54 protein-coding genes (2 of these 54 cut by a window edge) are annotated in these 55634 nt (G+C 68.3%); 23 read left to right on the top strand and 31 right to left on the bottom strand.

Translation table 11 applies throughout. The features are described from left to right. The 10 genes from ABNQ38_RS10950 to ABNQ38_RS10905 form a co-directional block, all read right to left on the bottom strand. On the bottom strand, positions 1–821 hold the 5' portion of the coding sequence (locus ABNQ38_RS10950) for an ABC transporter ATP-binding protein (protein WP_377806862.1). It extends 259 nt beyond the left edge of the window; 821 of the gene's 1080 nt are visible here — the first part of the coding sequence; its start codon is at positions 819–821; its stop codon lies beyond the left edge, outside the window. Beyond that, positions 818–3007 (bottom strand): ABC transporter permease, encoded by a 2190-nt coding sequence (locus ABNQ38_RS10945; protein WP_377806861.1) that lies wholly within the window; start codon positions 3005–3007, stop codon positions 818–820. Before ABNQ38_RS10945 ends, ABNQ38_RS10950 begins: the two co-directional genes overlap by 4 nt. Before the next feature lie 137 nt (positions 3008–3144). Further along, positions 3145–4194, bottom strand: coding sequence for an ABC transporter substrate-binding protein (locus tag ABNQ38_RS10940; protein ID WP_247872870.1), 1050 nt, complete (start codon positions 4192–4194; stop codon positions 3145–3147). Positions 4195–4348: 154 nt separating this feature from the next. Further along, entirely contained in the window at positions 4349–5098 is a 750-nt protein-coding gene (locus ABNQ38_RS10935) for a response regulator (protein ID WP_377806860.1), read from the bottom strand. 50 nt (positions 5099–5148) lie between these two features. Further along, positions 5149–6066: an NAD(P)-dependent oxidoreductase gene (locus ABNQ38_RS10930; RefSeq protein ID WP_377806859.1), complete on the bottom strand. Its 918-nt coding sequence runs from the start codon at positions 6064–6066 to the stop codon at positions 5149–5151. Positions 6067–6125: 59 nt separating this feature from the next. Beyond that, positions 6126–8018: a TRAP transporter large permease subunit gene (locus tag ABNQ38_RS10925; protein ID WP_377806858.1), complete on the bottom strand. Its 1893-nt coding sequence runs from the start codon at positions 8016–8018 to the stop codon at positions 6126–6128. A 192-nt stretch (positions 8019–8210) separates the two neighbouring features. Next, a complete protein-coding gene (locus tag ABNQ38_RS10920) occupies positions 8211–9251 on the bottom strand; it encodes a TRAP transporter substrate-binding protein (RefSeq protein WP_377806857.1) in 1041 nt (346 codons plus the stop codon). A 124-nt stretch (positions 9252–9375) separates the two neighbouring features. After that, positions 9376–10392, bottom strand: coding sequence for a transketolase family protein (locus ABNQ38_RS10915; protein ID WP_377806856.1), 1017 nt, complete (start codon positions 10390–10392; stop codon positions 9376–9378). Next, positions 10389–11246: a transketolase gene (locus tag ABNQ38_RS10910; protein WP_377806855.1), complete on the bottom strand. Its 858-nt coding sequence runs from the start codon at positions 11244–11246 to the stop codon at positions 10389–10391. The genes ABNQ38_RS10915 and ABNQ38_RS10910 overlap by 4 nt, the downstream gene beginning before the upstream one ends. A 25-nt stretch (positions 11247–11271) precedes the next feature. After that, positions 11272–12021, bottom strand: a complete 750-nt coding sequence (locus ABNQ38_RS10905) for an SDR family NAD(P)-dependent oxidoreductase (RefSeq protein ID WP_377806854.1) — start codon at positions 12019–12021, stop codon at positions 11272–11274. A 208-nt stretch (positions 12022–12229) separates the two neighbouring features. Here ABNQ38_RS10905 and ABNQ38_RS10900 point away from each other — a divergent pair, with 208 nt between their 5' ends. Further along, a complete protein-coding gene (locus ABNQ38_RS10900) occupies positions 12230–13177 on the top strand; it encodes a LysR substrate-binding domain-containing protein (protein WP_377806853.1) in 948 nt (315 codons plus the stop codon). Here the strand turns inward: ABNQ38_RS10900 and ABNQ38_RS10895 are convergent. Continuing rightward, entirely contained in the window at positions 13174–14196 is a 1023-nt protein-coding gene (locus ABNQ38_RS10895) for a substrate-binding domain-containing protein (protein ID WP_377806852.1), read from the bottom strand. The two genes, ABNQ38_RS10900 and ABNQ38_RS10895, sit on opposite strands and share 4 nt — an antisense overlap. A 279-nt stretch (positions 14197–14475) precedes the next feature. On the opposite strand from ABNQ38_RS10895, the gene ABNQ38_RS10890 reads away from it, so the two are divergent. The 5 genes from ABNQ38_RS10890 to ABNQ38_RS10870 all read left to right on the top strand — a co-directional run bounded on the left by ABNQ38_RS10890 (position 14476) and on the right by ABNQ38_RS10870 (position 19437). Further along, positions 14476–15498: a TRAP transporter substrate-binding protein gene (locus ABNQ38_RS10890; protein WP_377806851.1), complete on the top strand. Its 1023-nt coding sequence runs from the start codon at positions 14476–14478 to the stop codon at positions 15496–15498. Positions 15499–15526: 28 nt separating this feature from the next. Beyond that, the gene (locus ABNQ38_RS10885; RefSeq protein WP_377806850.1) at positions 15527–16423 is read left to right on the top strand and encodes a ribokinase; all 897 of its coding nucleotides are present in this window, start codon (positions 15527–15529) and stop codon (positions 16421–16423) included. Positions 16424–16479: 56 nt separating this feature from the next. Further along, positions 16480–17418, top strand: a complete 939-nt coding sequence (locus ABNQ38_RS10880; RefSeq protein ID WP_377806849.1) for a dihydrodipicolinate synthase family protein — start codon at positions 16480–16482, stop codon at positions 17416–17418. Positions 17419–17562: 144 nt separating this feature from the next. Then, positions 17563–18108 (top strand): TRAP transporter small permease, encoded by a 546-nt coding sequence (locus ABNQ38_RS10875; RefSeq protein ID WP_377806848.1) that lies wholly within the window; start codon positions 17563–17565, stop codon positions 18106–18108. A gap of 48 nt (positions 18109–18156) precedes the next feature. Next, the gene (locus ABNQ38_RS10870) at positions 18157–19437 is read left to right on the top strand and encodes a TRAP transporter large permease subunit (RefSeq protein WP_377806847.1); all 1281 of its coding nucleotides are present in this window, start codon (positions 18157–18159) and stop codon (positions 19435–19437) included. Between the two features lie 9 nt (positions 19438–19446). Here the strand turns inward: ABNQ38_RS10870 and ABNQ38_RS10865 are convergent, their stop codons facing one another. Then, positions 19447–20166: a FadR/GntR family transcriptional regulator gene (locus tag ABNQ38_RS10865; RefSeq protein WP_377806846.1), complete on the bottom strand. Its 720-nt coding sequence runs from the start codon at positions 20164–20166 to the stop codon at positions 19447–19449. 192 nt (positions 20167–20358) lie between these two features. On the opposite strand from ABNQ38_RS10865, the gene ABNQ38_RS10860 reads away from it, so the two are divergent. The 6 genes from ABNQ38_RS10860 (at position 20359) to hydA (ending at position 26016) form a co-directional block, all read left to right on the top strand. After that, positions 20359–21159, top strand: a complete 801-nt coding sequence (locus tag ABNQ38_RS10860) for a transporter substrate-binding domain-containing protein (protein WP_377806845.1) — start codon at positions 20359–20361, stop codon at positions 21157–21159. A gap of 89 nt (positions 21160–21248) precedes the next feature. Next, positions 21249–21920 (top strand): amino acid ABC transporter permease, encoded by a 672-nt coding sequence (locus ABNQ38_RS10855; protein ID WP_377806844.1) that lies wholly within the window; start codon positions 21249–21251, stop codon positions 21918–21920. A 112-nt stretch (positions 21921–22032) separates the two neighbouring features. Next, positions 22033–22731 carry an amino acid ABC transporter ATP-binding protein gene (locus ABNQ38_RS10850; protein ID WP_377807412.1) on the top strand — a complete coding sequence of 233 codons (699 nt, stop codon included), beginning with the start codon at positions 22033–22035 and terminating at the stop codon, positions 22729–22731. Beyond that, the gene (locus tag ABNQ38_RS10845; protein WP_377806842.1) at positions 22728–23255 is read left to right on the top strand and encodes an ureidoglycolate lyase; all 528 of its coding nucleotides are present in this window, start codon (positions 22728–22730) and stop codon (positions 23253–23255) included. The genes ABNQ38_RS10850 and ABNQ38_RS10845 overlap by 4 nt, the downstream gene beginning before the upstream one ends. A gap of 17 nt (positions 23256–23272) precedes the next feature. Further along, on the top strand, positions 23273–24523 hold the full coding sequence (locus ABNQ38_RS10840; RefSeq protein WP_377806841.1) for a cysteine desulfurase-like protein: 1251 nt from the start codon (positions 23273–23275) through the stop codon (positions 24521–24523). 56 nt (positions 24524–24579) lie between these two features. Beyond that, positions 24580–26016 carry a dihydropyrimidinase gene (hydA, locus tag ABNQ38_RS10835; RefSeq protein WP_377806840.1) on the top strand — a complete coding sequence of 479 codons (1437 nt, stop codon included), beginning with the start codon at positions 24580–24582 and terminating at the stop codon, positions 26014–26016. A gap of 13 nt (positions 26017–26029) precedes the next feature. Here the strand turns inward: hydA and ABNQ38_RS10830 are convergent, their stop codons facing one another. The 12 genes from ABNQ38_RS10830 to ABNQ38_RS10775 form a co-directional block, all read right to left on the bottom strand. Beyond that, on the bottom strand, positions 26030–27298 hold the full coding sequence (locus ABNQ38_RS10830) for a CynX/NimT family MFS transporter (protein WP_377806839.1): 1269 nt from the start codon (positions 27296–27298) through the stop codon (positions 26030–26032). 152 nt (positions 27299–27450) lie between these two features. Further along, positions 27451–28152, bottom strand: coding sequence for a (5-formylfuran-3-yl)methyl phosphate synthase (locus ABNQ38_RS10825; protein ID WP_377806838.1), 702 nt, complete (start codon positions 28150–28152; stop codon positions 27451–27453). Then, positions 28149–28784 (bottom strand): DUF447 domain-containing protein, encoded by a 636-nt coding sequence (locus ABNQ38_RS10820; RefSeq protein WP_377806837.1) that lies wholly within the window; start codon positions 28782–28784, stop codon positions 28149–28151. The genes ABNQ38_RS10825 and ABNQ38_RS10820 overlap by 4 nt, the downstream gene beginning before the upstream one ends. After that, positions 28781–30205, bottom strand: a complete 1425-nt coding sequence (locus tag ABNQ38_RS10815; protein ID WP_377806836.1) for a DUF6513 domain-containing protein — start codon at positions 30203–30205, stop codon at positions 28781–28783. The genes ABNQ38_RS10820 and ABNQ38_RS10815 overlap by 4 nt, the downstream gene beginning before the upstream one ends. After that, positions 30181–30750 carry a flavoprotein gene (locus tag ABNQ38_RS10810; RefSeq protein WP_377806835.1) on the bottom strand — a complete coding sequence of 190 codons (570 nt, stop codon included), beginning with the start codon at positions 30748–30750 and terminating at the stop codon, positions 30181–30183. The genes ABNQ38_RS10815 and ABNQ38_RS10810 overlap by 25 nt, the downstream gene beginning before the upstream one ends. Further along, a complete protein-coding gene (locus tag ABNQ38_RS10805; protein WP_377806833.1) occupies positions 30747–31448 on the bottom strand; it encodes a uridylate kinase in 702 nt (233 codons plus the stop codon). The genes ABNQ38_RS10810 and ABNQ38_RS10805 overlap by 4 nt, the downstream gene beginning before the upstream one ends. 4 nt (positions 31449–31452) lie before the next feature. Further along, positions 31453–31950: a dihydroneopterin aldolase gene (locus tag ABNQ38_RS10800; protein ID WP_109047611.1), complete on the bottom strand. Its 498-nt coding sequence runs from the start codon at positions 31948–31950 to the stop codon at positions 31453–31455. A gap of 192 nt (positions 31951–32142) precedes the next feature. Then, positions 32143–33162, bottom strand: coding sequence for a GlxA family transcriptional regulator (locus ABNQ38_RS10795; RefSeq protein ID WP_377806832.1), 1020 nt, complete (start codon positions 33160–33162; stop codon positions 32143–32145). A gap of 366 nt (positions 33163–33528) precedes the next feature. Continuing rightward, positions 33529–34338: a formylmethanofuran dehydrogenase subunit C gene (locus tag ABNQ38_RS10790; protein WP_377806831.1), complete on the bottom strand. Its 810-nt coding sequence runs from the start codon at positions 34336–34338 to the stop codon at positions 33529–33531. Beyond that, positions 34335–35240, bottom strand: coding sequence for a formylmethanofuran--tetrahydromethanopterin N-formyltransferase (gene fhcD, locus ABNQ38_RS10785; RefSeq protein WP_377806830.1), 906 nt, complete (start codon positions 35238–35240; stop codon positions 34335–34337). Before fhcD ends, ABNQ38_RS10790 begins: the two co-directional genes overlap by 4 nt. Further along, complete coding sequence (locus tag ABNQ38_RS10780) at positions 35231–36919, bottom strand: formylmethanofuran dehydrogenase subunit A (protein WP_377806829.1); 1689 nt, start codon at positions 36917–36919, stop codon at positions 35231–35233. Before ABNQ38_RS10780 ends, fhcD begins: the two co-directional genes overlap by 10 nt. Next, a complete protein-coding gene (locus tag ABNQ38_RS10775) occupies positions 36912–38108 on the bottom strand; it encodes a formylmethanofuran dehydrogenase (RefSeq protein WP_377806828.1) in 1197 nt (398 codons plus the stop codon). The genes ABNQ38_RS10780 and ABNQ38_RS10775 overlap by 8 nt, the downstream gene beginning before the upstream one ends. Before the next feature lie 367 nt (positions 38109–38475). On the opposite strand from ABNQ38_RS10775, the gene ABNQ38_RS10770 reads away from it, so the two are divergent. From ABNQ38_RS10770 to fae, 7 genes are read left to right on the top strand one after another with little or no spacing between them, the layout of a single operon-like run. Beyond that, entirely contained in the window at positions 38476–39489 is a 1014-nt protein-coding gene (locus tag ABNQ38_RS10770) for a beta-ribofuranosylaminobenzene 5'-phosphate synthase family protein (RefSeq protein ID WP_377806827.1), read from the top strand. Between the two features lie 50 nt (positions 39490–39539). Then, positions 39540–40442, top strand: a complete 903-nt coding sequence (locus ABNQ38_RS10765; RefSeq protein ID WP_377806826.1) for an NAD(P)-dependent methylenetetrahydromethanopterin dehydrogenase — start codon at positions 39540–39542, stop codon at positions 40440–40442. Then, on the top strand, positions 40439–41602 hold the full coding sequence (locus ABNQ38_RS10760) for an ATP-grasp domain-containing protein (RefSeq protein WP_377806825.1): 1164 nt from the start codon (positions 40439–40441) through the stop codon (positions 41600–41602). The genes ABNQ38_RS10765 and ABNQ38_RS10760 overlap by 4 nt, the downstream gene beginning before the upstream one ends. Then, positions 41577–42542 (top strand): methenyltetrahydromethanopterin cyclohydrolase, encoded by a 966-nt coding sequence (gene mch / locus ABNQ38_RS10755; protein ID WP_377806823.1) that lies wholly within the window; start codon positions 41577–41579, stop codon positions 42540–42542. The genes ABNQ38_RS10760 and mch overlap by 26 nt, the downstream gene beginning before the upstream one ends. Positions 42543–42555: 13 nt before the next feature. Next, entirely contained in the window at positions 42556–43473 is a 918-nt protein-coding gene (locus ABNQ38_RS10750; protein ID WP_377806822.1) for a RimK family alpha-L-glutamate ligase, read from the top strand. After that, entirely contained in the window at positions 43470–44546 is a 1077-nt protein-coding gene (locus ABNQ38_RS10745; protein ID WP_377806821.1) for a triphosphoribosyl-dephospho-CoA synthase, read from the top strand. The genes ABNQ38_RS10750 and ABNQ38_RS10745 overlap by 4 nt, the downstream gene beginning before the upstream one ends. After that, positions 44441–44929, top strand: a complete 489-nt coding sequence (fae, locus tag ABNQ38_RS10740) for a formaldehyde-activating enzyme (protein WP_244592669.1) — start codon at positions 44441–44443, stop codon at positions 44927–44929. The genes ABNQ38_RS10745 and fae overlap by 106 nt, the downstream gene beginning before the upstream one ends. Here fae and ABNQ38_RS10735 read toward each other — a convergent pair. Continuing rightward, positions 44908–45651, bottom strand: coding sequence for a HisA/HisF-related TIM barrel protein (locus tag ABNQ38_RS10735; protein ID WP_377806820.1), 744 nt, complete (start codon positions 45649–45651; stop codon positions 44908–44910). The two genes, fae and ABNQ38_RS10735, sit on opposite strands and share 22 nt — an antisense overlap. Between ABNQ38_RS10735 and ABNQ38_RS10730 the strand changes: the two genes are divergently transcribed. The 4 genes from ABNQ38_RS10730 (at position 45650) to ABNQ38_RS10715 (ending at position 49488) form a co-directional block, all read left to right on the top strand. Further along, complete coding sequence (locus ABNQ38_RS10730) at positions 45650–46642, top strand: ATP-grasp domain-containing protein (protein ID WP_377806819.1); 993 nt, start codon at positions 45650–45652, stop codon at positions 46640–46642. The genes ABNQ38_RS10735 and ABNQ38_RS10730 overlap by 2 nt on opposite strands. Then, complete coding sequence (locus ABNQ38_RS10725; RefSeq protein WP_377806818.1) at positions 46635–47684, top strand: hydantoinase/oxoprolinase family protein; 1050 nt, start codon at positions 46635–46637, stop codon at positions 47682–47684. Before ABNQ38_RS10730 ends, ABNQ38_RS10725 begins: the two co-directional genes overlap by 8 nt. A gap of 10 nt (positions 47685–47694) precedes the next feature. Next, positions 47695–48177 (top strand): GreA/GreB family elongation factor, encoded by a 483-nt coding sequence (locus ABNQ38_RS10720; protein ID WP_377806817.1) that lies wholly within the window; start codon positions 47695–47697, stop codon positions 48175–48177. 237 nt (positions 48178–48414) lie between these two features. Continuing rightward, positions 48415–49488, top strand: coding sequence for a haloacid dehalogenase-like hydrolase (locus ABNQ38_RS10715; protein WP_377806816.1), 1074 nt, complete (start codon positions 48415–48417; stop codon positions 49486–49488). Between the two features lie 106 nt (positions 49489–49594). Here the strand turns inward: ABNQ38_RS10715 and pabB are convergent, their stop codons facing one another. The 6 genes from pabB to ABNQ38_RS10685 all read right to left on the bottom strand — a co-directional run. Further along, positions 49595–51046, bottom strand: coding sequence for an aminodeoxychorismate synthase component I (gene pabB, locus ABNQ38_RS10710; RefSeq protein WP_377806815.1), 1452 nt, complete (start codon positions 51044–51046; stop codon positions 49595–49597). 3 nt (positions 51047–51049) lie between these two features. Further along, positions 51050–51652, bottom strand: coding sequence for a GNAT family N-acetyltransferase (locus ABNQ38_RS10705; RefSeq protein WP_377806814.1), 603 nt, complete (start codon positions 51650–51652; stop codon positions 51050–51052). A 128-nt stretch (positions 51653–51780) separates the two neighbouring features. Next, complete coding sequence (locus ABNQ38_RS10700; RefSeq protein WP_377806813.1) at positions 51781–52665, bottom strand: ABC transporter permease; 885 nt, start codon at positions 52663–52665, stop codon at positions 51781–51783. Positions 52666–52668: 3 nt separating this feature from the next. Then, positions 52669–53952, bottom strand: coding sequence for a glycine betaine/L-proline ABC transporter ATP-binding protein ProV (gene proV, locus ABNQ38_RS10695; RefSeq protein ID WP_377806812.1), 1284 nt, complete (start codon positions 53950–53952; stop codon positions 52669–52671). A gap of 67 nt (positions 53953–54019) precedes the next feature. Next, a complete protein-coding gene (locus tag ABNQ38_RS10690) occupies positions 54020–54817 on the bottom strand; it encodes an electron transfer flavoprotein subunit beta (protein ID WP_377806811.1) in 798 nt (265 codons plus the stop codon). Next, positions 54810–55634 carry the 3' portion of an electron transfer flavoprotein subunit alpha/FixB family protein gene (locus ABNQ38_RS10685; protein ID WP_377806810.1) on the bottom strand. The gene runs 417 nt beyond the window's last position, so only the last 825 of its 1242 coding nucleotides appear in the window; the start codon falls outside the window, past its right edge; its stop codon occupies positions 54810–54812. The genes ABNQ38_RS10690 and ABNQ38_RS10685 overlap by 8 nt, the downstream gene beginning before the upstream one ends.

Here is a 55634-nt window from a genome sequence, read left to right as displayed (position 1 = left end):
AAGCCGGGATCGGGGACCGACAGCGTCACCCGGCCGAGCGCCACCGTGGCCATGCCGCCGCTGCGGCCCACCAGTTCGCCGTCGATCAGGTTGGCACCGCCGATGAAATCGGCGACGAAGCGGTTCTTCGGCCGGCGGTACAGCTCGTCCGGCGTGCCGGTCTGGGCGATCACCGATCTGTTCATCACGATGATCCGGTCGGAGACGGCCAGCGCCTCCTCCTGGTCGTGGGTGACGTAGACGGAGGTCAGGCCGAGCTTCTGCTGAAGCTCGCGGATGTCGTCGCGCATCTTGCGGCGCAGCTTGGCGTCGAGGTTGGACAGCGGCTCGTCGAACAGCAGCACCTCCGGCTCCAGCACCAGGGCGCGGGCGACGGCGACGCGCTGCTGCTGTCCGCCGGACAGCTCGCTCGGCAGGCGCTGGCCGTAGCCGCCGAGCCCGACCAGTTCCAGCCCCTCCGCCGCCTTGGCTGCGGCGTCGCGCTTGCGCACGCCGCTGACTACTAGCCCGTAGGCGACGTTGTCGGCCACACTCATGTGCGGGAACAGGGCGTAGGACTGGAACACCATGGTCACGTTGCGGTCGGTGGCGGACAGCCGGGTGACGTCCTTGCCGCCGATCAGGATGGTCCCGCTGCTCGCCATCTCCAGCCCGGCGATCATGCGCAGCGTGGTGGTCTTGCCGCAGCCGGACGGCCCCAGCAGGGTGACGAGGGTGCCCGATTCGATGGTGAAGCTGACGTTGTCGACGGCAGCCGTGTTGCCGTAGCGGCGGCTGACGTTGCGGAACTCGACGCCCGCGGGCTTGCTGGCGATGCTCATACCGGCTTCTCCTGAAGCGTGACGGGGGTGGCGGTGCGGCGGCCGATGCGGCGCTCGCCGACAAGCAACTGGATGAGGGCGATGACGACCGACATCAGCACGATCAGCGCCGAGCTGTAGGCGATGGCGAGGCCGAAATCGCCCTGCTCGACGCGCCCGACGATGTAGGCGGTCGCCAGCTCGTACTTCGGGCTGACCAAGAAGATCACCGCGCTGATCGAGGTGATGGCCCGGACGAAGCTGTAGACCAGCGAGGCGACGATGGCCGGGCGCAGCAGCGGCAGGATCACCCGGCGGATCGTCTGCACGCTGCCGGCCCCCAGCGTCAGCGAGCATTCGTCGAGGCTGCGGTCGATCTGCGACATGGCGGCAACGCCGGCCCGGATGCTGACCGGCATGTTCCGGAAGACGAAGCAGACGATCAGGATGGTGACGGTGCCGGTCAGCTCGATCGGCGGCTGGTTGAAGGCGAGGATGTAGCTGATGCCGATCACCGTGCCGGGGATGGCGAAGCTCAGCATCGTCAGAAATTCGAAGGCACCCTGGCCTTTGAAGCGCTGGCGCACCAGCAGATAGGCGGTCAGCAGACCGACGGCGGCGGTCAGCGGCGCCGACAGGGCGGCGACCTCGATGGTCGTGAACAGCGAGCCCCAGGCCCGGCCGGACCAGATCAGCCCGCCCGGACCCCAGCTGAGGTCGAAGGCCGCCAGATAATGGCGCAGGGTCAGGCTGTTGTTGCGGCCCCAGTTCTCGGTGAAGCCGCCGAACAGGATCAGGCCGTAGAGCACGAAGGTGAAGGCGGCCCAGGGCAGGGCGGTGGCATAGGCGGCGATCTTGATGCCGCGCGGAAGCTGCGACGGGATGCCGTTGTCGCCCTTGCCGCCGACCGTCGCGTAGGACTTCTTGCCGAGCCATTGCCGCTGCACCCAGAAGGCGCCGAGGCACATGCAGAGCAGGATGATGCCGAGGGCGGCGGCACGGCCGGGGTCGTTCTGGGCGCCGACGACCGCGAAATAGATCTTGGTCGACAGCACTTCGAAATTGCCGCCGAGGATCAGCGGGTTGCCGAAGTCGGCCAGGCTCTCGATGAAGCTGATCAGGAAGGCGTTGGCGACGCCGGGACGCATCAGCGGCCAGGTGACGGTGCGGAAGGTGACCCAGCGGCTGGCCCGCAGGGTCTGCGCCGCTTCCTCCAGCGAGGGGCCGATGCCCTGCACGACGCCGATCATCACCAGGAAGGAAATCGGCGTGAAGGCCAGCGTCTGGGTCAGCAGCACGCCGGGAAGCCCGTAGATCCAGCGCGAGACCGGGATGCCAAACCAGTCGGCCAGCGCCAGCGTGACGGTGCCGTTGCGCCCGAACAGCAGGATCACGGCAAGGCTGATGACGAAGGGCGGCGTGATGATCGGCAGCACGGTCAGCACGCGCAGCAGCTTCTTGGCGCGGAAGCCGGTGCGCACCGCCACCAGGGCGAAGGCCAGCCCGAGCAGGGTCGTCGCGATGCCGGTCATCACCGCCAGGAAGACGCTGTTCCACACCACCCCGCAGGCTTTCGCCTCGGTCAGGCAGGACAGGCGCCAGATGTCGGGGGCGACGAGGCGTGACCACAGCGCCGCGGCCGAGAAAGCGCCTGTTCCGGTGTCGCCGGCCCCACTCAGGACATAGCCGACCGGCAGGAAGACGAAGGCGGCGATAGCGGCCAGCACCAGCCCGATTGCCCCCGCCGTGAAGCGGTCGCCCTTCATGAAGCCCAGCCCGGCGAAGCCGTTGGTCATCAGGAACAGGAAGGACAGCGCGGTCAGCGCCGCCCCGGCGCCGAAGCCGCCCTGGCCCAGCGGCAGCGGACCGAACAGCGCGCCGAGCCAACCCCAGGCCCAGCCATTGAGGCCGATGGCGAAGCCCTGTGCGGCGACCCAGGCCAGCCCGAAGGCTCCGCTCGCCAGCAGGATCGCCGGTTGCCGGGCATGGAGCCGGGGCAGGGCGGTGGCGACGAGCGCCAGGATCAGCGGGAGGGCGGCGGGCAGGAGCCACCAGCGCCCGTTGGTCAATCCGTCGATCAGGGCGGAGCCGGCCGGGCCTGGGGACGGTGGTGCAAGTGCGGGCTGGGTGCCGCTGCCGGCGAACCAGGGCAGCAGGGCGAAGCCCACCCACCCCAGCGCCAGCCAGACTGCTGAACGAGGACGCATCACTTCACCTGCGAATTCTTGCGGTCCGGGCATGACCGCCCCTTCCCTCCCCCCCTTGACGGGGGAGGGGGCGACGGATGTCCTGATCGGTGGGAAAGGCCGGACGCGGTTACGCTGTAACCACCATTCGGCAACCGTTACTTGGCGACGGCCTTGATTTCGGCGTCCCAGCGCGACAGCAGGCGCTTGCGCTCTTCGGCGGTGCCGAATTTCTGGAAATTGTAGTCGATCATGCGGATCGCCTCCAGCTTCGGCGCCTCCGGCGGGATCGCCGCCTTGCGGTTGGACGGCATCTGGAACTGCTTGGTCTCGGCGCCGGTGGCCTGACCTTCCGGCGACAGGGCGAACTCGTAGAAGGCCTTGGCGGTGTCGAGGTTCTTCGTGCCTTTGATGATGCTGACCGAGCCGATCTCGTAGCCGGTGCCCTCGCAGGGGGCGGCGACATCGACCGGGAAGCCGTTCACCTTCTGGTTGATCCCGTCATGCATGAAGATGATGCCGACCAGCGTTTCGCTGCGTGCGACGGCCGCCGCCGGGGCGCTGCCCGACTTGGTGTACTGGTTGACGTTGTCGTTCAGCTTCTTGAGGTAATCGAACGCCCCATCCTCTCCCAGAACCTGGACCAGGGTGGCCAGCGCGGTGTAGGCGGTGCCCGACGCGTTGGGGTTCGCGATCTGGATCTCTTCCTTGAATTCCGGACGCAGCAGGTCGGCCCAGCATTTCGGCGCGCTGATCTTGCGCTTGGCCAGAAGCTCGGTGTTGTAGACGAAGCCGAGCGCACCGGCATAGATGCCGACGCTGCGCCCCTGCGACTGCTTGTACTGGCTCTGCGCCCAGGGCTGGAGGTCCGCGAACTGCGGGCTTTCGTAGGCCAGCGTCAGCCCTTCCTCGGCCGCCTGCAGATGCGGGTCGCCGGGGCCGCCCCACCAGACATCGGTCTTCGGGTTGGCGGACTCGGCGCGGATCTGCGCCAGCGCCTCACCGGCGCTCTTGCGGCTCATGGCGACGGCGGTGCCGGTCTTCTTCTCGAAGGCGACGGCAATCGCCTTGCACCATTCCTCCTGCACGCCGCAGAGAACGGTGAGGGGGCCTTGCGCCTTGGCCGGGGTCGCCGTCAGGGCGATCACGGAGCCGGCCGCCAGGATGCCGAGGCCGACCGACTTGATCCAGTTGCCAGCGGATGTCACGGAACACTCCTCCCTTGGAGTTCGGGTTGATTTTTGACGATCGCATATTTGTTCGCTTCCCCAGCGTAAGCGGCCAGGGTGAACGGCGAATGTCACGCTTCAAGGGAGTGGCTGTAACTTTGTTAACAGTGGCTAGCATTGGCGGGACCGACGGTCAGTGGCCGAACGCCTCGATGTCGCAGTCGAAGACATATCCCAGCCCGCGCTCAGTGCGGATGAGCCAGGGCTGCTGCGGGTTGCGTTCGATCTTGCGGCGCAGGCGCAGGATCAGCACGTCGATGGTCCGGTCGAAGACGTCGTCCCGGTCATGGTGGGTCAGGTCGAGGATCTGGTTGCGGCTGAGCACCCGGCCATGGGCGCGGACCAGCGCCACCAGCAGATCGAACTCGGCCACCGTCAGCGGCACCGGCTTGCCGGCCGGGTCGAACAGCCGCCGCCCGTCCTCGTCCAGGGTGAAGCCGGCGAAGCGGTAGCCACGCTTGCAGGGCGCCGGGACGGGAACGCTCTCGCGGGCGGTACGGCGCAGAACCGCCTTCACCCGCGCGATGAACTCGCGGTTGTTGAACGGCTTCACGATGTAGTCGTCGGCGCCGACCTCCAGCCCCATGATGCGGTCGATGTCGTCGCCGCGGCCGGTCAGCATGATGATCGGGACATCCATCGTGCCCCGCACCTGGGCGGCGATGGAGATGCCGTCGCGGTCGGGCAGCCGCAGGTCGAGCACGATCAGGTCGAGCCGTCCGGCGCCGAGCACCGTCATCAGCGTCGCAGCATCGGGACAGCGGACCGTCTCGTACCCCTCGCCGGCAAGCAGGTCGGCGACCATCTGGAGGACATCGGGATCGTCGTCGACGATCCCGATCGTCAGACGCCTGCCGCCATTCGGTGACGTGTTCGATGACATCCTGCCCGCCCGCTGATGAGGGCGCAGGATCGCATTCCTTCCCGCCGGGATCAACCGGTCTGGCCGGGATTTCCAATCGCTTCCGCAGCCTGGCCTGTTCCATTGAGCGCGTGGTAGCTGCGGATCACCTGGCTGTCGTCCATCGCCCCTTCTCCGCGGCCGGAGGTGGCGAGGAACATCTGGTGGGCGACGGCTGCCAGCGGCAAGGCCGCCTTGGTGTCGCGGCCGGCCTCCAGCACGATGCCGAGATCCTTGACGAAGATGTCGACGGCGCTGGTAATCGCGGGATCGGCCTGAAGCATGCGCGGACCGCGGTCCTTCAGCATCCAGCTCGACGCCGCGGAGCCGCTCATGATCTCCAGCAGGATGTCGAGATCGACGCCGACCTTGGCGGCGAGCGCGAAGGCTTCGGCGACCACGGCGATGTGGACGCCGCACAGCAGCTGGTTGACGGTCTTCACCGTGGCGCCCTGGCCCGGCCGCTCGCCGACATGGAAGACCTTGTCCCCCATCGCCGCCAGCACCGGGCGCAGCCGCTCCACCACCGCGGCCGGTGCCGCCGCCATGATCGACAGGGTGCCGGCGACCGCACCTACCACGCCGCCGGACACCGGGGCGTCGACGAAGCGGCGTCCGGCCGCCTCAACCCGCGCCGCCAGGGCGGCAACCGCTCCCGGCGGGCAGGTCGCCATCAGGATCACCGCCGATCCTTCCGGCAGGCTCTCCAGCGCGCCGTCGGCGAACAGCGCCTGTTCGGCCTGGGCGGCGTTCACCACCATCAGCACCAGCGCATCGGCACCGGCCGCCGCCGCCGCGGCGCTCGGCGCCGGTCGGGCGCCGCGCGCCGCCAGCGCGGCGACGCTGTCGCTGCGGACATCGAAGCCCTGCACGGCGAAGCCCTTGGCCAGCAGGTTGTTCGCCATGGGCATTCCCATGGATCCGAGGCCGATGAATCCGACGGTCGTCATTGTCCGGTGTCCTTGTATGCGGAGACTGTGAAGGGGAGAGAGGCCGGTGCCGGAGCGGGTCAGCCGAGGAAGCCGATCGAGACCCAGGGGAAGGCCGCGACGACAATCAGCCCGACCGCCAGCGCCGCCAGATATCCCAGGATGGGCTTCATGCCTTCGTCCGGGCTGATGCGGCTGATGGCACAGGCGGCGTAGTAGCCGACACCGAAGGGCGGGGCGAACAGGCCGATGCCCATCGCCAGGATGACGATCATCGCATAATGGACCTCATGCACGCCGATCTGGCGGGCGATGGGGAACAGCAGCGGACCGAACAGCACGATGGCGGGGATGCCTTCCAGCACGCTGCCCAGGACGATGAAGGCGACGATGGACACCGCGATGAACACCGGCACGCCGCCGGGCAGCTCGCGCATGGCCGTCGCCAGGGTGTTGGAGAAGCCCGACTGGGTCAGCGCCCAGGCCATGCCGGTGGCCGCGCCGATGATCAGCAGGATGGCGCCGGACAGCGCCGCGGTATCGACCAGCATCGGATAGATGCGGCGCCAGTCGAACTGGCGGTAGACCAGCAACCCGGCGATCACGGCATAGACGATGCCGATGGTCGACACCTCGGTCGCCGTCGCCACGCCTTCGATCACCGCGGCGCGGATGATGAAGGGCAGGGCGATGGCGGGCAGGGCGATCAGGAACGCCTTGCCGATCTCGCCCCGGCTGGCGCGGCGGACATGGGACAGGTCCTCGTCGCGATAGCGCCACCAGACCAGCCCGCCGAGCGCCACCCCCAGCACGATGCCGGGCAGCAGGCCGCCGGTGAACAGGGCGGCGATGGACACGCCGGTGACCGAGCCGATGGTGATCAGGACCAGCGAGGGCGGAATGGTTTCTGTCTGGGCGCCGGTGGCGGACAGCAGGGCGACGAGATCGCCGGGCTTGGCGCCGCGCGCCTTCATCTCGGGGAACAGCACCGGCGCCACCGCCGCCATGTCGGCCGCCTTGGAGCCCGAGATGCCGGACACGAGATACATCGCGCCGATCAGCACATAGGACAGGCCGCCGCGCACATGGCCCAGCATGCTGGCGAGGAAACCGACCATGGCGCGGGCCATCCCCGTCATCTCGATCAGCTGACCGAGAAAGACGAACAGCGGCACCGACAGCAGGATCAGGTGGCTCATGCCCTCGTCCATCCGGCCGACCATGACGATGGCCGGGGTCGAGGTGGCGAGCGACAGGTAGCCGAAGGTGGCGAGCCCGAAGGAGAAGGCGATGGGCAGGCCGAGGAACACCATCACGCCGACGCCGACGACGAAGAAGAGCAGCAGGTTGAGGTTGCCGAGCCCGGCGAAGACCGGACCGGCCAGCACCGCCGCACCGATGGTCGCGACCACCGCCAGCGCCGCCCACAGCACGTCGGCGGCGCGGCCGACACGGGCCAGCCGCAGCAGGGCGACCGAGATCATCAGGACAATGCCGACCGGCAGCGCGGAGGCGCGCCAGGAGTTGGCGATGTCGAGCGCCGGAGTGGTGACCCACACCTCTTCCGACGCGAATTCATAGGCGGGCTCGGCCATCAGCAGCAGGAAGGCCAGCGCCGCCGTCATGGCGAGCACATCGAGGAAGGCCTGGGCACGCGGTCCCAGCATGCCGACCAGCGCCGTCATCCGCATATGCTCGCCCCGGCGCAACGCCACGACCGAGCCGAACATGGCGAGCCAGAGGAACAGGATGGAGGCCAGCTCGTCCGACCAGATGATAGGGCTGTGGAGGAGATAGCGCCAGATGACGCCGACCAGCAGCACGCCGACTTCGGCGAGCACCAGCAGCGCCGCCGGAAGTTCGACGAGAAGCCCGATGCCCCGGTCGAGCTGGCCGAGCCAGCGGGATTGGGTGCCGGACGGCTGCCCGGAACCGTGAGCGACGGTTGCCGCCGCATTGATGGGAGTGTTCATGAGGCCAGCCCTTCGGAAGGACGATCGGTGGACGGGACGGCCGACCGGGACCCGCCGCCCCTGAAGCCGGTGCCATTCGAACCGGTTTCAGGACAGGGGTGCGGATCGGCCGGGTCGCAATCGACGGCAGTCTCAATGGACGGCAGTCTCAGTCTGGGGGCCTCAGCCTGGATGGTTTCGGCCCGGACGGTCTCAGCCGAGCTTGCCGGAAACCTTCTCCAGCAGTTCCCAGGCGGTCGCGCCGTACTTGTCCTTCCACTCCTGATAGAAGCTGGTCGAGGACAGCGCCTTGCGGAACGGCTCGCGGTCGACGGTGTGGAAGGTCAGCCCCTTGGCGGCCAGATCCTTCTGAAGGCTGTCGTTCAGGGCGGCGATGTCGGCGCGCTGGTCGTCGGCCGAGCGGTCCAGTTCGCGGCCGACGATCCCCTGGACATCGGCCGGCAGCTTGGCGAAGGCCCGCTTGTTGCCCAACACCCAGTAGCCGTCCCAGACATGGCCGGTCAGGCTGCAGGTCTTCTGCACTTCGTACAGGCGGGCGGTGGCGATGATCGCCAGCGGGTTTTCCTGCCCCTCCACCACCACGGTCTGGAGCGCGGAATACAGTTCGTTGAAATTGATCGGGGCGGGAGCGGCGCCGATGGCCTTGAACAGCGAGGTCAGCGCCGGCGCCGGCGGCACCCGCATCTTGAAGCCCTTGATGTCGTCGGCGGTCTTGATGACGCGGGTGGAGGAGGTGACATGGCGGAAGCCGTTGTCCCATATCTTGCCGAGCGTCATGATCGGGGTCTTGGCGATCTCGGCGCGGATGTGCTTGCCGAGGTCGCCGTCCATCGCCTGCCAGACGGCGTTGTAGTCGTTGAAGGCGAAGCCCATGCTGGTGATGCCGGACACCGGGACGAAGGTGGCGAGAATCAGCGAGCTGAGATTGAAGATCTCGACCCCGCCGTTGCGCACCTGACCCAGCAGGTCGGTGTCGCTGCCCAGCTGGTTGGCCGGGAACAGCTTGATGTCCAGCCGGCCGGAGGTCGCCTCGCGGATGCGGTCGATCGCTTCCTGGGCGCGGATGTTGACGGGATGGGTCGGATCCTGGCCGGTGGCGTACTTGAACTGGAACTCGGCGGCGTCCGCCGGGTATTTCAGGATGGTGACCAGCGGCATGGCGCCGGCGGCGGCAAGAACGGCGCGGCGGCTGGGACGGAAGGAGGTCGAGCGGAAGGGCGGCATCTTGAGCATGGTTTCCTCTCCGGAATTCTGTGGTTCGGCTTTTTTAGGGTTTGGCCTTTTTGGGCGGCGGAAGCCGACGGCAGGGACCGGTTGCAGGGGCGGGGAGGCGGCCTCCCCGCGTCCCGAAGAGCCCTTACAGCCAGCCCTTGATGCTGGCCGCCATCGCATCGGTGGAGATGCCGTAGAGGTCGTGCAGGGTCGGCAGGGCGCCGGCCTTCAGGAACTCGTCGGGCAGACCGATCTGGCGGAAGACCGGGGTGACGCCGGCGCGCAACAGGGTGCCGGCCACCGCCTCGCCCAGCCCGCCGATGACGGTGTGGTTTTCCGCCACCACCACCATGCGGCCGGTGCGCGCCGCCTCGCGCAGGATGGTCTCGGTATCGAGCGGCTTGATGGTGGGGACGTGCAGCACGGCAACGCCGATCTTGTCGGCCTCCAGCCGCTGCGCCACCTCCAGCGCCCGCATCGTCATGATGCCGGACGAGATGACCAGCACGTCGGCACCGTCGCGCAGCAGCTTGGCCTTGCCGAGTTCGAACTTGTAGTCGTACTCGTCGAGCACCAGCGGGACGTTGCCGCGCAGCAGGCGCATGTAGACCGGACCCTGGTGGGCGGCCATGGCGGGAACCACCTGCTCGATCTCATGCGCGTCGCAGGGATCGATCACCACCATGTTCGGCATGGCGCGCATCAGCGCCAGATCCTCGGCCGCCTGATGGCTGGGGCCGTAGCCGGAAGTCAGGCCCGGCAGGGCGCAGGCGATCTTGACGTTGCGGTTCTCCTCCGCAATCGTCTGGTGCACGAAGTCGTAGGCGCGGCGCGAGGCGAAGACGGCGTAGGTGGTGACAAAGGGCATCATGCCCTCGTGCGCCATGCCCGACGCCGCGCCCATCAGCAGCTGTTCGGCCATCCCCATCTGATAGAAGCGGTCCGGGTAGGCCTGGGCGAAGATGTGCAGGTCCGTGTATTTGCCGAGGTCGGCGGTCATGCCGACGATCTCCGGCCGCTGCTTCGCCAGTTCTACCAGCGCATGGCCGAAGGGGGCCGGCTTGGTCCGCTGCCCCTCCGCCGCGATCGAGGCGATCATGGCGGAGGTCTTCAGGCGTGGCTTGGCGGCGGTGGCGGCGCCAGTCGTGGTGACGGTGCTCATGCGGTCCTCCCGGCTTCGAGCGCGTCCAGCGCCTGCTGCCATTCGTGCGCGTCGACGCGGATGAAGTGATTCTTTTCGCGGGCTTCGAGGAAGGGCACACCCTTGCCCATCTTGGTGTCGCAGACGATCATCCGCGGCTTGGGCTCCGGGTGCGACTTGGCGGCGTCGAAGGCGGCGACCACCGCGTCCATGTCGTTGCCATCGACGCGCTGGACGAACCAGCCGAAGGCCTCTAGCTTGTCCACCAGCGGTTCGAACGCCATCACCTGGGTCGACGGACCGTCGGCCTGCTGGTTGTTGACGTCGACCATGGCGATCAGGTTGTCGAGCTTGTAATGGGCGGCCGACATGATGGCTTCCCAGACGGAGCCCTCGTCCAGCTCGCCGTCGGAGAACAGGGTGTAGACGCGGCTGGCGGAGTTCTTGCGCTTCAGGCCGAGCCCGATGCCGACCGCGATGCCGAGACCGAGGCCGAGCGAACCGCCCGACATCTCCATGCCCGGCGTATAGGCAGCCATGCCCGACATCGGCAGGCGGCTGTCGTCGCTGCCGTAGGTCTCCAGCTCTTCGGCCGGGACGATGCCGGCCTCGATCAGGGCGGCGTAGAGCGCGATGGCGTAATGGCCGTTGGACAGCAGGAAACGGTCGCGCCCCTCCCAGTGCGGATCCTCGGGCCGGTAGGTCATGGCGTGGAAGTAGGAGACCGCCAGCACGTCGGCGATGTCCAGCGCCTGCCCGATATAGCCCTGGCCCTGCACTTCGCCCATCAGCAGGGCGTTGCGGCGGATGCGGTAGGCGCGTTCGGCCAGCGGCACATTGTGCCCCAGCGGGGTGGTGTCGGTTGCGGTGTCCACGAGAGGTGTCTCCAGCATTTCGGGATCAGTGGATCAGCATGCCGCCGTTGACGTCGAGCGTGGCGCCGGTGACGTAGGAGGACAGCTCGGACGCCAGGAACAGGCAGGACCGGGCCACATCGTCGGCGTCGCCCAGGCGGTTCAGCGGAATGCCCTTGAGGATTTCCGTCCGCAGTTCCGGGGTCAGCTTGTCGCCGGTGATGTCGGTCTGGATCAGGCCGGGCGTGACCGAGTTGACGCGGACATTGTCCGGTCCCAGTTCACGGGCCATCGCCTTGGCCAACCCCAGCACGCCGGCCTTGGCCGCGCTGTAATGCGGACCGCCGAAGATGCCGCCGCCGCGCTGCGCCGACACCGACGAGATGCAGACGATGGAGCCGGACTTGCGCTCCCGCATGTGGGGGACGACCGCCTGGCTCATGTAAAGCGTGCCGCGCAGGCTGACGTCGGTCACCGCCTCGTAATTCTTCGGGCCGATGTCCATGAACTTCAGCGGCTGGGTGATGCCGGCATTGTTGACCAGCACGTCGATGCGGCCGAACTCCTCCACCACGCGGTTGGCGACGGCGAAGCAGGCATCGCGGTCGGTCACATCGCAGGCGAAGCCGCGGTGCGCCTCGCCCAGTTCGGCGGCGGCTTCGGCAGCCTGGGCACCGTCGAGGTCTAGGATGATCGCGCGCCCGCCATGCAGCGCGAAGAGCTTGGCGGTCGCCCGGCCGATGCCGCGGCGCGACGCCGCCCCGGTGATCACGCAAACCTTGTTGGACAGCAGCATGGTCGCTTCCTCTTCTCGAAGCAGGCTCCGCCGTGGCGGCCTTGCGGGTGCCGCGACGGAGCGCCGGTTTTGCTTGGTTGTGGGAGTATTCGTGGGGTCGACCGATGATTTGTTCGGCAGATCGTTGAGCAAATATTATGATCTTGAGGTGAGCCTGACAAACGAATAAGATCGCAATTGGATGAACTGAATTCACCTGAATGCTGCGATGCGGAAGCGGGTCTCAATCAAGGCGTTGCAAGCGTTCGAGGCTGCCGCGAGGTTGCAATCCTTTGCAACCGCAGCACAGGATCTCGGGTTGACGCCGTCGGCAATCAGCCATCAGGTGAAGCTTCTGGAGGAGCAGCTGGGCTTTCCGCTGTTCCACCGGGTGCACCGGTCGGTGACGCTGACCGACGCCGGGCGGGCCTATGCCGCCGAAATCATCGCTGCTTTCGCCCGCATCGATGCCGCCACGCGCAATGCCACCACCGCCGGGGCCGGCACCACCATCCTGACCGTGCGCTCGATGCCGAGCTTCGCCACGCAATGGCTGATGCCGCGGCTGAACCGGGTGAAGGAGCTTCACCCGGCCATCGACATCCGGCTCCAGGCCTCGGTCTCACCCATCGACCTGACGACGGGGGCGGTGGACATCGACATCCGCTACAACCCCGGTCCGCCGCCGTCCGGTTGCGTGATGGCCCAGTTTCCCGAGGACACCATCGTGCCGATGTGCGCCCCGGAGCTGGCCAATGGCCTGAACCCGATCCGCCGGCCGCAGGATCTGAGTCGCCATATCCTGATCCATTCGGAAATCAACATCGTCGGCTGGCGCGACTGGGCCCGCCGGCACCGCGGCGTGCAGCTCGACATGGAGCGCGGCCTGCGCTTCGACCGCTCCTTCATGGCGATCAACGCCGCGGTGAACGGGATGGGGGTTTGCCTGGACAGCCTGCTGCTCGCCCGGCGGGAACTGGAGTCGGGCAGGCTGGTGATTCCGTTCCCGCCCCGGCCGCTCAAGGCGCAGGGGCATGGCTTCGTGACCTTGAAGTCGTCCTTCGACCTGCCGAAGGTCCGGCTTTTCCGCGACTGGCTGTTCGACGAGTTGGACTCCTGCCGGCAGTGGGAGGAGCGTTACCTCGCGTCCCTGCAAGCGGTGGCGGCGCCGCGTTAAGGGCGTGGAGCCGCCGTCGTTCCCCGGCGGATCAGGGTCGGCACCAGCGGCGGCAGAGCGGACGGTTGGCTCCCCTCCAGGCAGGCGAGCAGATAGGCGGCGGCGCGCCGGCCGATCTCGTGATTATCGACGTGCATGGTGGTCAGCGGCGGGTCGAGTTGGCGGCTGATGGCGATGTCGTCGAAGCCGGTGATGCTGAGGTCATGCGGCACCGACAGCCCCATCGCCCGCGCCTCCAGCAGAGCGCCGAGGGCGAGGTAATCGTTGCCGCAGATCACCGCGGTCGGCGGCGGATCGCTCGCCAGCATGGCGCGCACGCTCTGCCGGCCGAAATCGATGCTCCATTCCCCTTCGCACAGATGCTGTGGCCGGATGCCGAGGCCGCGTTCGGCCAGCGCTTCGCGCACCCCGTCCAGGCGCGCGGCGACACGGTCGTTGCCGGTGGTCGGCTGGATGATCACCCCGATGGTTTCGTGACCGAGGTCGAGCAGATGGCGGGCGATGCTGTGGAAGGCCTGCCGGTTGTCGAAGCCGATGCAGGGGTGCGGGCTGTCCGGCCGGTGGCTGTAGGTGACGACATAGGGAATGTGCCGGGCCTGGATGCTGGCGAACAGGTCGGGCCGGTGGGCCTCGCCGACGATGGCCAGCGCCTCTACCCCGCGGGCCAGCATCGCCTGGACGTCGTGCGCCGCCTGATCCCGGTCGTAATTGAAACAGCTCAGCAGCAGCGTGATGCCGCGGTCGGCGAAGGTGGCCTGCATCGCCCCGACCTGGGCGGCGAACACCTCGTTGTCGAGGGTGGGAATGACCGCCCCGACGATGGAGGTGCGGCGGCGGGCCAGCGCGCTGCCGGCGGCGTGCGGCATCCAGCCCATTGCCTTGGCGGTCGCCAGCACGCGTTCGCGGATCGCCGGGGCGACCTTTTCCGGATTGTTGAAGACGCGCGAAACGGTGGCGATCGATACCTCCGCCGCCGCGGCGACATCCACGGCACGGGGCGCACGCGGTGCACCGGACACAGAGGGCGCACCGGACGCGCGGGGCGCAGGTCCGGGCTTCGGATCGCGCTCTGACATCGCCGGCATCTCCATAAGGTTGTGCGGAACCGCTTTATTGAAAGCGGTTACATATCCTCCATGCCACGTCAAGTTTGTTGTTGCATCAGTCCGTGATGCGATCTATGTAAGCGCTTACATTAACGGCGCCGGCCATGTGACGCGCTCACGTTTCCCGGCCCGTTTTTCCCATGGCAACCCGCGAAGGCCCGCCGACGAACGGGCCGCATCAGGAGGAATGGTATGCGCAACGGTCTTCAGGCAGTTCTGGCGAGCGCCGTCACGGCAGGCATGCTGCTGTTCAGCGGCATGGGCAATGCGGCGGAGATCGGCGCGCACACCATGAAGCTGGCGAGCGCCGGTGCCGACGGGTCGCCGCTGGCGCTGGGCATGGCGAAGTTCGCCGAGATCGTGAAGGAGAAGAGCGGCGGCAAGATCAAGGTCCAGCTCTTCACCAACGGCGTGCTGGGCGGCGACGTGCAGATGATCTCCGCGCTCCAGGGCGGCATCGTCGAGATGACGGTGCTGAATGCCGGGCTGCTGTCGAGCCTGGACGACAATTTCGTCATGGTCGACCTGCCGTTCCAGTTCGACTCGCCGAAGGTGGCCGATGCCGTGATGGACGGCCCGGTGGGCAAGACCCTGCTGGACAAGCTGTCGGCCAAGGGGCTGGTCGGTCTCGGCTATTGGGAACTCGGCTTCCGCCAGCTGACCAACAGCCGCCGTCCGATCGCTACGGTGGAAGACATTGCCGGCCTGAAGATCCGCGTCGTGCAGTCGCCGATCTACATCGATCTGTTCAACACGCTGGGCGCCAACGCCGTGCCGCTGCCCTTCCCGGAGGTCTACACCGCGCTTGAGAGCAAGACGGTGGACGGCCAGGAGAACCCGGCCCCCAGCATCCTGACCGCCAAGCTGAACGAGGTGCAGAAGTACCTGACGCTCAGCAACCACATGTACAACCCGCAGGCCGTGCTGGTCGGCGCCAAGTTCTGGGCCAAGCTGAACGAGGACGAGCGCAAGCTGATCCAGGACGCCACGCTGGAGGCCCGCGATTACGAGCGCCGCGTCTCGCGCGAGCAGGCGAGCAAGGCGGTGGACGAGCTGAAGGCCAAGGGCATGACCGTCACCGAGCTGGCCCCGGCGGAGATCGAGAAGTTCCGCGCCAAGATCCGCCCGGTGGTCGAGAAGTTCTCGCAGAAGGTCGATCCCGCTCTGATGGCGCAGGCCCAGGCCGAGATCGCCAAGGCGCGCGCCGCCCAGTGACGGTGCGGTAAGGCAGCGGAGCAGAGCCATGATCGTCGTCTTCGGATCCATCAATCTCGACATGATCTTCGCCATGGAGGATCTGCCCCTTGCCGGGCAGACCCTGCTGGCGCGGTCGCTGGATTTGCATCCCGGCGGCAAGGGGGCCAACCAGGCCGTCGCCGCCGCCCGCGATGGCGCCGCGGTGACGATGGTCGGGGCCGTTGGCGGCGACGGGCTGAAGGAAACCGCGCTGGACGGGCTGCGCGGCGCCGGTGTCGATCTGTCCCGTGTCGCGGTGACAGACCGGGCGACCGGCACCGCCGCCGTCTGCACCGACGCGGCGGGCCGCAACCAGATCGTCGTCGCCGGCGGGGCCAACCTCCAGTCGCGCGCCGATCAGGTGGAGGACGCGCTTCTCTCGCCCGACACCACTCTGATCGTGCAGATGGAGTCCGATCCCGGTGAGACCGCGGCGCTGATCCTGCGCGCCCGCCGGCTCGGGGCGCGGGTGATCCTGAACCTCGCTCCGGCGGCCCCGCTGCCGCTCCCCGTGCTGAAGTCCGTCGACATCCTGGTGGTCAACGAGGATGAGGCGGCGTGGCTCGGCAACCATCTCGGTTGCGCCGACGACGCGGCGTCGCTCTGTTCCCTGCTGGGCGGCACGGTGATCCGCACGCTGGGCGGCGACGGCGTCGAATGGTCGTCGGTCGACGGCAGCGGCCATCAGCCGGCTCCTGCCGTCGCGGTGCGCGACACCACCGGGGCCGGCGATTGCTTCGTCGGGGTGCTGGCGGCCGAACTGGACCGCGGCCGGCCGCTCGCCGCCGCCATTCGCCGCGCCGCCTGTGCTGCCTCGCTGTCCTGCACGCGGGCAGGCGGTCAGGCCAGCCTGCCGGCGGCGGCGGAAACCGACGCAGCACTCGGCGGGCTGGCGGTCGCCTGACAGGCCACCCGTCCACTCCCTTGCTTTTGCATTCCCTCCCGATTGGAAGTCTTCCCATGGCGCATCGCATTGACGGCATCATCCCGGTGATGCTGACCCCCTTCACCGATGCCGGCGAGATCGATTATCCGGGTCTGACCCGCCTGATCGAGTGGTATCTGGCCAACGGCGCCGACGCCCTGTTCGCCGTCTGCCAGTCCAGCGAGATGCAGTTCCTGTCGCTGGCCGAGCGAGTGGATCTGGCGAAATTCGTCGTAGCCACCGTCGCCGGCCGGGTGCCGGTGGTGGTGTCGGGCCACATCAGCGACGACCTCGACGCCCAGGTCGAGGAACTGACGGCAATGGCCGCCACCGGTGGCGACGCGCTGGTTCTGGTGACCAACCACCTCGACCCGAAGAACGAAGGAACGGAGGCGTTCCGCCGCCACCTGTCCCATCTGCTGGAGCGTCTGCCGAGCGACATCCCGCTGGGCCTCTACGAGTGCCCGGCGCCCTACCGCCGGCTGCTGAGCGACGAGGAGCTGCGGCTGTGCATCGACAGCGGCCGCTTCGTGCTGCTGAAGGACGTCAGCTGCGATCTGCCGACGGTCGAGCGCCGGCTGAAGATCGCCGAGGGCTCCGGCCTTGCCATCATCAACGCCAACGCCGCCATTGCGCGCGACGCCATGCGGGCCGGGTCGCCGGGCTTCACCGGGGTCTTCACCAACATCCACCCCGACCTCTACCGCTGGATGCGGCTGCATGGCGACCGCCATCCCGAACTGGCGGACGACCTGGCGACCTTCCTGGTGGTTGCCGCCGTATCGGAAAGCCTGGGTTATCCGGCCTTCGCCAAGATGTACCACCAGCGCCTCGGCACCTTCGGGTCGATCCGCTGCCGGGTGATCCAGTACGACGTGCGCGAACGCTTCTGGGCGCTCGACGCAGTGCTCGACAAGGTCGTCGCCGGCACCGACGCCTTCCGCGCCAAAATCGCGGCCCTGCCGGCCGAATGACCTGACGGGGTCCTGAACGAAAAGAGCTTTAGAGTGTGATCGGTTCAAGCGGAATCGCTTGAAGCGTGAATCACACGGAAACCAAAAGCTAAGAGTCTGTCTGGTGCTTCAATAAGCATCAGACAGACTCTAGGGGAGGAACGGATGGGCCGCTTCATCGACGGGTATGTCTTCGTTCTGAAGGTCGCGATCGTGGCCTGTCTGGCCGGCATGCTGGTGCTGGTGTTCGGCAACGTGGTGCTGCGCTACGGCTTCAACAGCGGCATCACGGTGTCGGAGGAGCTGTCGCGGCTTCTCTTCGTCTGGATGACCTTCATGGGCGCGGTGGTGGCGCTGCACAAGCACGGCCATCTCGGCATGGACACCATGGTCGCCCTCCTGCCCAGGGCGGGGCGGCTGGTCTGCTTCTGCCTCAGCCATCTGCTAATGATCTACGCGACCGGGCTTCTGCTCGGCGGCAGCTGGGACCAGACCCTGATCAACCTGTCGGTGACGGCACCGGCCACCGGCCTGTCGATGGGATTCTTCTATGGCTCCGGCGTGGTGTTCGGCGTCCTGGCGCTGGTGATTCTGGCCTTCAACCTCGTCCGCGCGCTCACCGGCCGCCTCAAGGACGGCGAACTGATCACGGTGACGGAGTCCGAAGAAACGGTCGACGCCACCCATGCGCCCACCGGCCGGCACGCCTGATCCCTTGGCCTGATTCCGCGATAGCCCGAGCGGCAAGGAGTTTCTCCCATGACCGTCACCGTCTTCCTCGGCTCGCTGCTGGGGGCCATGGCCATCGGCACGCCGATCGCCTTCGCGCTGCTGCTGTGCGGCGTGGCGCTGATGTTCCATATGGACCTGTTCGACGCCCAGATCGTCGCCCAGAACGTCGTCAACGGCGCCGACAGCTTCCCGCTGGTCGCCGTGCCCTTCTTTATGCTGGCGGGCGAGGTGATGAATGCCGGCGGCCTGTCGCGGCGCATCGTCGCCGTGGCGATGGCGCTGGTCGGCCATATTCGCGGCGGGCTCGGCTATGTCGCCATTCTCGCTTCCTGCATCCTCGCCAGCCTGTCCGGGTCGGCGGTGGCCGATGCCGCCGCCCTGTCGGCCCTGCTGGTACCGATGATGGTGCGGGCCGGCCATGACAAGGCGCGCTCCTGCGGGCTGATCGCCGCCGGTGGCATCATCGCGCCGATCATCCCGCCCAGCATCGGCTTCATCCTGTTCGGCGTCGCGGCCAACGTGTCGATCACCAAGCTGTTCCTGGCCGGCATCTTTCCGGGCCTGATGCTGGGTCTGGGGCTGGTCGCCGCCTGGTGGCTGGTGGTCCGCCACGAGAATCTTGCCCCGCCGCCGCGCGCGACGAAGGGCGAGGTCGCCGTGGCGGTGAAGGACGGCTTCTGGGCGCTGATGCTGCCGGGTATCATCATCTTCGGTCTGAAGTTCGGCATCTTCACGCCGACCGAGGCGGCGGTTGTGGCGGCGGTCTATGCGCTGTTCGTCGCCGTGGTGGTCTATCGCGAGCTGAAGCCGTCGCAGCTGTTCGACCTGTTCGCCTCGGCGGCCACCACCACCGCGGTGGTGATGTTCCTGGTCGCGGCCGCCATGGTGTCGGCCTGGATGATCACCATCGCCAACCTGCCGGCCCAGGTCGGCGACCTGCTGGAACCCTTCATGGGCAGCCCGACCCTGCTGATGGCCGCCATCATGGTGCTGGTGGTGATCGTCGGGACAGCGATGGACATGACGCCGACCATTCTGATCCTGACCCCGGTTCTGATGCCGGTGATCAAGCAGGCCGGCATCGACCCCGTCTATTTCGGCGTCCTGTTCATCATCAACAACGCCATCGGCCTGATCACCCCGCCGGTCGGCACCGTGCTGAACGTGGTGGCCGGCGTGGCAAAGCTGAACATGGGCAGCCTGATGCGCGGCGTCTGGCCCTTCCTGCTCGCGCAGCTTCTGGTCCTTGCCCTGCTGGTGCTGTTCCCGTCGCTGGTGATGGTCCCGGCCCGCTGGTTCGCGGGCTGAGCCGATCCCCTACAGGGAGCTGCCGGCCACGGGTTCGGCAGCTCTCCCGGCACCCAGCAGAATGCCCAGGCGCCCCGCGGCACCGGTGATGTGGTCGGACATCGCCTGCGCTGCGCGGGCGCCGTCGCGCGTCTGCAACGCCGTTAAAATCCGTTCGTGCTCCTCCAGGGTTTCCCAGATGCGATCCTCCTGGGCGAAGGGAAGCGTCTGGATCTCCGTGACCACCGCATCGACCGTCCGGAACAGGTCCATGAACATGCGGTTGCCGCAGCCTTCGACGATCAGGCGGTGGAATTTGCTGTCCTCCACCCCAGCCTGGGCGAAGTCGTGCGCCTCGAAGGCGGTGCGCATCCGGACCAGCGTGCTGGACAGCGTTTCGAGCGCCGCGTCGGGTAGGGCAATCGCGGCCAACTGGGCGGCCTGCGGCTCCAGCGCCAGCCGCGCCTCATAGACCTCGCGGGGCGAATAGAGGTCGGCGAACCGCCAGGCGGCGACCGGGTCCGGCGGCTTGCCATCGGTGAGATAGACGCCGCGCCCCACCTCGATCCGGATCAGGCCGAGGGTTTCCAGCGCCGACAGCGCCTCGCGCAGCGATGCGCGGCTGATGCTCAGCCTCTCGGCAAGCTCGCGCTGGGGCGGGAGCTGATCGCCCGGACGCAGCCCCTGTTCGTCGATGATCCGGCGGATCTTCTCGACCGCCGCCTGTGGCACCAACAGCCGTCCACGCATCCTGTTGATTCCTGTCTGTCGTTGCTCTTGCCGGGGTGCCCCACGCGACGCCTTGACAATAGCCCAGAAAGGGCGTGCAATCCAACTGGTCAGACCGGTATGGCCTCTCAGACCAAGGAAAACGACAACACCGGCTTTCAGGGATTCGCGTCAGGCATTCACCCACCCATGCAGGGAGACGCAGGTACAGCCATGCGCAGACAGATTCTCAAACTCGCTCTCCTCGCGGCGGCTTCCGTCACCGTCTGGGGCGGCTTCGCACCGGCCCGCGCCGCCGACCTCGCCGTCGGCGCCAACATCGGCAACGTCCCGTGGGAGTTCCAGGACGCGTCCGGCAAGTTCGTCGGCTTCGAGATCGACGTGGTCAACGAGGCGGCCAAGCGCCTGGGCAAGACCGTGGAGATCGTCAACATCCCCTTCAACGGTCTGTTCTCCGCCGTCCAGTCGGGTCGGATCGCCATGGCGATCTCGTCGATCACCATCACCGACAAGCGGCTGGACTCGGTCTCCTTCGCCCAGCCCTACTATGACAGCGACCAGTCTCTGACCGTGCGGGCGAACACTCCGCTGAAGAGCGTCGACGATCTCAAGGGCAAGTCGCTGGGCGTCGACACCGGCTCCACCGGCGACATGTGGGTGAACCAGAACCAGGCCAAATACAGCTTCGGCGATGTTCGCCGCTACGAAGGGCTGCAGCCGGCGATGCTCGACCTCGGCGCCGGCCGCCTGGACGGCTACATCAGCGATATTCCGGCCTTGCTCTACTACACCAAGGACAAGCCGCAGTTCAAAGTCGTCCAGCGCATCCCGACCGGCGAGCGCTATTCCGTGATGCTCGCCAAGGACAGCCCGCTGCTGCCCGCCGTCAACGACCAGATCACCGCGATGAAGAAGGACGGCACCCTGGCCGCCCTGCACGAGAAGTGGTTCGGCGTGAAGCCGGATGCCGACGGCAGCACCGTCAAGGTCCTCGATATCCCGAAGAAGCCCTGAGCGCGGACCGTCTCCCCGCCATCGGACCCCATGGCCGGGCACACGGCGCCTGAGTTGCGCGTGCCCGGCCCATGCCTGGACATTCCCTCATGGACTTGATCGACACCTTCTTCAACGGAAGGGTGCTGTGGGATGCGCTGCCGCTCCTGCTGATGGGGCTCGGGACCACGCTGTCGCTGGGGTTTCTCAGCATCGTGCTCGGCCTGATCGGCGGTCTGGTCCTCGCTCTTCTGCGTCTTTACGGCCCGCCGGCCCTGCGCGGACTGTGGGTGCTGTACATCGACCTGTTCCGCGCCATTCCCATCCTGGTGCTTCTGGTCATCGTCTATTACGCCCTGCCGTTCGTCGGCATCCGGCTTTCCCCCTTCGCATCCGCCACCACCGCCCTGTCGCTGGTCAGCGCCGCCTACAGCGCGGAAATCCTGCGGGCCGGCATCCAGGCGATCCCCCGCGGCCAGTTCGAGGCCAGCCAGGCGCTCGGCCTGTCCTACTGGAGCATGATGGGGGACGTCGTCCTGCCGCAGGCCGTCCGCATCGTCATTCCGCCGATGACCAGCAACTGCATCAACGTGATGAAGGACACCGCGCTCGCCTCCGTTGTCGCGATGCCCGACCTGCTGAAGCAGGCGACCCAGGCCCAGGCGCTGGCGGCGAACCCGACGCCGTTGATCGGCGCCGCCGCGCTGTATGTGCTGCTGCTCCTGCCGATGGTGCGAGCCGTGGGCACGCTGGAACGACACTTCGCCAGGGAGCGCCGCTGACATGCAGACCAACGATATCCAGCCGGGGGATAAGCAGGCGGGGGAAGCGGGCAGGGGGGCATCCGCGCTTCCGGGCGGCCGGCCGATCATCTCCATTCGCGACCTGCGCAAGATGTATGGCAGCTTCTGCGCCCTGTCCGGCATCGACCTCGATGTCGCGGAAGGCGAGGTGGTCGTTCTGCTCGGCCCGTCGGGGTCGGGGAAATCGACCCTGATCCGCTGCATTAACCTGTTGGAGACCTACGATTCCGGAACCGTGACGGTCGACAACGTCGCCGTCCGGCCCGGTCCCAATCTTGCTGCGGTCCGCAGCGAGGTTGGGATGGTGTTCCAGAGCTTCAACCTGTTTCCCCACATGACCGTGCTGCGCAATGTCGCGCTGGCGCCGATGCGGGTGCGCAAGCTGGCGCCGAAGGCCGCCGAGGAGCGGGCGATGGAGCTGCTGACCCGTGTCGGCATCGCCGAACAGGCCGGCAAGTTTCCCGGCCAGCTGTCGGGCGGCCAGCAGCAGCGCGTCGCCATCGCCCGCGCGCTGGCGATGGAACCGAAAATCCTGCTGTTCGACGAGCCGACCTCGGCGCTCGACCCCGAGATGGTCGGCGAGGTGCTGGACGTCATGCAGTCGCTGGCCCGCACCGGCGTCACGATGGTGGTGGTCACCCACGAGATGGGCTTTGCCCGCCGCGTGGCCGACCGCGTCATCTTCATGGAGCGCGGCCAGATCGTCGAGGAGGCGAAGCCGGAAGCCTTCTTCTCCGCACCCAGGGAGGAGCGCGCCCGCGCCTTCCTGCAAGCGGTCCTGAACCATTGAGCGCCGCCCGGATCATCCCGGCGGTGCCGCTGACCGGCGACGCCTTCGTCCCGTTCGGCACGGTGCTTTCCGCCGGCATGGGCAGGTCGTCCCTGGTCAATGACGGGCGCGGCATCCGCTACGACGCCGAGCATGGGCTGGGCTTCGCCGGCGAGCCGCTGCCGCCGGTGCTGGCGCTCTACCGCATCATCCCGTCGCAACTGCCCTTTGCCGTGACGGCGATGGAGCAACATCCGCTCAGCAGCCAGACATTCGTTCCCATGACCGGTGGGCGCTTCCTGGTGGTCGCTGCCCTCGCCGACGATAGGGGCGAGCCGGATCCCGGCACCGCCCGCGCCTTCGTCGCCGGTCCCGATCAGGCGATCACCTATGCGGGAGGGGTCTGGCACTGTCCGCTTGTGGCTCTCGACGAGACCGCCGACTTCGCCATGATGATGTGGCGCGCCCCCGATCCCGACGCCGACTGCCGCGTCGTCTCCCTGTCCGTGCCGCTGCTGGTCGCCGACCACGCCGCGGCGATCTGACCGAAGGAACCGAACCCGTGTCGAACGTGACGACCTCCCCGCTCGATCTGTCCTTTGTCCGCGCCCAGTTCCCGGCGCTCGCCGGCGACTGGATCTTCATGGACAATGCCGGGGGTTCCCAGACCCTGACGCGCGTCGCCGACCGCATCCGGGATTATCTGCTGACCAGCAATGTGCAGCTGGGGGCCAGTTACGCCGTGTCGCGGAAGTCCGGCGCGCGGGTCGCCGACGCCCATGCCGACATCGCCGAGCTGATCGGCGCCGCTCGGCCGGACGAGGTGGTCATGGGTGGGAGCACGACGGCCCTGCTCTACACCCTGTCGGCGGCGATGGCCGAACAGATCCGGCCCGGCGACGAGATCGTCGTAACCAACTGCGACCACGAGGCCAACATCGGCCCCTGGCGCAAGCTGGAGGAGAAGGGCGCCGTGATCCGGACCTGGGCTGTCCGCCCCGACAGTCTGGAACTGGCGCTGGACGACCTGGAACAGCTACTGAACGGGCGCACGCGGCTCGTCTGCGTCACCCATGCCTCGAACATCCTCGGCACCATCAACCCGGTGGCCGACATCGCCCGGCTGGTGCACCGGCACGGCGCCAAGCTGCTGGTCGACGCCGTCGCCTATGCGCCGCACCGCGCGGTCGATGTCGCCGGCTGGGATGTCGATTACTATGTCTTCAGCTTCTACAAGGTCTATGGCCCCCATTTCGCCGTTCTCTACGGCAAGCACGAGCTTCTGGCGGCGCTGCCCAGCCTCAACCATTACTTCATCGACCAGACGGTGATCCCCTACAAGCTCCAGCCCGGCAACGTGAATTACGAACTTGCCGTCGGCTGCACCGGCATCGTCGATTACCTTGCCGAACTGGGCGAGCGCTGCGGCGCCACCGGGCCGCGCCGGGCCAAAATTGTGGCAGCCTTCGACGCCATCGCCGCCCATGAGGAGGCGCTTGCCGAACGGCTGCTTGCCTATCTGCGCGGACGCAACGACGTGAAGGTCATCGGCCACGCTGCGGCCGACCGCTCCCTGCGAGTGCCGACCATCAGCTTCGTGGTGGACAGATGCCGGTCCGACGAGGTGGTGAGCGCGGTCGATCAGTCGATGATCGGCATCCGCTTCGGCGATTTCTATGCCAAGCGCCTGGTCGAGACGCTGGGGCTGGCCGCGGTCAACGGCGTGATCCGCGTGTCCCTGGTCCATTACAACACGCTGGACGAGGTCGACCGTCTCATCGACGCCCTCGGCAGTGCTATGCCGCAGCGGTGAGCGCCGGGACGACCCGAGGATGACCGACCGATCACATCTGGAACAGGATCAGGCACATGGCTGAGTTCGATCTGGTGGTGCGCAACGGCACGGTGGTCACGGCCGCCGATGTCAGCCGCTGCGACATTGGCATCAAGGACGGCCGCATCGTGGCGCTGGCCGAACGGCTCGACACGTCCGGACAGGTCCTCGACGCCTCCGGCAGGCTGGTGATGCCGGGCGGCATCGACAGTCACGTTCACATCGCGCAGGACGGCGACGACGGCACGATCATGGCCGACGATTTCCGCAGCGGCACGCTGTCCGCGGCCTTCGGCGGCAACACTACGGTCATTCCCTTCGCTCTCCAGCCCAAGGGCCAGTCGCTGCGCGCGGCGGTACAGACCTATCACGCGCGGGCGGAGGGCCAGTGCCTGATCGACTACTCCTTCCACCTCATCATCTCCGACCCCACCGAGCAGGTGCTGGGGCAGGAGTTGCCGGCGCTGGTGCAGGACGGCTACACCTCGTTCAAGGTCTTCATGACCTATGACGACCTGAAGCTGAACGACCGCGAGCTTCTGGAGGTGTTCGATGTCGCCCGGCGCGAGAAGGCGCTGGTGATGGTCCATGCCGAAGGCTATGACGCCATTAAGTTCCTGACCGAGCGGCTGGAGCGCGCCGGCCGCACCGATCCCTATTACCACGCCGAATCCCGTCCGATCCCGGTGGAGCGGGAGGCGACCCACCGCGCCATCTCCTTCGCCGAGATTGTCGACGTGCCGATCTTGATCGTCCACGTCTCGTCCGCCGACGCCATCGAACAGATCCGCTGGGCGCAGAGCCGCGGCCTGAAGGTCTATGCCGAAACCTGCACCCAGTATCTGACCCTGACGGCCGACGACCTGAAGGGGCTGAACATGGAGGGCGCCAAATACGTTTGCAGCCCGCCGCCGCGCGACAAGGAAAGCCAGGACGCCTGCTGGACCGGCCTGCAATCCGGGCTGTTCTCGGTCTTCTCCTCCGACCATTGCCCCTTCCGCTTCGACAGCCCCGCCGGCAAGAAGAAGCAGGGCGAGCGGACGGCCTTCAAATGGGTCCCCAACGGCATCCCCGGCGTCGAGGTCCGGCTGCCGATTCTGTTCTCCGAAGGGGTGGGGAAGGGGCGGATTTCCTTGCAGGAGTTCGTCGCCCTGACATCCACCAACCATGCCCGGATGTACGGCCTTGCCCCGCGCAAGGGCAGCATCGCCATCGGGGCGGACGCCGACCTCGTGCTGTGGGATCCCGACCGCAAGGTCACCATCACCCAGGATCTGATGCATCACGGGGCCGACTACACGCCCTATGAGGGGATGGAGGTGACGGGCTGGCCCGAAACCGTCCTGCTGCGCGGCACCGTCATCATCGACAAGGGCGTGCAGACCGGCAAGGCGGGCGATGGCCGGTTCCTGCACCGGTCGATCTCACCCTTCGCGGCACCGCGCGGCCGCCGCCCGACGCAGTATGACTGAGCGGAGCGCGCGATCAGAGGCGCAGTTGGCGGGGGCGGCCGGCGAGATAACCGAAGACGCCTGCCGCCACCGCGATCACGACGAAGAGCAGGGCGGAGGCGTGCCAGTCGCCGCTCCAGCCATGCAGCAGCCCGACCAGAAACGGGCCGCCCGACGCCAGGGTGTAGCCGACGCTCTGCGACATGCCCGACAGGTGCGACGCGATGCGGCTGTCGGGTGAGCGCAGCACGATCAGGGTCAGGGCGACGGCGAAGGCCCCGCCCTGGCCGATGCCGAGGATCGCCGCCCACAGCGCGATGGTCCAGAGCGGAGCGTAGAGGCAGCCGACCATGCCGACGAGGCTGCAACCGAGCATCGAGACGGCGGCGAGGCTCTGGCTCGGGGTGCGGGTCGCCAGCATGGGTGCGACCAGCGCCGCCACCACTTGAACCATGACCGAGCCGGAAACGATCAGGCCGGCCGTCGTCGGGTCGAACCCGCGGTCGCGCAGCATCGGCGCCATCCAGCCCAGCACGATGTAGGCCAAAGCCGATTGCAGCCCCATGAACAGGGTGATCTGCCAGGCCAGCCCGTTGTTCCACAGGCCACGGACGGACGCGGTGCCGGGGCCGGCCTCGCTCTGGCGTCCGCGGGTCAGCGGCAGCCAGGCCAGTGCCGCCACCACCGCCGGCACCGCCCAAAAGGCCAGGGCGCCGGTCCATTGCCCCAGGGCGCGCTCCAGCGGCACCGTCGCGCCCGCGGCGGTCGCCGCCCCGGCGCAGAGCGCCATGGTGTAGACCCCCATCATCAGGCTGATCTTGCGGGGGAAATCGCGCTTCACCACGGCGGGCAGAAGCACGCCGATGATGCCGATCCCCGCACCCGCCAGCGTCGCCCCGGCGAACAGCGCGGCGAAGTTGCCGACCCCGCGCAGCGCGACGCCGAACCCCAGGACCAGCAGCGTGAAGAAAATCGTCCGCTCCGTGCCGAAGCGCTGGGCCAGACGCGGTGCGATCACCCCGAACAGGCCGAGGCAAAGCACGGGCGAGGTCGTCAGCAGTCCGGCCTGCCCCGAACTCAGGCCGGCATCGCGCACCACATCGCCCATCACCGGCGCAAGGCTCGACAGCGCCGGCCGCAGGTTCAGCGCCACGAGCACGAGGGTGACGGCGACCAGCAGCGGATGATGCAGTGCCGGGTTCTCCGCCTGTGAATTTTTCGTCGGATGGGGGGCAGGCCGGGTGGCCGCCGGGCCACCGCTGGGAGACTCGGTGGATCGGCCGGCGGCGCTTTCGATGGTCATGAACAGCCTGGGCGGTTTTGTTGGCGGTGCCAAGCAATCGACCATCGGTTGCCCGCAGGGTCAACCCGCCCACGCTGCAACCCACCCCAGCGACCGTGGGGAGCCGTCGCAAAAGGGATGAATACAGCGAATCCGGGGCAGTCATTTGGGTGTCAGAGGCACTCGCTCAGCGCAACCGCATCGCGCACGCTTCGGACGACCTCGGCAATCCTGTCCGGGTCGATTGCGTCGCGCCGCGCGCCGCCCTGGCAAAGCGCGCCGCGGAAGCCGAGGATCGAGGGCCCTAGCGCAGCCAGAGGACCGATGTCGGCAAGCCTCAGCGACCCCGCCAGCCCGGCCAGCAGTCCGGCCTCGCGCACCTGCCCGATGAAGGCGGCCAGCGCGTCGGCCGACAGATGATCGCGCAGGGTGCGACCGTTCTTCAGGCCGGTGTCCAGCATCACACCGATAAAGCCGGCATCGGCCATGGCGCGGACCAGTTCGGGGGTAGGGGCGGTCAGGTCGGCCAGGATGACGCCGACTAGCGCGGCAACGCCCCGCGCCTCGGCGGCTGCGGCGATGCAGGCAAGCGGATCGCCCCCGTCGGTAATTCCTATCTTCACGATGTCGACACCCGTGGCCGCCGTCCGGAAAACCGCCGCCGCCATAAGCGCCGGGTCCATGGCCAAATCGCCGATGGTGGCGCTGACCGGCCTGCGTCCATCCACCGTTCGCAGACAGGCCTCGATGATGTTGGCCGGCAGCGCACCCAGGGCGCCGTCGTCCGGGTTCTTCAGATCGATCAGGTCGGCTCCGGCCGTCACGGCGATCCCGGCTTCCACGGGATTGGTCACGCTGGCGAGCATGCGGATCATGAGTGCACCTGTTGTTTTGCCATATCGTCCGCAGCGGGGCTGGCGGCGTCTCCGGCGGCAGGCGGTTCCGCCGCGCGACTGTCGGACCGGAAGGCCGCCACGCGGTCGGTCAGCCAGCCCCAGGCCTCCCGTTCGCGGTCTCCGGCGGTCTTCTCGACGGCGATGGCAAGGTAGGCCATTTCCCGTTCCACCTTCTCCCACGGCAGCAGGTGCAGCCGGCTGCACAGGATCGCCGCTTCGATCACGGCGGCGGCGGCACGGTTGTGGCCTTCGAAGGGCCGATGCGCCTCCCGATGGACGGTCCGGCAATGGAAGCGCGGGCGCACCGGGTCGGCCTCGATCCGGACCACCTCCACCTCCCAGTGGGCGAGGCTGTCGGCCAGTCGCACGCCGGCGATGGTGGTTGCCGGGACCAGCGGCCAGTTCCGCCGCCCGGTCAGGCACCCGGCGAACAGGCGCGCATCGTCGGTGAAATTGATTACGGCCCGGCCGGTGGCTTCCAGCGCGTTGAGCGTGACGGAGGGACGGAAGGGGGCGATCACCAGATCGTCCGCGGTCCGCGTCACCCCGAAGGGGGCGATGTGCGGGGTCCCGTCGGCGCCCAGCGTGGTGACGATGGTTTCGAGGATCATGATGCCTTTCCGCAGGCCCGCCGCCGCTCCTGCAAGGTCGTGCCCGCCGCCTTGAAGCCGTGGGGGTCGCTGCCTGCATCCGTTTCCGAGGCCTTCTCCACCGTGCAGCCCCAGGCGAGGTCCTCGTCCTGGACGTAGCGTTTGCCGAGTTGCCAGGCGAGGAAGGCCTTCTGCAACTCCACCCCCATGTAGAAGGCGTGTCCGCCATCCTCCGCCAGCCCGAGCAGGGGATAGAGCTTGTAGGGATCGGTCGCCACATGGTGGCCGTCGCGGTTGTAGACATGGACCCCGTCCTCCGCCACCTCGACCCGGAAGGAAGGGTCGCGGATGTTGCGGGCGGTTTCCGCGATCTCGGCCGGCGTGCCGGCGTAGGGGCGGCGGTCGCGCAGGGCCATCAGCCCGTCGTCGATGCCCTTCGGCAGGCTGCCGCTTTCCGCGGCGGCATGCATGATCCGCCGCGCCCGGTCGGCCTCGCGCACCGCCGTGCGGGCATGCGGGCTGACCTGAAGGGTGAGGACAGCGCTGATCGACAGTTCCGACACCATGCCCATCAGCATCGCCGTCGTGCCCGTGGTGTCGGCGTCGGTGAGTTCGGTCAGGTTGCCGATGCCCATCAGCATCCCGATGTCGGGATAGCGGCGGCGCAGGGCGTGATAGCGAACCACCGAGTCCGTAAAGCCGTAATGGATGGGGTCGAGCACCGGGTCGGCCAGGAAACGCCGGCCGGCGGCTTGCAGGCGGTCGACGGCGCGGCACAGCGATTCCAGGTCGCGCGGCTTGGCCGGAACCAGGATCGGGGTGGCGTCCGTCCGGTCCAGCACCCACAGCGTGTCCTCGCTGAGGCTGAGCAGGTAGGAGGCGCCGGCCGCCGCCCCGCGCAGCAGCTCGTCGGGGTCGGCGCTGTCGACGCTGACGCTGTGGCCGGCGGCGACCAGTGCCGCGACCGCGGTCTCCAGCCCCTCGAACCGTTCGCCCGGCTGGCAGCCGAGATCGATGACGTCGGCGCCGTCGCGGCGCAGCCTTGCAGCGGTCTCCAGCAGATTGTCGACGGAACGGCGGGGCGCGTCGACGATCTCGGCGAAGATCGTCACCGCATGGGCGCTCAGGTCGGCCTGTGCCGCCCTCCCGCCGAGATAGGCGGGGATATCGCGCAGTTCCTCCGGCCCGCGTTCGAAGGCGACGCCGAAATGAGCGGACAACGCCGCCAGATCGCAGCGGGTCCGGCCGGGCAGGAGCACGCGCGCGCCGGGAGGCGGAGGCGGCAGGCGGCGCCTGATCAGCTCCTCGGTCATCAGGGCGGCGACGCTGACGCCGATCTGCACCACGTCGAAGCGGAAGGGGGCGGGCGCCATCCCGTCGAGCATCGCCCGCAGGCGCGGCTCCGCCAGCTTTCCGGTCACGAAGACGAGGTGGTCAGACATTCCAGACGCGCCTTCAGCGCCGCTTCGAGTTCGGGAACGGTTTCGACGACCGTGGTCGCCTCGAACCCGCGCAGCCGTTCGACATTCTCCAGATCGATGCGCCGGGGATAGACCGGGACCATGCCGTGCGGCGCCTCCGTCATCATTTCCGGCGCGGTGTCGCAGGCGAAGACGATGCAGGGCACCCGGCATTTGCCGGCCTGGGCAAAGGCGTTGGTCGGCAGCGTGTCGGAAATCCCCTGCACGCATTTGGCAACGGTGTTCGAGGTCGCCGGCCCGACCACCAGTGTGTGGTATTCGCCGAAATAGAACCGCCCGATCTGCGGGGCGCTGGCGGCCCGGTCACGGAACAGGCGGGTGCCGGGAGGGAAGTTGCCGTCGCGGCGGCGGTACATGCGCATGACCTCCTCGGCCGCCTTGCTCAGGAAGACGTCGAGCGGCGCCAGCCGCGCCATCAGGTCGAGCGTCTCCTTGATGTAATGGCCCGACCCGGTCAGCGCCCAGGCCAGCCGCGGCGGTGCCGGCGGAGGAGCGATGCTGTTCATGCCCGCACGCTGGGCAAGGGCTCGACTTCGGGGCAGCGCAGCAGCGCGCAGCCGGGAGTGGCGCGGCCCGCCAGCGCCTCCTCCATCAGCAGGTGGTTGTCGCGGTGGATGCACCAGCTTTCGCCGGCGAAGCGGGCGCGCCAGAGCGGGAATGCCGCATCGACCAGCCCGTCGCGGGCCAGCGACGCCGCATCGGTCGCCGCGCAGGGGCAGGGCCCCGACTTGACCAGCACCAGCGCCGCCGCGTCCAGTTCCACCGCCAGCCATGCCGCGAGGCTGTCGGAGGTGACCTCCCAGCTTTCGGCGATCTCGGGCTGGTCGAGCGCCATGGCCGACGGCAGCCACACCGCCGGCATCCGCGCCCGGATCAGCGACCGCAGCCGCTCGCGCGTCGCCGCTGTATGCAGGGTCGGGCAGATGCCGTGCAGCATCAGCCCGAACTGTTCCATCGCCAGCAGGGCCATGCGGTGGGCGAGCCGGTCGTCGAAGCGCCAGTTGTCCTGGGCGTCGCGCACGGCGTCGGCGAAGGGCCCGCCGCCCGGCACGATGACCACGGGATGGAGATGGCCGGGGCGGGCGATCAGATCCAGCCAGGTTCCCAGCCGATGCCAGTCGGACAGGCTGCCGCCGATCTTGATCACCCAGGGCCGCGCCGCGGGGGCTGGGGATCCGTCCCCAGGCGATGCGTTGGCCGTCATCGGGTCAGATCCGCCGGTCCGCCATCGCCAGCGGGCGGCGCGACGCCGGCAGGGATTGGCCCGGCATCTGGTCGCGCGTCCGCTCCAGCCGGATGCCCGGCACCGCGACGCCATCATAGATGTCCAGCTTCGCCACCGACACGCGGGCCGACTGCACCTGTTCGTGGGCAAGGCACATGCGGGCGATCTTTTCCGCCAGCATCTCGACAAGGTTGGTGTGCTCGTCCATCAGGATCCGCTTCAGCCCGGACAGCAGATCGTCGTAGGACAGCACGTCGCCGATGTCGTCGGAGAACTGGGCGCCGTCCTGGCGCACCTGCAACAGCAGGTCGATGCGCACCCGCTGGGGCGCGTCGCGCTCATAATCGAAGACGCCGATCCGGCAGGGCAGGACGACGTTTTCCAGGAACAGCTCGTAAAGACCGGCAGGGATGGTGGACGGGCCGGAGCCGGCGGCGGTCAGGCCACGCGCGCATTGGGCGGAAAGAATCGCGTCTAGCATCGGTGCCGTCCTCCTGGCTGTTGTCCGGCGGGGCCGAGCGTGGATCTGGTGTCGGGCGGGCCGCATTTATACCTTACCGACATCCGGAGGGCGGCATCTGTTCGAAAGCGACAGCAATCTGGCGATTTCCGCCGCCCCATGCCTGTTTCCCCCGATCCGGTGCCGCTTGACCTTCCCCCCTTCGCTGTGGCGTCAGGTCAGGCCGGCGAACTCATGCGCCGCGGCAAGCGGACTGTGCCGCTGGCTCTGACGGTCGCTGCGCGGTGCGATGCCGAAATGATCGCGATAGCATTTGCTGAAATGGGTGGCCGAAATGAAGCCGCAGCTGATCGACACCTCCATCACCGACATGCGGGTCTGGCACAGCAGCTGCCGCGCCCGCTTCATCCGGAGGCCGAGATAGTATTTGGCCGGCGAGCAGTTCATGTATTTGCGGAACAGCCGTTCCAGATTGCGGCGGGATTGACCGAGTTCCGCCGCGAGTGTCAGCAGATCCAGCGGTTCCTCGATGTTGGCCTGCATCACCGCCACCGCGGCGTGGAGATCCTCGTGGTCCAGCACCGGATTGGCTTGCAGCTCTTCTTGCTGGCGGATGCTGCCGGCGCGGATCTTGGTGTGCAGAAGCTGCTCGGCGATGTCCATCGCCAGCTTCTCGCCATGGCGGGCGGCGATCAGGTGCAGCATCATGTCGGTGGCGGCTGTACCGCCCGCACAGGTGAAGCGGTTGCGGTCGATGGTGAACAGCTCCCCCGTCGCTTCGATCTCCGGGAAGGTTTCGGCGAAGCCGGCCATGTTCTCCCAGTGGATGGTGCAGCGGTAGCCGTTCAGCAGGCCGGCCCGGGCCAGGATGTGGCTGGCCGTGCACAGGGCGCCGAAGGCGATCCCCTGGGCGGCCGAACGACGCATCCACGAGAACATCGCCCGATCCTCGTACCAATGACCGCCGACGCCGCTGCACACCATCACGGTGGACAGCGGCGGGCAGTCGGCGATGGCGTGGTCGACGCAGATGCCGATGCCGTTGCTGGCCCGCTGAACGCCGCCGGTCGGGGAGAGCAGCACCCAGCGATACAACTCCTTTCCGCTGATGTGGTTGGCGAGGCGGAGAGGCTCAACCGCCGCAGTGAACGCGATCATGGAGAAATCGGGAACCAGGAGAAAACCGATGGTATCGGCCTGGGAAACGCCGGATTGCTGCTCGTTGCACTTCATTGTCCCGTGCCCCTCTTCCGCTTTCCTGTTCGTATCGTGGGTCGCGAATGGTCGGCGAACACGCTGTTTACCCGCGGCCTTGTTTGCAGTGGCGGCCGCGTTCGGATGGGCGGGGGATCGATCCCTTTGCGCACCATCAAGTTTTTATGACAAGCAGCCTACGCAGGTCGGGGGCCTGCGACATTGAACAAAGCGGACATAATCCTTGAAGGAGAGCGACGTTGACCGAGTCGGGATTGTTTTTCATGCAAATCATCCAGAGATGCGAACAATAGCACCATCCGGTGTAGCAACCACGCTCTCTCTATGAGGTAGCCCCTCTTGGCGTGAAGGGCCGCTGTCCGCTGCCCCTCTGGCAGCAAGCCTTCACAGGCAGGCCAGCAGCTCGCCGCGTCCGCCGAATCCGCGGTCGCCCAGCCAGCGCCGCGCCCGCCCGGTCAGTCCCCGGCAGGCGGGTGGCGCTTCGTTAAGCCCCGACAGGTGATTGTCCAAAAGCGACAGGAAGGGCAGCTGGTTGAGGCCGCAATCGGCAAAGCCCGGCAGCGGATCGATCTCGCCGCGGAACAGGATGGTGCCGTTGCGCATGCCATGGCCGGTGAAAGCCCCCGGCCTGCCACCGATCACCAAGCTGCCGGCAGTCATGTGCAGGGCGCCGTAGGCGCCGGCATCGCCGCCGACGGCGATCAGCCCGCGGCGCATGCGCTCGCCGGCGCGGTCGCCGCATGCGCCATGGACCAGGATCCGCCCGCCGGTCATGCCGGCCCGCTCGCCGGGGAGGGCACCGCCCAGCTCGCTGCCGGCGTCGCCCCGGACGATCAGCTCGCCGCCGCGCATGGATGCACCCGCCGCCAGCCCTGCCGACCCCTCCACCAGCAGGGAGCCGCCGCTCATGCCGGTGCCGGCGCGGTGGCCGACCGGTCCGGCAACCCGGATGGTCCCGCCGGTCATCCCCGCCCCGACGAAGTCGAGCCGCCCGTCACCTTCCAGTTCGACAATATCGCCTGGGCTGCCCGACAGGTCGAACAGGTCGCCCACCGCGACATGGCCCCGGCCGAGCCGTAGCGGCAACGCGGCGATCTCCGGCAATGACAATTCCGCCAGCCGGTGCGGCAGCAGGGGGGAGGCGTCGATGCGGCCGGTCAGCGGGCCTTTCAGACGGAAGCTCAGCACGCTCATGGCAGCAGCTCGTGAAGGTGGAAATGGTGGCGGCCCAGCTTGCCGCCGTAATTGCCGGCGGTGACGCCCCAGATGCCGGAACCGCGCCCGCGTTCGATCAGGCATTTCAGCCCGGCCGTGGTGGCCGCCGCGACGTCGGCGGCGGTCAGCCCGTCGATGACGATCTCCAGCACCGATTCGACCTCGGCCGGCAGGCGGGAGCGGGGCAGGCCGCGCAGGGTCGGGCAATAGGCATCGTTGGTGGAGGCCGGCATGCCCTTGTACTTCGCCCCGACCTTGGAGCCGGAACGGACGACCCCGCCGGGGAAGGGCAGCACAACATTGGGCACAGCGCGCATGGCGTCCGCCGCCGCTTCCGCCGCCTCCAGCGCCGCCATCCGCGCATCGGCGAGGATCAGCAGATTGCCGCCGCCGACCGCCGGGACGCTCCAGTTCGATTCCTCGCACAGGAACTCGCCGTCCATCACCGGGATGCGCCAGTAGCGCCGGTCGCCCAGCAGCTTCGACATCTGCTGGCCGTCGCCGAAATAGCGAAGCTTTCGGCCCAGCGGGATCAGATCCTCCTTCGCTCCGCGCGGCACGCCGGCGAAGCAGGCGGTGCCGGGGCAGGTCAGGATGCACTGGCCGACGCGGGTCTCCACCTGCTTTCCCAGCACGCTGCGCCCGGTGGCGAAGAACAGCAGGGCGACGCCGGGGCGCCCGTCGGGGGTTTCCTCCGGCGCCAACTCCCGCTCGATCCCGGCCTCGCAGCCGCAGGCGATGACCGATGTGGCGAAGCCGGTCGCTGCCATGCCGGCATGGCGCGCCCAGGCCGGCGTGTCGGCGGTCACGATCAGCCGGGTCGCCTTCATGTCGAAGGCCTCGGCATAGCTGTTCTCGATGTGGATGCCGTTCAGAAGCATGGGTCGGACGCCGTCAGGGTCGGGACGATGGACAGGCCGCCGCGGCCATGATCGAGGATCTCGCCGTCCGCGATGCGGAAGTTGCCGAGCCGCACGGTCTGGTGATCCTCGAACCATGGCCGCAGCCGCCGTTCGATGGCGGGGTCGAATTCCGGCCGGACGACGATGGTGTCCCCCCAGCCCGTTGCCGTCAGCCGGCCATTGCGCGCCACCTGACGGCCGTTCTTGAACACCCAGGCAGGTGCGGCGAACATCGCCTCGCGGTCGGGCAGATCGTCATAGACCACCACATCGGCGACGGCACCGGGGCGCAGGTGGCCGCGGTCGCGCAGCCCCAGCACGCGGGCGGGACCGGCGCGGGTCATGATGGCGATCTCGTCGAGCGTGTATTCGCGTTCGATGGAGCCGAGCCGGCTGTGCGCCGCGACATCGGGGTTGATCCGCGCCAGCTGCTCGTTGCGGAAGCTGCGGTCCATCAGCAGGCGGATCAGGTGCGGATAGCTGGTGAAGGGGCCGCCGTTCGGATGGTCCGTGGTCAGATAGACCCGCCAGGGATCCTCGATCAGCAGGAACAGCTCCAGCCCGATGGCCCATTGCAGGGCGTTGACGAAGGCCTTGTCACGGTAGCGGAACGGCACCAGCCCGCAGCCGCCGTCGCATTCGATGTCGGTGCACACCCATTTGCGCGGGCTGGCGAGGCCGCTGTTGCGGAACTGCGACATGATGTCGGCCGATGCGGTGATGGTCTGGCCGAAGATGATCTGGCCGATATCGACCGAGATGTTCGGGTTGCGGTTCACCGACTCCGCGATTTCGGCGGCGGCCGAGGAGAAGCGGCGGTCGCCCTCCGTCCCATAGCTGTGGAATTGCAGGTGGGTCAGGTGAGCGGGCAGCCCGTCCAGCGCGGCGATGGTGTCACGCGTCACCGCTTCGTTGCCGGGGATGCCCAGGTTGTTGCAGTGGATGTGCAGTGGATGCGGCACCCCCAGGTCGGACAGGGCGGTCGCCAGCGTGGTCAGGATGCGGCGGGGCGTGATGCCGTAATGGGGATGCGCCTCGTCCAGATCCAGGCGGCGCTGGTTGAACTTGAAGGCGCTGATGCCTCCGGGATTCACCACCTTGACGCCGACCGCCTGGGTGGCGTGCAGGATCCAGGCGACATAGTCGTTGACCTCCGACTGCGTCGCTCCGGCGGCCAGCCGCTCCAGCAGGAAATCGTCGTTGCCGAGGACGGCGTAGCAGCCCTTGTCGATGATCGGGATGTCGGCCAGCTCCAGATGGGTGTGACGCGCGTTGGACGGCAGCATGGCCGGCTCGAAGGCGGCCGTGTAGCCCATCTCGGCATAGCGGTAGCCGGTGACGAAGCTGGACGGGGTGAACAGGCCGCTGCCGGAACGGCGCAGCCCGTCGGGGCCGCTGGCGTGCTCGCGATGCTCCTCCGGAAGAAGCAGGCGGGCGAGGTTCACCTTGCCGCCGCCGACGTGGCTGTGGATGTCGATGGCGCCGGCCATGACGATGCGGCCGTCGAGGTCGATCACCTCACCGATGCGGGCGTCCTCCGGGGGTGCCGCCGCGATGCGGCCGTCCTTCAGGTACAGGTCACGCAACCCGCCGCCGTCGGTGCTCGCGGTTGGATCGCAGACGCGACCGCCGCGCAGCAGGGTGTAGGCGTCAGACATGCGCTGTCTCCCGAAGCGGGACGGGGAGTGGGGAGGCGGGCAGGCGGTCGAGCAGGGCGCTCAGCACCGATGCGGCCGACGGCAGCGTCATGGCGGTCGTTCGCAAGCGGCGCAGAGGCAGGGCGGCAACGCCGTCGCCGCGGTGGATGCTGCCGGAATGGTCGAGGCCGGGGATGGCGACCGGGATCAGCACCTCCGGGTCGCGGGGCAGCGGCTGTCCGGGGCGGGCCAGCACGACCATCGGGGTACGGGTGTCTGGCAGTTCTGCGCCGTTCAAGGCCGAGAGCCAGACCAGCGCATCGACCTCGCCCCCGGCCAACAGGCTTTTCAGCCGGTAGCGCAGCGGATCGTGTTCCGGTGGGCCGGCCCCCAGGCGGGAGCGCAGCGGCACGCCAAACTGCCAGGCGCACACGTAGTTGGCGCCGAGCGCATTGCCCTTGCCGCCCAGGGGCAAGCCGGCACAGCGGGTCGAGGCGTTGGCGGTCACCACCAGCCGATTGAAAGCCTCGATGGCGACATCGCCGGCCGTCGGGGCCAGCGTGGCGGCGATCCAGCCGACGACGCCGAAGCGCGCCTCGCGCAACGCCGCGGCGACACGGGCGAGGTCCTCCATTGCGATGCCCCCGACGTGGTCACCGCGGGGTGTTTCGCCGGCCAGCAACTGCGACACGGCGGCGGCGATGGCAGGGGCGTGCGTCAGGTTGGCGGTCAGGCGTTCGAACCCGTCCGGTGCCGGGCCATCGCCGGGACCGATCAGGAAGCCGCGCACCGCGCCGGCATTGCGGAACAAGGCCGTCGGCGGACGAACGATGCGGTCGAACAGGCGGGGGGCATGGCGCTCGAACTCGGTTCCGAACAGGACGAACAGGTCGGCACGGTTGCGAATTTCGCCGAAGGTGGCGGTCATGGCGCCAGTCACCTGGAGCGCGCGCAGGCCGTGGAACAGGCTGTCGGACGCGGCGTGGTCCACCACCGCACCCAGCCGCTCCGCCAGCGCCAGGGCCGCGGAGACTCCTTCGGTGTCGGCGGCGAGCCCCCCGATGGCTGGCGAGGCCGCATCGCGCAGCAAGGCCGCAGCGGCGTCCAGCGCTTCGTCGAGCGGAACGGCGCGGCCTTTGATAAAGCAGTGGGCCGGCAAGGCCGGAAGGGCGAACAAGGTGCGTGCCCGTGCGCAGCCTTTGGCGGTCACCCTGAGCTGTCCTGTGCCGTCGCGTGCGATTGCAAGGTCGTCGCAGGCCATTGCGCAGAATGGGCAAACGACATCGCTCATGGGCGGTGGGAGGTTGCTCCCGCCGAGTCCATAGTCCATATCCTAAACCCCGCGCATGATGTCGAGTGAGGAGGGTCGTCTTAAATAATAATAGGCATGAAATGTCAGTTCATATTCTTTGCAGAAATGAATAAATTGGATTCGATGTTTAAAGATTTTTGGAATATAATCTGTTTTCTATTGTTGTTCTCATTGATTTTATCGCCGTCAATTTTATTATGTGCGAAAGGCGGCTGGTCGCCTTGGCTTTTGCGACAGGTAGGCCATGATTTGCGGCGAACAGCGCATGACGGTCGACACGGTGCGGGTGGAGGTGCCCGCCCGGCTGCATCTTGGGTTCCTCGATATGGAAGGCGGGCTGGGCCGGCGCTTCGGCAGCCTGGGCCTGACGCTGGACGGGCTGGGAACGGAACTGATGCTGATCCGGGGAGAGCCGGGAAACGATGCCCCCGTCGGTCCGGTCTGCCGGGCGACGGGGTATCTCGACCGGCTGTGCGGTGTGCTGGGCTTGGAAAACCGCTTTTCCCTGAGGCTGGGCCGGACCATCCCGTCCCATTCCGGGCTTGGGTCGGGCACCCAGTTGGCGTTGGCCGTCGGGGCTGCCCTGTCGGCGATGACCGGCCGGCCGCTGCCGCCGCGCCGGGTCGCCAGCCTGCTCGACCGCGGCGCGCGGTCGGGCATCGGCGTCGGTGCCTTCGAGCAGGGCGGCGTCATTCTGGACGGCGGCAAGGGCGCGCTCGACGAGCCGCCGCCGGTGATCAGCCGCATGGCCCTGCCTGAGACGTGGCGCATGCTGCTGGTGTTCGATGACGCGAACCGGGGCCTGTCCGGCACGGCAGAGACGGTTGCCTTCCGCGATCTGCCGCCCTTCCCGGCGGACAAGGCGGCCTATCTGTGTCGGCTGGCGCTGATGGTCGGATTGCCGGCGCTGGCGGAAGGGGATGCGATGCGGTTCGGCGCCGCCGTGACCGAACTCCAGAGCGTGGTCGGCGATCATTTTGCCCCGGCCCAGGGTGGGCGCTTCAGCAGCCCGGACGTGGCCGAGGTTCTGCGCTGGCTACCGTCGGCCGGCGCCACGGGGGTTGGGCAGAGTTCCTGGGGGCCGACCGGCTTTGCCATCTTCGGCGATGCGGCATCGGCGGAGCGGGCGGCGGAGGGCGCGCAGGCGCGCTGGCGGACGCGGCCCAACCTGCGCTTCGTCGTCTGCCGGGGGCGGAATCACGGTGCGGTCGTGGAAACTTTCTCTGATCGAAGCGCAGTCGCTGCCGGATATGAAACAGTCGCAAAAAAGACAGCGTGAGCATCTAAGGTAAAGGACAGTGACATGAAGCGAACCGAGGACTTCGTTTCATGGAAAAACCCTATATCATGCACGCCATTACTCCGGTAAAGGCAGTCAGTCCATTCGACGTCAACATGGCATGCGATGCCGGCTATGGTATCATCGTGCCTTACACCAATGTCGAGACTGGCGAGGTGGCGGGTCTTGTCCAGGACATGATCTTTTCCCGCGCTCCGGGCGACGCCAAGCGGACCGGTCTGTTCATCGCCGGCCGCGATATCCTGACGGCGCTTGACATGCTGGAGGCGGCGCGCCGGGCCATGGTCCCGCCGTTCGAAATCTCGGTCTTCGCCGATCCGTCCGGCGCCTATACCACCGCCGCGGCGATGATCGCGAAGGTCGAGGCTCAGCTTGAGAAGGTTGGGTTGGCGTTGGCCGGATCGCGGGTCGCGGTGTTTGGCGGCAAGGGACCGGTTGGCGGTGTCGCTGCTGTGCTGGCCGCGCGTGCCGGTGCGTCCGTTCAACTGGTCGGCCATGACGGTGCGGCGTCCGTCACCGAGCGGGCGGCCTCCTACCGTCAGCGGTTCGGCGTGACGCTGGGCGCGGTGGATGGCTCGACCGACGCCCACAAGGTCGCCATCCTGGCGGAAACCGATGTGGTGCTGGCGGTCGCTCGCGCCGGCGTCCAGGTGCTGAGCCGTGCACAGATCGCCGCTGCCCCATCGGTGCGGGTGGTGGCCGACGTCAATGCCGTGCCGCCGGCCGGCGTGGAGGGAGTGGACGCCTTCAGCGATGGCGTGGCCATCGACGGGACGGACGCCGTCGGCATCGGCGCGCTCGCCATCGGCAACGTGAAGTTCAAGACCCAGCACGGCCTGTTCAAGGTGATGCGCGAGGCGGCGAAGCCGGTCTATTTGGCCTTTGACGATGCATTTGTCCTGGCCCGCGCCCAATGCCGGAAAGCGGCGTGATTCTGGTGGCCGCCCTGTCGGGCCGGGCAATCGCCCAGGCGGTGGCGCGCACCGGGGCCGCCGTGGCGACGCTGGACCAGTTCGGCGACGCCGACCTGCCGCTGCCCGCCCGTTGCGTGGCCGGCTATCCCGTCACCGGCTTCGACCGTGAGGCGCTGATCGCTGCCGCCCGGACACTGGCTCCGCCGGGCAGCGGTCTGGTCGTCGGATCGGGATTCGAGCAGGCACCCGATTTGCTGGCCGCCCTGATGCAGGCCGCTCCTTATCGGCTGCTCGGCAACGGGCCGGAAGTGGTGCGGGCGGTCAAGGACCCGGTGGGGTTTGCCGTGCGGCTGGCGACGCTGGGCCTGGAAGAGTTGGACATCGAGCATCCGGAAACGCGGGTGGCGATGCCAGACGATGAGGTTCCCGGGGACTGGCTGGTCAAGCGGGTTGGTGCGGCCGGGGGCTGGCACATCGCTCCCTGGGCCGGAGGTCCGCTGCCGGACGGTCATTATCTGCAACGGCGGGCGGCGGGACGGTCAACCTCCGTCGCCTTCATCGCCGACCGCACCGGCCGGTGCGAAACGGTGGCGATCAGCCGGCAATGGGCCGATCCGGCGCCCGACGCGCCCTTCCGCTATGGCGGGGCGGTGCTTCCGGCGGCGGTGCCGACCTCATTGGCCGACCGGCTTGCTGAAGCGGCGCGTCGCATCGCCGCCGCCTTCGGGCTGGTCGGGCTGAACAGCCTGGACCTGCTGGTCGACGGCAAGTCGGTGACGGTGCTGGAGGTCAATCCGCGTCCGGGGGCCACGCTCGACCTGCTCGAACGCCACCGGCAGGGCGGGGTGATGCGCGCCCATCTCGACGCCGCCGCCGGACGCGACTGGACGTTGGGGGAGGCGCGTCCGGGCGTCATTGCCGGGGCGGTGGCCTATGCCGCCTCCGCTTTGACGGTGCCGGCGGATTTCCCCTGGCCCCCCTGGTGCGCCGACCTGCCTCGGGCCGGCAGCGCGGTGAGGGTCGGACTGCCGCTGTGCAGCGTCACCGCCTGGGGCGGCGATGAGGAGGAGGCGCGGCGCCGCCTGTCCTGCCGGATCGAACGCATCGTCGCGGACTGCACGCGGCGGGCCTGTATTGTGGAGAGAACCGCCGATGTCGTCCCTTCCCTTCAGTGTTAACCGGCTTGCCGCACCCCTGGTCCATACCCTGGTGGCGGACGCCGCCATGCTGCGGATCGGGGTGGAGCAGCACCCCGCCGGCTGCACCGTGATCGATGCCGGCATCGACCGGCCCGGCAGCCTGGAGGCCGGGCGCCGCATCGCCGAGATTTGCCTGGGCGGCGCCGGCAGCGTGCGCATCGGCTTGGACTCTCCCTTCGCCCATTGGCCCGCGCAGGTGACGGTGACGGCCGCCGATCCGGTCCTGGCCTGCCTCGGCAGCCAATATGCCGGCTGGAGCCTGTCGGGCGAGAAATTCTCGGCCTTGGGATCGGGACCGGGGCGCGCCCTGGCGGTGAAGGAGCCGTTGTTCGCCGAACTCGGCTACCGCGACATGGCTGATCGCGCCGTGCTGGTGCTGGAGACGGACAAGCGGCCGCCGGCATCGGTGGTGGAGAAGGTGGCGCGCGACTGCGGCGTGCCGGCGGAGCGCGTGACCCTGATCCTGACGCCGACCCGCAGCCCGGCCGGCATCGTCCAGATCGTCGCCCGCGTGTTGGAGGTCGGGCTGCACAAGCTGCACGCCTTGCATTTTCCGTTGGAGCGGGTGCGCGACGGCGTCGGCTGCGCGCCTTTGCCGCCGCCGGGACGCGATTTCGTCCAGGCGATGGGCCGGACCAACGACGCTATCCTGTTCGGCGGCACCGTCCATCTGCTGGTCGACGGTCCGGACGACGACGCGGCCGATCTGGCGGCACGCCTGCCCAGCTCGGCCTCCGCCGACTATGGCCGGCCCTTCGCCGATCTGTTCGCGGCGAGCGGCTTCGACTTCTTCAAGATCGACCCGATGCTGTTCAGCCCGGCCCGCGTCATCGTCACCGCCTTCGAGAGCGGACGGAGCTTCAGCGCCGGGGCGCTGGCCCCGTCGCTGCTCGACCGCTCCTTCGGCATCGCCGGGTAGGGGAGGCCGGGGCATGGGGCGGACCCGCATCGCCATCTTCGTGGACGGCGCCGACTGGCACACCCGGCGGCTGACCGCCGCCTTCGCCCGCCGTGGTGCCAAGGCTGTCCCGGTATCGCTCAGCGCCTGCGGCTTCGGTCCGGAGGGGCCGGAGATTCCGGGTTTCGATGGCGGGCTGCCCGACGCCTGTCTGGTCCGCACCATCTCCGCCGGCAGTTTCGAGCAGGTGACGCTGCGGCTTGGCGTGCTGCATGCGCTTGCCCATGGCGGGATACCGGTTGTCAACGCCCCCGTGTCCATCGAACGCTGCGTCGACAAGAGCGCCACCGCCTTCCGGCTGGCCGCCGCGAAGGTGCCGACCCCGCGCACCTGGAGTGTCGCCGATCCGGTCCAGGCCTCCGCCATCCTGGCCGCCCTCCATGCCGAGGGGCGGTCCGCGGTGCTGAAGCCGCTGTTCGGGTCGCAGGGCAAGGGGCTGCGCCGGCTCGATCCCGGCATGGCTTTGCCCGGCCCGGAGGAGATCGCCGGCGTCTATCACCTGCAGGAATATGTCGGTGCGGCCGATGGCGGCTGGTTCGACTGGCGGGTCTTCGTGGTGGATGGGCGTCCTCTGGCCGCCATGGTCCGCCAGGGCGATCACTGGATCACCAACGTCAAGCAGGGCGCGCGCTGCCATCCGGCCAGTCCGGGCGGCGTGCTGGGCGATCTAGCGGTGGCCGCGGCTGCCTCAGTCGGTGCCGACTATGCCGGAGTGGACGTGATCCGTGCGCCCGACGGCCGGTTCCTGGTGCTGGAGGTCAACAGCATGCCGGCATGGCGCGGCCTGCAGGCGGTGACGCCGGTGGACGTGGCGCAGGCGCTGGCCGATCTGGTCCTGGCCCGTCTGGCATCGGCCTCGCCGGTATCGGCGGACGCGCGGAGGGCCGGATGAGCGCCCTGCTGCCGACCCCGCTCTACGATTGCCGGGCCTTGGTGGAGGAGGCGGTGTTCACCGCTTGCCGGCTGGAACTGATGGCGCTGAAGCCCGGCAACGTCCACATCCATGCCGAAGGCCATGGGATGAGCGTGACGCAGTTCCTGGACAGCGCTGCGGCCATCGCCCCGATCCTCGCCACACCGGGCCGCCGGGTGGGGGAGACGATCCTACGCGCGGTCGCGGCGACACGGGAAGTCGCCGGCTGCAACACCAATCTCGGCATCGTCCTGCTGCTGGCGCCGCTCGCCGCCGCGGCGCTTTGCCGCGATAAGGGCGAGCCGTTGCGGCTTCGGCTGGCGCGGGTGCTCGATGGGCTGAGCGTCGCCGATGCCGCCGACGCCTTCGCGGCCATCCGGGTGGCGCTGCCCGCCGGGCTGGGGGAGGCCCGGCAGCATGACGTCGCCGATGCCCCCCGTGTCGACCTGCGGGCCGCGATGGCTGCGGCAGCCGACCGCGACCTGATCGCCCGGCAGTACGTCACCGCCTTCGCCGATGTCTTCACCTTCGGCGTTGCGCGCGGACGCTCGGCCCTGCATCGCGGCGCCAGTCCGGCTGAGGCGGCGAGCGCCATTCACCTGGGCTTCATGGCCCTGCACCCGGATACCCACATCGCCCGCAAGCATGGTGCGGCGGTGGCGGAGCGGGTGCGGGTGCAGGCGTTCCGGCTGGAGCGGCGCCTTTCCACCGGTCCGACGTTCGGCACCCATTCCGGCGCCTCGCGCCGGCTCCTCGCTTTCGACCGCGCGCTGAAGCGCCGCGGCCTCAATCCGGGCACGTCCGCCGATCTGACGGTGGCCTGCCTGTTCGTGCTTCGGCTGGCCGGCGAGCTGCCGGCCGGGCCGTGGCCGCCGGACGACAACCGGCGGAATCTGATCGAACCAACCATCGCAAGGGACGCGCAATGCCTAAGATCGACAAGGTTATGGTCGGCGAAGCTCTGGTGGGCGACGGCAACGAGGTCGCTCACATCGATCTCATCGTCGGTCCGCGCGGCAGTGCCGCCGAGACTGCCTTCTGCCAGACCCTGACCAACCAGAAAGAAGGGGTGAACGGCCTGCTGGCCGTGCTGGCGCCGAACCTGATGGTCAAGCCCTCCACGGTCATGTTCAACAAGGTGACGATCAAGAACGCCAAGCAGGCCGTGCAGATGTTCGGCCCGGCCCAGCGTGCCGTCGCCCTGGCGGTCGCCGAATGCGTCGAGGACGGCACCATTCCGGCGGACGAGGCCGACGACCTGTTCATCTCGGTCGGCGTCTTCATCCATTGGCAGGCGGAGGACGACCGCAAGATCCAGGACTACAACCACGAGGCCACCAAGCTGGCGCTGAAGCGCGCCATCGCCGGCAGCCCGACCGCCAAGGAGATGCTGGACGGCATGGCCGCCGCGGTTCACCCCTTCGCCGCCTCCTGATCGGAAACCGGCTGACCGGAGACGAAGCGGGACAGCGTTCCGGCGTCGAGGCGCCGGTCGTGGAGCGCGCTGGCGACCAGCACGGCATCGGTTCCGTGCCGCGCCAGCGCCTCCAGGTCCGCCGCATCGCGCACCCCGCCGGCCCCCCACACCCGAACCCCCGGGCGTCGGGCCGCCAGCGTGGCGATGCGGTCGAGGTCAGGACCCTCGCCCGAGCCGACCCGGTCCAGCGTCATGGCGATCACCCGAGAGGGCCAGCGGCCGGCGTCCTCGTGCAGCGCCGCCGGTCCCAGCGCTTCGCCCCGCCGGACATCCAACGACAGCGCCACCCGGTCCCCGCCGGTCAGCGCCAGTGCCGCCTCCAGCGTCTTGCCGTCGGTCTGGCTTTCGCTGCCGATCACCAGATGCCGGAGCCCGGCATCGAACCAGCGTTGGCAATCGTCCGCCGTCGCCAGCCCGGCATCGACCCAGAAGGCGACCTCCGGCCAGCGCGCCTGGAGAGCGGCGACGGTGGACCGATGGTCGCCATGGCCGCGGATCGCGTCGAGATCGGCGACATAGCAGGCGCGGAAGGGTTGCAGCGCCAGCAGCGCGGCCACGATATCCTTTGGGGCCGATCCGGCGGTCAGCGCGCTTTCGATGGGGCGGTAGCGGTCGCGCTCCCCCCGCTTGGCATGAACCACCTGCCCGCCCAGCAGGTCGATGACGGGAACGATGTCCATGGAGAACAGCCTTCATCGGATTCTGGTCTGCGAGTATGTCACCGGCGGCGCGCTGTGCAACGGGCCGCTTCCGACCGACCTGATGGCGGAGGCCAACGCGATGGTCGCGGCCCTGGTCGGCGATCTGGTCGCGCTGGATGGACTGCACGTCACGCTGTGCTGGGACAGTCGCCTTGCCGCGCCCTCCTTCCCGGCAGACCGGATCACCCTGTTCCCGGTGGCGCCGGGCGAGAAGCATGAGGCGCGCTGGCGCGCCGCGGCCGCCCTGTGCGACATGGTCTGGCCGATTGCGCCGGAAAGCGACGGGCTGCTGGCGCAACTGACCGCCCTGTTCCGCGACACCGGCCGGCCGGTGGTCGCCTGCGCTCCCGACGCTATCGCTCTGGCGTCGTCGAAGACGGCGACGGCGGCCCGGCTGGCCGCCCACGGCATCGCGACGATTCCCACCGTCCCCTTCGGCGCCCCGCCGCCGCCCGCCGTCCGCCATGTGGTGAAGCCGGACGACGGCGCCGGTTGCCTCGACACCTTCATCGTCGACGACATCGCCAGCTGGACGCCGCCGCACGCCGGCCGCTGGATCGTTCAGCCGCTGATCGAAGGCGAAGCATGCAGCCTGTCCATGCTGGTCGACGACACCGGCGGGGTGAGACTGCTCGGCTGCAACCGCCAGAAGGTGGAGCGCGGGAGCGGCAGCTTCTCCTTCCACGGCGTCGATGTCGGTGCAATGGAACACCGCCGCGCCGCTTGGGAGCCGTTGGCGCGAGCGATTGCCGCCGCGATCCCGGGCCTGCGCGGCTATGTCGCCGTGGACCTCATCGACCGGCCCGATGATCCGGATGGGAATGTCACGTTGGTGGTGGAGGTGAACCCGCGCCTGTCCGTCGGCTATTCCGGGCTGTCGCGGGTGCTGGGCTGGAACCCGGCGGGTGACATCCTGGTTCTGTTCCACACCAGATCGGCCGATGCCGGCCGGGAGGATGCGCATGTTTGACACCCGTGGAACGGCCCCCAATGGAACGGCAGTCATCGGCTGGGACATCGGCGGCGCCCATCTGAAGGCCGCCTGGGCGGAGGGTGGCCGGCTGCATGATGCCGTGCAGGTGCCCTGCCGGCTCTGGCAAGGGCTGGGCGAGCTGGATACGGCGCTGACCGCGGTTCTGGAACGCCTGCCGGCCGGCGCCGACCATGTGGTGACGATGACGGGCGAACTGGTCGACCTGTTCGACGACCGCACCCAGGGCGTGCACACGTTGATCGACCGCATCGCCGCGGCCGTCCCGTCGGGGCGGCTGCGCGTTTATGCCGGGCGGCGTGGGCTGCTGTCGCCGCAGGAGGCACGTGGACAGGTGATGGACGTGGCGTCGGCAAACTGGATGGCGACCGCCGCCGTGGTCGCCAAGCGGCTGCCGGCGGCATTGCTGGTCGACATGGGCAGCACCACCACCGACATCGTGCCGGTGCGCGACGGCAGGGTGGTGGCGCGCGGCGTCACCGATCATGACCGGATGGCGGTGGAGGAATTGCTCTATACCGGGCTGACACGGACGGCGGTGATGGCGATGGAGCGCACCGCCCTGGTCGCTGGCGAGCGGCTGCCGATGATGGCCGAGTATTTCGCCACCAGCGCCGACCTCTACCGCGTGCTGGGCCGGCTGGACGAGGCGGCGGACCAGCATCCCGCCGCCGACAATGGGCAGAAGACGGTCGAGGCCAGCCTGCGCCGTCTGGCGCGCATGGTCGGCCATGATGCCGGCGATTACGATCCGGCGGTCTGGCAGGCGATGGCCGGCGATCTGGTCGAACGTCAGCTGCGCCGCATCCACGATGCCGCCTCGCGGGTGCTGTCCGCGGGTGCGCCGCCGCTGCCAAGCGATGCGCCCGTGGTCGGGGCCGGTGTCGGGCGTGCCGTGGTGAAGCAGGTGGCTGCCCGGCTCGGCCGCCCCTACCTGGATTTCTGCGATGTGGTGGGTGCCCCCGGTCAGGGTTGGGTTGCAAGCTGCGCCCCCGCCGCGGCCATGGCGCTCCTGGGCTGAGGGAACCGGGATGAGCCGCGCCTTCGTCAAGGAAAGCGATGCCGAGACCGAGGGGCTGTTGCCTCAGGTCAACGGGCCGCTGCATGTGTCCGCCGCCACCGTCGCCGCCTGGCAGGAGGACCTTGCCGCCGCCGACGCGGAGGTGGCGCAGCTGCGCGGTTCCGATGCGCCGGAGGACCGGCAGGCGATGAGCAGCGCCAAGCGGCGCGCCGACCTGCTGCGCGCCCGGCTGGCCGCCGCTGTGGTGGTGCGCCCGGCCGGCCCGGCCGAGGAAGCCGGCTTCGGCTCCGTCGTCGTCGCCGAGGATGAGACCGGGCGCCGGTGGACCTTCACGCTTGTGGGCGGGGAGGAGGCCGACCCGGCTGCCGGCCGCATCAGCTGGCAATCCCCGTTGGGGGAGGCGCTGGTCGGTGGACGGGTGGGCGACGTGGTGGACTGGCCGCGCCGGGGCAAAGCCCTATCCCTTACCATCCGTTCGGTCTCGCCGAACTGAGCGGCTACAGAAATTTCGAGGAATTCCTCTGTATAGGCGACGACTTCAGGCCAATCCGCGACGGATTCAAAAAATTAGATTCAGTGGACACGTGTAAAGAATCTGCCATAAACTATACCCCTCAACTGAAAAAATCTTGGACAGTTCGGGATAATCTCCAGAACAGCTGGGACCACTCCAACAGAGTGGTCCCGGTCTCAAAGAATCGTGTCTTTGAACAGGGAAGAGAGGGCGCAGATGAAGACGCTTTTCCGCTCCGCGCTGCTTGCGGGCATGGTCGCGATGGCGCCAATGGCCGCCATGGCCCAATCGGGTTCCCCTCAACCGCTCGCCCATTGGCCGGCGGAGGCGGCGGCGAGCCTCAAGGCGCTGGTGTCCGCCAATGCCGGCAAGGGCGCCTATGCGGTGTTCGATGCCGACAACACGCTGTACCGCTACGATCTTGAGGAATCCCTGCTGCCCTATCTGGAGCGCAAGGGCGTGCTGTCGCGCGAGAGCATGGACCCGTCCCTGAAGATCATTCCGTTCAAGGACGTGAACGGGCACAAGGAAAGCCTCAACAGCTATTATTACCGGCTGTGCGAGATCGACGATCAGGTGTGCTATCCGTGGGTGGCGCAGATCTTTTCCGGCTTCACCCTGGCACAGCTGAAGGGGTTCGTCGACGAGATGCTGGCCGACGGCAAGCCGATCGTCGCCACCTATTATGAGGGCGACGCGGTCAAGACAGTCGAGGTCAGCCCGCCGAAATTCTACACCGGCCAGCAGGAGCTGGTGAACCATCTCACCGCCAACGGGATCGAAGTCTATGTGGTGACCGCCGCCAGCGAGGAGTTGGTCCGGATGGTCGTGTCGGATCCGAAATACGGCTACAATATCAAGCCGCAGAACGTCATCGGCGTCACCATGCTGCTGAGGAACCGCTCCACCGGCGAAGTGACCACGGGGCGCAAGCTGATCGCCGAGGGGAAATATGACTGGGCGAAGACGATGGACCTGGAACTCGGCACCTATCTGTGGGCGCCGCTGACTTGGTTCGCCGGCAAGCATGCGGCGATTCTCACCTACATCGACCAGTGGAAGAAGCCGGTCCTGGTGGCGGGAGACACCCCCACCAGCGACGGCTACATGCTGCTGCATTCCACCGACGCGGCGAATGGCGGCTTGCGGGTCTGGGTCAACCGCAAGGACAAGTACATGAAGCAGATCAAGCAGATGTGGGAAGCTGCCGCCGCCGGGCAGGCGGACCAGAAGCTGCCGGTCCTCGCCGACCGGAACTGGGTCGTCGTCCAGCCGAACGATATCCAGTGACATCGGCGGCTCTTGCCCGCCATCGCCCAAAACAGGAAGGCCCCGACCGTTGAACCGGTCGGGGCCTTTGTCTTTTTTCCCAACACCCGCGCCGGTCGTTGCTGGCTCAGCCGCCATCCAGCGCGCGCAGCAGCGGGCGGATCTTCACCATCATCTCGTCATGCTCGCCGCCGGGATCGGAATCGGCGACGATGCCGCCGCCGGCCTGGGCGATCACCGCGTCGGGCGTGACGGTCAGGGTGCGGATGACGATGCTGCTGTCCATCGCCCCGTCGAAGCCGATCCAGGCCACCGATCCGCAATAGGCGCCGCGCCGAGAGGACTCCAGCTCGTCGATGATCTCCATGGCGCGGATCTTGGGCGCGCCGGTGATCGAGCCGCCGGGGAAGGTGGCGCGCAGCAAATCGACCGGTCCCAGCCCCGGCTTCAGCCGCCCTTCGATCACCGACACCAGATGATGGACGGAGGCGAAGCGCTCAACCCCGCACAGGACCGGCACCTTGACGCTGCCGATGCGCGCCACGCGGCCGATGTCGTTGCGCAGCAGGTCGGTGATCATCAGGTTCTCGGCCCGATCCTTGACGCTGTGTTCAAGCTCGCGGGCGAGCGCCTCGTCTTCTTCCGCCGTGGCGCCGCGCGGGCGGGTTCCCTTGATCGGACGGGTTTCCATGCGGCCGTCGGCGTCGAGCCGGATGAAGCGCTCCGGCGAGGCGCTGGCCAGACCGGTGCCGCCGGGCAGCGACAGGCAGGCCGCGAAGGGGGCGGGGCTGCGCGCCAGCAGGCGGCGGTAGAGGTCGAGCACCGACAGCCCCGCCGGCCGGTCGGCCAGGAAGCGCCCGGTGAAATTGGCCTGGAAGATGTCGCCCGCGCGGATGTACTCCAGAACCCGTTCCACCCGGCGGCAATACTCGTCGCGCTCGATCTCGGGCCGCCAAGGCGCGGTGGCGGGGTTGAGCGGCGGCAAATCGCTGGGCGCCGCTGCCAGCGCATCGGCGAAGGACTGAAGGCGGTTGGCCGCGCGGAGCCGGCGCCGAACCGGGCTGCGTTCGGGAAATCCATTGGAGATGAGCCAGCCGCGCCGCTCCCGTTCATCGAAAACGATGACCGTGTCATAAAGCCCGAAGGCCATGTCGGGCAGGCCACCGTCGTTGCCATGCCGTGCGGGCAGCCGTTCCAGCACCTGTCCCAATTCGTAACCGAGGAATCCGACGGCGCCACCGGCGAAGGGAATGGACAGGTCGGCGGGAAGGGGCAGGCGATGGGCGTCCAGCTCTCGTTCGAGCGCGGTGAACGGATCGCCGGCAACCGCCTCGCCATCCACGGTGACGAAGCCGCCGCGTGCTTCGACCGTGCGGAAAGGATCGACGGCGACGATGCTCCAGCGGCCCCGGCCGCCGGCTTCCGCCGCGCTGTGCAGAAGGGTGGCGAAAGGCTGGCCAGACCAGGGGGCGAAGGCGGCGACGGGATCGCGGTAGGGAATTTCGCGGATCAGCAGCGGACACTCGTCGCCCGCGCTCTCCCCGGCGGGGAGGTCGAAGACACGGCCGTCATGCGGCATGCGTCATGCTCCGGCGCTGGGGGTGAAGGACTTGACCCAGAAGCGAAGGGGTTTGGCGGTTTCCTCCCGGTCGCAGGAGTCGCACCAGGACAGGGTGCCGCCGATGTCCGGTTCCAGCCGATAGCCCAGCCGCCGCCACGCGGCATCGGGCATCCGGTAGGTCTTCGGGCGGCGGGGATGGTCGGTGGAGCGCACGATCTCGCCGAAGGCGGCGGATGCGAAACGGCCATCGTTGCGGATATGGGTTTCGCCGATCTCGAGCAAGGCCGTTCCGACACCCCGCCCGCGGTGGGAGGGCAGGACCACCACCTCACCGAAATAGAAGATCGCGCTCGGGTCGCGGCCAGCATGGGTGAAGGGATCGCTCAAGGCGTCGATTTCCTGGTCGAGCGGCGCACCGGTGACCGCCGCAACCATGCGGTTGCGGTCGAAGGCGGCAAGGATGAGCCCGCCCGGCAGGCTGCCGAGATCGGAGAGATACCGTTCCTCGTATGCGGCCGACCCGCGATAGAGATAGGGAAACTCGCCGAGCACCACCAGCCGCAGGGCGGCCAGCTCCTCCAGACGGTCGGCCAGGGCGACGCCGGCCAGCCGCTCCACCTGCATGTCTCCCAGCTCCAACCCCGGCCCCGGACCGCGCGCCTGTGTATCGGCATGCGGCCGCAGCCCGTGAGGAGGCAGGGGCCGCGCCGGAAGAGCGGCGGCGGAGCCCCCTTCCGGAAGAGCCCCCGGGCTCACCGTGCCGGCACCGGCAGGAACCGGCGCAGGAACGCGAAGCGTACCGGGCGCGGAGCGGCGGCGGTCTTGCCGAAGCTCTGGGTGATGCGGTCGAGGATGATCGCGAGCAGAACGACGCTGAGCCCGCTTTCGAAGCCGAGCGCGATGTCCAGGCGCTGGATGCCCTGCAACACGACATTGCCCAGGCCGCCGGCGCCGATCATCGAGGCGATGACGATCATCGACAGTGCCATCATCATGGTCTGGTTCACCCCGGCCATGATCGAGGGCAGGGCGTTCGGCAACTGCACCTTGAACAGAAGCTGGCGGTCATGGCAGCCGAAGGCCTTGCCGGCCTCCACGATCTCGGCCGGAACCTGCTGGATGCCGAGCGAGGTCAGACGCACGGCCGGTGGCATGGCGAAGATCACGGTGGCGAGGATGCCTGGCACCCGGCCCAGACCGAAGAACATCACGGCCGGGATCAGATAGACGAAGGCGGGCATGGTCTGCATGAAGTCCAGCGTGGTGCGGACAATGCTCTCGACCACGCGGTTGCGTGCCATCCAGACGCCCAGCGGCACGCCGATCAGCAGGCTGAGCAGCGTGGCGGTCAGGACAAGACCAAGGGTGGAGGCGGTCTCCGTCCACAGCCCCATGCCGGCGATCAACGTCAGGGCGGCGACCGTGAAGACGGCGAAGCCGGTGCCGACGCGCCACAGGGAGGTCGCGACGATCAGCCCGATCAGCAGCCAGGCGGGCGCCCCGACCAGCACGAAGTCGATGGCCGCGCCGAAGCCGTTCACCACCGTCGCGATCGCGTCGAAGGTCGGCTGGAAATGGTCGAGCATGAAGGTGACCAGTTCCTCGACCCATTTGCCGATTCTGATTTCGAAGTCCATCGGTCAATCCCCCCGAACCAAGGTGTGGAGCATGAGGGCGCGCGAGATGGCGCCGAGGAAGTTGTCGTCGTCGTCGACGACCGGCACCGGCCATTCGCTGTCGGCGACCAGGGCGAGCAGGGAATGGATCGGCGCTGCGGCGTTGACCGTACGGACGCCGGGCAGGAAGGCATTGATGAAGCGTGGCTGCGGACCGTTCAGCTCACGCTCCAGCGTCGCTCGTGAGACGATGCCTTCGAAGTGGCCTTCCGGGGTGCGGACATAACCGAAATTGTGGTCGTTCTCGCGCAACTGCTGCAAGGCGGGAGCCAGTTCGCCGGGCAGGCGGATGACCGTGTTGGTCGCCTCGAACCGTGCGACGTCTCCGGCCCGCAGCACCTTCGAGGCATCGACGTTGCGGAAGAAGGAGCGGACGTAATCGTCGGCCGGCCGGCTGAGGATCTCGTAGGGCGTGCCAACCTGCACGATGCGCCCCCCCTCCATGATGGCGATGCGGTCACCGATGCGCATCGCCTCATCGAGGTCGTGGGAGATGAAGACGATGGTGCGCTGCTGTTCGCGTTGCAGGCGCAGAAGCTCGTCCTGCATTTCGGTGCGGATCAGCGGGTCCAGCGCGGAGAAGGCCTCGTCCATCAGCAGGATGGTCGGATCGTTGGCGAGCGCGCGGGCGAGGCCGACGCGCTGCTGCATGCCGCCGGACATTTCGCGCGGATAGCGGTGGGCGTAGGTGCCCAGGCCGACCTGCTCCAGCGCCTGCTGGGCCGCCTTGTGACGCTCCGCCTTGGAGGCGCCGGAAATTTCCAGGCCGAAGGCGGCGTTGTCCAGCGCGGTCAGATGCGGCATCAGGGCGAAGGACTGGAAGACCATGCCCATGTTGCGGCGGCGGGCCTGGATCAGCTCGGCCTTCGACATGCTGACCAGATCCTTGCCGTCCAGCAGGATTTCGCCGCTGCTGGGCTCGATCAGCCGGTTCAGCAGGCGGATCATCGTGGATTTGCCGGACCCCGACAGCCCCATGATGACGAAGATCTCGCCGGCGCGGACCTGGAAGCTGGCGTCGAGGACACCGACATTGACGTTCAGCTTTTCCAGGACCTCCGCCTTGCTGGCGCCCTGGCGCAGCATCGATAGGGCGGGCTTCGGATCGGCCGAGAAGACCTTGTAGACGTTCCGCACCTCCAGCCGGACCGCCGCATCCTCGCCGATGCCCGTCCTGGCCGCTCCGCGGGGAAAGCCAAGGCTGGCAGGGCCGCCGACCGAGACCGCGCTTCGCATCATCGTGGTCATCGGCGTGCCTCCCCCGGGTTGGCGACAGCGTGACCTGTGGTACTGGGAGGATCGTTTTGCATGGTTTTCATGGAAGCATTCCCTGTTCGACAAGGCTGTCGTAGATGGCCAGCGCCCCCGCTTCAGGTGTCGGGTTGACCAGCAGTTGGCCTTTTCCGCTCTTGCTCTCGGTCGCCGCCTTCAGCCGGTCCAGGGCCGAACCGCCGCGCTTCACGCGCATCAGCTTGGGCTTCGGGCGCCAAGGCCGATGCTCGCATTCCGACAGGAAGAGATCGGCGGTCGCCTGGGCCGCCACCGGCTCGATGACGCCCCGACGGGCCGGGCCGAAGGCCGAGGCGCGGGCGGGCGGGGCGGATGGATGGACGGTCGCTATGAGGCGGCCGGTGACGGTCAGCGCCCGCCGCTGTCCGCGCGGCAGCGCCTGGACAAGGTCGGTCATGCTGGCCGAGGAGGCCGGCGCATCGGATGGGCCGATCCGCACCACATCGGCGACGACGGCGGCTTCGAGGCCGCGGGCGATCAGATAGGGCAGCATGCCGCTGCCCTCGCCGTCCTCCGCCTGCCGCCCGGTCAGGACCAGCGACGGGGCGAGACGACGCAGATGGGCGATCAGCGGCTCGACCGGATCGGCCCCCTCCGGCAGGACCAGAACCGTCAGCCGCTCCAGCCCCATGCCGAGATAGGCGCGCAACGCGTCGGCATCGGCGGCCGGCCCGGCATGGATCGCCGTCAGCCGCTTTGGCCGCAGCGCCAACGCCATCTCCAATGCCTGCGCGTCGGTGGCGGCACGGCGGGCGCGGCCGGAGACCGGATGACGCCCGATGGACAGCAGGACGGCGACATCAAGCATGGCTGCTTCAGTCATGGCGGCGCTCCCGGATCAGCCGGATCAGGGCGGGCATGACGACTTGCGCATCGGCGACGATGGACAGGTCGGCGCGCTTGATCATCTCGGCATGGAGGTCGGTGTTGACGGCGATCACGTGGCGGACGCCGGTGATGCCTTGAAGATGCTGCGGCGCGCCGGCGATGCCGAAGGCAAGGTAGCAGCGTGCGCTGACCACGGTGCCGGAGGCGCCGACCTGCCGTTCGCGCGGCAGATGTCCGGCATCGCAGACCACGCGGCTGCCGGCGCGGGTGGCGCCGAGCGCTTCGCCCAGATCGGCGAAGCTCGGCCAGTCGGTCACGCCATTACCGGCGCTGAGGATGAAATCGGTTTCCGACAGGGACAGGGCGTCGGGATCGACGGCCAGCCGGCGGGCGCCGCCCAAGCGGGGCAGAACCTCGTCCGCCGACACCGAAGTTTCGAGATCGAGCGGCCGGGCCTCGTGCCGCACGCCGTCGAGCGGGGCGAAGGCGTCGGCCGCGACCGTCATCAGCCGGGTGGGGCGGTGTCCGGTCTCCAGCGAACCGCCGGCCGACTGGCGGGTCGCGCGGTCGGGGCCGAGGCTTTGCACGCCGGTGAACAGCCGCTCTCCCGTTGCCGCCGCGAGCCGCCGCGCCACGTCGGCGCCGTCCGGGCTGTCCGGGAACAGGATGTGGCGGGGGGACAGCGTGGTCATCAGTGCGGAAGCGGCGGCGGCGCGCCGTTCCGGCACGTAATCGTCGGCCCAGCCGTCGGGCAGGGCGACATGGCGGTCCGACCCGGCCTCGGCCAGCGCTTCGCCCGAACCGGTGCAGAC

The sequence above is a fragment of the Azospirillum sp. A29 genome (assembly GCF_042604625.1).
Classification (GTDB): domain Bacteria; phylum Pseudomonadota; class Alphaproteobacteria; order Azospirillales; family Azospirillaceae; genus Azospirillum; species Azospirillum palustre.
Note: the sequence above shows the minus strand (reverse complement) of the source record. Positions and strands in the feature narration are given on the sequence as shown.

Bases quoted from the DNA above. Each gene is read 5' to 3' on its own strand.
- ABNQ38_RS10945 (WP_377806861.1), bottom strand. From the start codon at position 3,007: ATGCGTCCTCGTTCAGCAGTCTGGCTGGCGCTGGGGTGGGTGGGCTTC.
- ABNQ38_RS10935 (WP_377806860.1), bottom strand. From the start codon at position 5,098: ATGTCATCGAACACGTCACCGAATGGCGGCAGGCGTCTGACGATCGGG.
- ABNQ38_RS10930 (WP_377806859.1), bottom strand. From the start codon at position 6,066: ATGACGACCGTCGGATTCATCGGCCTCGGATCCATGGGAATGCCCATG.
- ABNQ38_RS10925 (WP_377806858.1), bottom strand. From the start codon at position 8,018: ATGAACACTCCCATCAATGCGGCGGCAACCGTCGCTCACGGTTCCGGG.
- ABNQ38_RS10920 (WP_377806857.1), bottom strand. From the start codon at position 9,251: ATGCTCAAGATGCCGCCCTTCCGCTCGACCTCCTTCCGTCCCAGCCGC.
- ABNQ38_RS10915 (WP_377806856.1), bottom strand. From the start codon at position 10,392: ATGAGCACCGTCACCACGACTGGCGCCGCCACCGCCGCCAAGCCACGC.
- ABNQ38_RS10905 (WP_377806854.1), bottom strand. From the start codon at position 12,021: ATGCTGCTGTCCAACAAGGTTTGCGTGATCACCGGGGCGGCGTCGCGC.
- ABNQ38_RS10900 (WP_377806853.1), top strand. From the start codon at position 12,230: ATGCGGAAGCGGGTCTCAATCAAGGCGTTGCAAGCGTTCGAGGCTGCC.
- ABNQ38_RS10890 (WP_377806851.1), top strand. From the start codon at position 14,476: ATGCGCAACGGTCTTCAGGCAGTTCTGGCGAGCGCCGTCACGGCAGGC.
- ABNQ38_RS10885 (WP_377806850.1), top strand. From the start codon at position 15,527: ATGATCGTCGTCTTCGGATCCATCAATCTCGACATGATCTTCGCCATG.
- ABNQ38_RS10880 (WP_377806849.1), top strand. From the start codon at position 16,480: ATGGCGCATCGCATTGACGGCATCATCCCGGTGATGCTGACCCCCTTC.
- ABNQ38_RS10875 (WP_377806848.1), top strand. From the start codon at position 17,563: ATGGGCCGCTTCATCGACGGGTATGTCTTCGTTCTGAAGGTCGCGATC.
- ABNQ38_RS10870 (WP_377806847.1), top strand. From the start codon at position 18,157: ATGACCGTCACCGTCTTCCTCGGCTCGCTGCTGGGGGCCATGGCCATC.
- ABNQ38_RS10865 (WP_377806846.1), bottom strand. From the start codon at position 20,166: ATGCGTGGACGGCTGTTGGTGCCACAGGCGGCGGTCGAGAAGATCCGC.
- ABNQ38_RS10860 (WP_377806845.1), top strand. From the start codon at position 20,359: ATGCGCAGACAGATTCTCAAACTCGCTCTCCTCGCGGCGGCTTCCGTC.
- ABNQ38_RS10855 (WP_377806844.1), top strand. From the start codon at position 21,249: ATGGACTTGATCGACACCTTCTTCAACGGAAGGGTGCTGTGGGATGCG.
- ABNQ38_RS10850 (WP_377807412.1), top strand. From the start codon at position 22,033: ATGTATGGCAGCTTCTGCGCCCTGTCCGGCATCGACCTCGATGTCGCG.
- hydA (WP_377806840.1), top strand. From the start codon at position 24,580: ATGGCTGAGTTCGATCTGGTGGTGCGCAACGGCACGGTGGTCACGGCC.
- ABNQ38_RS10830 (WP_377806839.1), bottom strand. From the start codon at position 27,298: ATGACCATCGAAAGCGCCGCCGGCCGATCCACCGAGTCTCCCAGCGGT.
- ABNQ38_RS10825 (WP_377806838.1), bottom strand. From the start codon at position 28,152: ATGATCCGCATGCTCGCCAGCGTGACCAATCCCGTGGAAGCCGGGATC.
- ABNQ38_RS10820 (WP_377806837.1), bottom strand. From the start codon at position 28,784: ATGATCCTCGAAACCATCGTCACCACGCTGGGCGCCGACGGGACCCCG.
- ABNQ38_RS10815 (WP_377806836.1), bottom strand. From the start codon at position 30,205: ATGTCTGACCACCTCGTCTTCGTGACCGGAAAGCTGGCGGAGCCGCGC.
- ABNQ38_RS10810 (WP_377806835.1), bottom strand. From the start codon at position 30,750: ATGAACAGCATCGCTCCTCCGCCGGCACCGCCGCGGCTGGCCTGGGCG.
- ABNQ38_RS10805 (WP_377806833.1), bottom strand. From the start codon at position 31,448: ATGACGGCCAACGCATCGCCTGGGGACGGATCCCCAGCCCCCGCGGCG.
- ABNQ38_RS10800 (WP_109047611.1), bottom strand. From the start codon at position 31,950: ATGCTAGACGCGATTCTTTCCGCCCAATGCGCGCGTGGCCTGACCGCC.
- ABNQ38_RS10795 (WP_377806832.1), bottom strand. From the start codon at position 33,162: ATGAAGTGCAACGAGCAGCAATCCGGCGTTTCCCAGGCCGATACCATC.
- ABNQ38_RS10790 (WP_377806831.1), bottom strand. From the start codon at position 34,338: ATGAGCGTGCTGAGCTTCCGTCTGAAAGGCCCGCTGACCGGCCGCATC.
- fhcD (WP_377806830.1), bottom strand. From the start codon at position 35,240: ATGCTTCTGAACGGCATCCACATCGAGAACAGCTATGCCGAGGCCTTC.
- ABNQ38_RS10780 (WP_377806829.1), bottom strand. From the start codon at position 36,919: ATGTCTGACGCCTACACCCTGCTGCGCGGCGGTCGCGTCTGCGATCCA.
- ABNQ38_RS10770 (WP_377806827.1), top strand. From the start codon at position 38,476: ATGACGGTCGACACGGTGCGGGTGGAGGTGCCCGCCCGGCTGCATCTT.
- ABNQ38_RS10765 (WP_377806826.1), top strand. From the start codon at position 39,540: ATGGAAAAACCCTATATCATGCACGCCATTACTCCGGTAAAGGCAGTC.
- mch (WP_377806823.1), top strand. From the start codon at position 41,577: ATGTCGTCCCTTCCCTTCAGTGTTAACCGGCTTGCCGCACCCCTGGTC.
- ABNQ38_RS10750 (WP_377806822.1), top strand. From the start codon at position 42,556: ATGGGGCGGACCCGCATCGCCATCTTCGTGGACGGCGCCGACTGGCAC.
- ABNQ38_RS10745 (WP_377806821.1), top strand. From the start codon at position 43,470: ATGAGCGCCCTGCTGCCGACCCCGCTCTACGATTGCCGGGCCTTGGTG.
- fae (WP_244592669.1), top strand. From the start codon at position 44,441: ATGGTCGGCGAAGCTCTGGTGGGCGACGGCAACGAGGTCGCTCACATC.
- ABNQ38_RS10730 (WP_377806819.1), top strand. From the start codon at position 45,650: ATGGAGAACAGCCTTCATCGGATTCTGGTCTGCGAGTATGTCACCGGC.
- ABNQ38_RS10735 (WP_377806820.1), bottom strand. From the start codon at position 45,651: ATGGACATCGTTCCCGTCATCGACCTGCTGGGCGGGCAGGTGGTTCAT.
- ABNQ38_RS10725 (WP_377806818.1), top strand. From the start codon at position 46,635: ATGTTTGACACCCGTGGAACGGCCCCCAATGGAACGGCAGTCATCGGC.
- ABNQ38_RS10720 (WP_377806817.1), top strand. From the start codon at position 47,695: ATGAGCCGCGCCTTCGTCAAGGAAAGCGATGCCGAGACCGAGGGGCTG.
- ABNQ38_RS10715 (WP_377806816.1), top strand. From the start codon at position 48,415: ATGAAGACGCTTTTCCGCTCCGCGCTGCTTGCGGGCATGGTCGCGATG.
- pabB (WP_377806815.1), bottom strand. From the start codon at position 51,046: ATGCCGCATGACGGCCGTGTCTTCGACCTCCCCGCCGGGGAGAGCGCG.
- ABNQ38_RS10705 (WP_377806814.1), bottom strand. From the start codon at position 51,652: ATGCAGGTGGAGCGGCTGGCCGGCGTCGCCCTGGCCGACCGTCTGGAG.
- ABNQ38_RS10700 (WP_377806813.1), bottom strand. From the start codon at position 52,665: ATGGACTTCGAAATCAGAATCGGCAAATGGGTCGAGGAACTGGTCACC.
- proV (WP_377806812.1), bottom strand. From the start codon at position 53,952: ATGACCACGATGATGCGAAGCGCGGTCTCGGTCGGCGGCCCTGCCAGC.
- ABNQ38_RS10690 (WP_377806811.1), bottom strand. From the start codon at position 54,817: ATGACTGAAGCAGCCATGCTTGATGTCGCCGTCCTGCTGTCCATCGGG.